General features: G+C 49.7%; 43 protein-coding genes and 3 pseudogenes (2 of these 46 only partly in view). 22 read left to right on the top strand and 24 right to left on the bottom strand.

What is annotated here, in order from left to right; all coding sequences use genetic code 11:
- The 3 genes from F1728_RS24210 to F1728_RS24220 form a co-directional block, all read right to left on the bottom strand.
- Positions 1–1,577, bottom strand: partial view of a serine/threonine protein kinase gene (locus F1728_RS24210; protein ID WP_155366228.1) — the 5' portion only. The gene continues 370 nt to the left of window position 1, outside the view; 1,577 of the gene's 1,947 nt are visible here — the first part of the coding sequence; it begins with the start codon at positions 1,575–1,577; its stop codon lies off the left edge, out of view.
- Between the two features lie 192 nt (positions 1,578–1,769).
- Entirely contained in the window at positions 1,770–2,360 is a 591-nt protein-coding gene (locus F1728_RS24215) for an ECF-type sigma factor (protein ID WP_155366229.1), read from the bottom strand.
- Positions 2,361–2,939: 579 nt separating this feature from the next.
- Positions 2,940–3,788: a Gfo/Idh/MocA family protein gene (locus tag F1728_RS24220; RefSeq protein WP_228030327.1), complete on the bottom strand. Its 849-nt coding sequence runs from the start codon at positions 3,786–3,788 to the stop codon at positions 2,940–2,942.
- A gap of 437 nt (positions 3,789–4,225) precedes the next feature.
- On the opposite strand from F1728_RS24220, the gene F1728_RS24225 reads away from it, so the two are divergent.
- Positions 4,226–5,209: an SGNH/GDSL hydrolase family protein gene (locus tag F1728_RS24225; RefSeq protein WP_228030328.1), complete on the top strand. Its 984-nt coding sequence runs from the start codon at positions 4,226–4,228 to the stop codon at positions 5,207–5,209.
- Positions 5,210–5,304: 95 nt separating this feature from the next.
- Here the strand turns inward: F1728_RS24225 and F1728_RS24230 are convergent, their stop codons facing one another.
- From F1728_RS24230 to F1728_RS24240, 3 genes are all read right to left on the bottom strand, one after another.
- Positions 5,305–7,794, bottom strand: coding sequence for a DUF1592 domain-containing protein (locus F1728_RS24230; protein ID WP_155366230.1), 2,490 nt, complete (start codon positions 7,792–7,794; stop codon positions 5,305–5,307).
- Between the two features lie 32 nt (positions 7,795–7,826).
- Positions 7,827–9,110, bottom strand: coding sequence for a DUF1552 domain-containing protein (locus F1728_RS24235; protein ID WP_155367481.1), 1,284 nt, complete (start codon positions 9,108–9,110; stop codon positions 7,827–7,829).
- A 326-nt stretch (positions 9,111–9,436) separates the two neighbouring features.
- Complete coding sequence (locus F1728_RS24240) at positions 9,437–9,748, bottom strand: hypothetical protein (RefSeq protein WP_155366231.1); 312 nt, start codon at positions 9,746–9,748, stop codon at positions 9,437–9,439.
- A gap of 790 nt (positions 9,749–10,538) precedes the next feature.
- Here F1728_RS24240 and F1728_RS24245 point away from each other — a divergent pair.
- Both F1728_RS24245 and F1728_RS24250 read left to right on the top strand, forming a co-directional pair.
- Positions 10,539–12,566 carry a serine/threonine-protein kinase gene (locus F1728_RS24245; protein WP_155366232.1) on the top strand — a complete coding sequence of 676 codons (2,028 nt, stop codon included), beginning with the start codon at positions 10,539–10,541 and terminating at the stop codon, positions 12,564–12,566.
- A 74-nt stretch (positions 12,567–12,640) separates the two neighbouring features.
- A complete protein-coding gene (locus tag F1728_RS24250) occupies positions 12,641–14,101 on the top strand; it encodes a glycosyltransferase family 2 protein (RefSeq protein WP_194242496.1) in 1,461 nt (486 codons plus the stop codon).
- A 156-nt stretch (positions 14,102–14,257) separates the two neighbouring features.
- Here F1728_RS24250 and F1728_RS24255 read toward each other — a convergent pair whose 3' ends face one another.
- The 3 genes from F1728_RS24255 to F1728_RS24265 all read right to left on the bottom strand — a co-directional run bounded on the left by F1728_RS24255 (position 14,258) and on the right by F1728_RS24265 (position 15,512).
- Positions 14,258–14,473, bottom strand: coding sequence for a hypothetical protein (locus F1728_RS24255; protein WP_155366234.1), 216 nt, complete (start codon positions 14,471–14,473; stop codon positions 14,258–14,260).
- 133 nt (positions 14,474–14,606) lie between these two features.
- Positions 14,607–15,068 carry an NAD(P)/FAD-dependent oxidoreductase gene (locus F1728_RS24260; RefSeq protein WP_155366235.1) on the bottom strand — a complete coding sequence of 154 codons (462 nt, stop codon included), beginning with the start codon at positions 15,066–15,068 and terminating at the stop codon, positions 14,607–14,609.
- A gap of 45 nt (positions 15,069–15,113) precedes the next feature.
- Entirely contained in the window at positions 15,114–15,512 is a 399-nt protein-coding gene (locus tag F1728_RS24265; protein ID WP_194242497.1) for an NAD(P)/FAD-dependent oxidoreductase, read from the bottom strand.
- 43 nt (positions 15,513–15,555) lie between these two features.
- On the opposite strand from F1728_RS24265, the gene F1728_RS24270 reads away from it, so the two are divergent.
- Positions 15,556–16,029, top strand: coding sequence for a response regulator transcription factor (locus tag F1728_RS24270; protein WP_155366237.1), 474 nt, complete (start codon positions 15,556–15,558; stop codon positions 16,027–16,029).
- A 944-nt stretch (positions 16,030–16,973) separates the two neighbouring features.
- Complete coding sequence (locus F1728_RS24275) at positions 16,974–18,716, top strand: putative bifunctional diguanylate cyclase/phosphodiesterase (RefSeq protein ID WP_155366238.1); 1,743 nt, start codon at positions 16,974–16,976, stop codon at positions 18,714–18,716.
- 339 nt (positions 18,717–19,055) lie between these two features.
- Here the strand turns inward: F1728_RS24275 and F1728_RS24280 are convergent, their stop codons facing one another.
- The 3 genes from F1728_RS24280 to F1728_RS24290 form a co-directional block, all read right to left on the bottom strand.
- Positions 19,056–19,697, bottom strand: a complete 642-nt coding sequence (locus F1728_RS24280; RefSeq protein WP_155366239.1) for a hypothetical protein — start codon at positions 19,695–19,697, stop codon at positions 19,056–19,058.
- A 228-nt stretch (positions 19,698–19,925) separates the two neighbouring features.
- Positions 19,926–20,348, bottom strand: coding sequence for a hypothetical protein (locus F1728_RS24285; protein ID WP_155366240.1), 423 nt, complete (start codon positions 20,346–20,348; stop codon positions 19,926–19,928).
- A gap of 1,412 nt (positions 20,349–21,760) precedes the next feature.
- A complete protein-coding gene (locus F1728_RS24290) occupies positions 21,761–24,568 on the bottom strand; it encodes a PAS domain-containing sensor histidine kinase (RefSeq protein WP_155366241.1) in 2,808 nt (935 codons plus the stop codon).
- Positions 24,569–25,895: 1,327 nt separating this feature from the next.
- Here F1728_RS24290 and F1728_RS24295 point away from each other — a divergent pair.
- From F1728_RS24295 to F1728_RS24305, 3 genes are all read left to right on the top strand, one after another.
- Positions 25,896–29,075 (top strand): DUF1553 domain-containing protein, encoded by a 3,180-nt coding sequence (locus F1728_RS24295; protein WP_155366242.1) that lies wholly within the window; start codon positions 25,896–25,898, stop codon positions 29,073–29,075.
- A 6-nt stretch (positions 29,076–29,081) separates the two neighbouring features.
- Positions 29,082–30,548: a DUF1501 domain-containing protein gene (locus F1728_RS24300; RefSeq protein WP_155366243.1), complete on the top strand. Its 1,467-nt coding sequence runs from the start codon at positions 29,082–29,084 to the stop codon at positions 30,546–30,548.
- 831 nt (positions 30,549–31,379) lie between these two features.
- Positions 31,380–32,816, top strand: coding sequence for a DUF1501 domain-containing protein (locus F1728_RS24305; RefSeq protein WP_155366244.1), 1,437 nt, complete (start codon positions 31,380–31,382; stop codon positions 32,814–32,816).
- 354 nt (positions 32,817–33,170) lie between these two features.
- Here the strand turns inward: F1728_RS24305 and F1728_RS24310 are convergent, their stop codons facing one another.
- Positions 33,171–34,718 carry an arylsulfatase gene (locus F1728_RS24310; protein ID WP_390644259.1) on the bottom strand — a complete coding sequence of 516 codons (1,548 nt, stop codon included), beginning with the start codon at positions 34,716–34,718 and terminating at the stop codon, positions 33,171–33,173.
- A gap of 565 nt (positions 34,719–35,283) precedes the next feature.
- Between F1728_RS24310 and F1728_RS24315 the strand changes: the two genes are divergently transcribed.
- From F1728_RS24315 to F1728_RS24335, 5 genes and pseudogenes are all read left to right on the top strand, one after another.
- Positions 35,284–35,517, top strand: coding sequence for a hypothetical protein (locus F1728_RS24315; RefSeq protein WP_155366245.1), 234 nt, complete (start codon positions 35,284–35,286; stop codon positions 35,515–35,517).
- A gap of 121 nt (positions 35,518–35,638) precedes the next feature.
- Positions 35,639–35,812, top strand: a pseudogene (locus F1728_RS31835) (integrase core domain-containing protein); the annotation flags it as partial.
- A gap of 36 nt (positions 35,813–35,848) precedes the next feature.
- Positions 35,849–36,664: pseudogene (locus F1728_RS24325) on the top strand (GH36-type glycosyl hydrolase domain-containing protein); the annotation flags it as partial.
- A gap of 318 nt (positions 36,665–36,982) precedes the next feature.
- A complete protein-coding gene (locus F1728_RS24330; RefSeq protein WP_155366246.1) occupies positions 36,983–37,384 on the top strand; it encodes an ectoine synthase in 402 nt (133 codons plus the stop codon).
- A 288-nt stretch (positions 37,385–37,672) separates the two neighbouring features.
- Positions 37,673–38,980 (top strand): ATP-grasp domain-containing protein, encoded by a 1,308-nt coding sequence (locus F1728_RS24335; RefSeq protein ID WP_155366247.1) that lies wholly within the window; start codon positions 37,673–37,675, stop codon positions 38,978–38,980.
- 13 nt (positions 38,981–38,993) lie between these two features.
- Here F1728_RS24335 and F1728_RS24340 read toward each other — a convergent pair whose 3' ends face one another.
- Positions 38,994–40,103: a histone deacetylase family protein gene (locus tag F1728_RS24340; RefSeq protein WP_155366248.1), complete on the bottom strand. Its 1,110-nt coding sequence runs from the start codon at positions 40,101–40,103 to the stop codon at positions 38,994–38,996.
- Between the two features lie 97 nt (positions 40,104–40,200).
- On the opposite strand from F1728_RS24340, the gene F1728_RS24345 reads away from it, so the two are divergent.
- The 5 genes from F1728_RS24345 to F1728_RS32660 all read left to right on the top strand — a co-directional run bounded on the left by F1728_RS24345 (position 40,201) and on the right by F1728_RS32660 (position 42,966).
- Complete coding sequence (locus F1728_RS24345; RefSeq protein ID WP_155366249.1) at positions 40,201–41,544, top strand: S41 family peptidase; 1,344 nt, start codon at positions 40,201–40,203, stop codon at positions 41,542–41,544.
- Between the two features lie 25 nt (positions 41,545–41,569).
- On the top strand, positions 41,570–41,713 hold the full coding sequence (locus F1728_RS24350) for a hypothetical protein (RefSeq protein ID WP_155366250.1): 144 nt from the start codon (positions 41,570–41,572) through the stop codon (positions 41,711–41,713).
- Positions 41,714–41,761: 48 nt separating this feature from the next.
- Positions 41,762–42,049 carry a sll1863 family stress response protein gene (locus tag F1728_RS24355; RefSeq protein WP_155366251.1) on the top strand — a complete coding sequence of 96 codons (288 nt, stop codon included), beginning with the start codon at positions 41,762–41,764 and terminating at the stop codon, positions 42,047–42,049.
- Between the two features lie 312 nt (positions 42,050–42,361).
- The gene (locus F1728_RS24360) at positions 42,362–42,547 is read left to right on the top strand and encodes a hypothetical protein (protein ID WP_155366252.1); all 186 of its coding nucleotides are present in this window, start codon (positions 42,362–42,364) and stop codon (positions 42,545–42,547) included.
- A 44-nt stretch (positions 42,548–42,591) separates the two neighbouring features.
- Entirely contained in the window at positions 42,592–42,966 is a 375-nt protein-coding gene (locus tag F1728_RS32660; protein WP_390642577.1) for a hypothetical protein, read from the top strand.
- 321 nt (positions 42,967–43,287) lie between these two features.
- Here F1728_RS32660 and F1728_RS24365 read toward each other — a convergent pair whose 3' ends face one another.
- Positions 43,288–44,856 carry a tyrosine-type recombinase/integrase gene (locus F1728_RS24365; RefSeq protein ID WP_155366253.1) on the bottom strand — a complete coding sequence of 523 codons (1,569 nt, stop codon included), beginning with the start codon at positions 44,854–44,856 and terminating at the stop codon, positions 43,288–43,290.
- A gap of 179 nt (positions 44,857–45,035) precedes the next feature.
- Here F1728_RS24365 and F1728_RS24370 point away from each other — a divergent pair, with 179 nt between their 5' ends.
- Positions 45,036–46,145: a hypothetical protein gene (locus tag F1728_RS24370; RefSeq protein ID WP_155366254.1), complete on the top strand. Its 1,110-nt coding sequence runs from the start codon at positions 45,036–45,038 to the stop codon at positions 46,143–46,145.
- Between the two features lie 460 nt (positions 46,146–46,605).
- Here F1728_RS24370 and F1728_RS24375 read toward each other — a convergent pair whose 3' ends face one another.
- Both F1728_RS24375 and F1728_RS24380 read right to left on the bottom strand, forming a co-directional pair.
- Entirely contained in the window at positions 46,606–47,550 is a 945-nt protein-coding gene (locus F1728_RS24375) for an ImmA/IrrE family metallo-endopeptidase (RefSeq protein ID WP_194242498.1), read from the bottom strand.
- A 4-nt stretch (positions 47,551–47,554) separates the two neighbouring features.
- The gene (locus F1728_RS24380; protein WP_145188233.1) at positions 47,555–48,007 is read right to left on the bottom strand and encodes a helix-turn-helix domain-containing protein; all 453 of its coding nucleotides are present in this window, start codon (positions 48,005–48,007) and stop codon (positions 47,555–47,557) included.
- Between the two features lie 165 nt (positions 48,008–48,172).
- On the opposite strand from F1728_RS24380, the gene F1728_RS24385 reads away from it, so the two are divergent.
- The 3 genes from F1728_RS24385 to F1728_RS24395 are packed head-to-tail and all read left to right on the top strand — an operon-like array spanning position 48,173 to position 51,165.
- Positions 48,173–48,406 carry a DUF2188 domain-containing protein gene (locus tag F1728_RS24385; protein WP_145188230.1) on the top strand — a complete coding sequence of 78 codons (234 nt, stop codon included), beginning with the start codon at positions 48,173–48,175 and terminating at the stop codon, positions 48,404–48,406.
- A 44-nt stretch (positions 48,407–48,450) separates the two neighbouring features.
- On the top strand, positions 48,451–49,584 hold the full coding sequence (locus tag F1728_RS24390) for an SAVED domain-containing protein (RefSeq protein WP_145188227.1): 1,134 nt from the start codon (positions 48,451–48,453) through the stop codon (positions 49,582–49,584).
- Positions 49,585–49,599: 15 nt separating this feature from the next.
- Entirely contained in the window at positions 49,600–51,165 is a 1,566-nt protein-coding gene (locus F1728_RS24395) for a nucleotidyltransferase (protein ID WP_155366256.1), read from the top strand.
- A gap of 197 nt (positions 51,166–51,362) precedes the next feature.
- Here the strand turns inward: F1728_RS24395 and F1728_RS24400 are convergent, their stop codons facing one another.
- From F1728_RS24400 to F1728_RS24425, 7 genes and pseudogenes are all read right to left on the bottom strand, one after another.
- Complete coding sequence (locus F1728_RS24400; protein WP_155366257.1) at positions 51,363–52,700, bottom strand: PrsW family glutamic-type intramembrane protease; 1,338 nt, start codon at positions 52,698–52,700, stop codon at positions 51,363–51,365.
- Between the two features lie 73 nt (positions 52,701–52,773).
- The gene (locus F1728_RS24405; RefSeq protein ID WP_228030903.1) at positions 52,774–53,748 is read right to left on the bottom strand and encodes a hypothetical protein; all 975 of its coding nucleotides are present in this window, start codon (positions 53,746–53,748) and stop codon (positions 52,774–52,776) included.
- 207 nt (positions 53,749–53,955) lie between these two features.
- Positions 53,956–54,129, bottom strand: a pseudogene (locus F1728_RS32665) (GYF domain-containing protein); the annotation flags it as partial.
- Positions 54,130–54,800: 671 nt separating this feature from the next.
- Complete coding sequence (locus F1728_RS24410) at positions 54,801–55,319, bottom strand: hypothetical protein (protein WP_155366259.1); 519 nt, start codon at positions 55,317–55,319, stop codon at positions 54,801–54,803.
- A gap of 295 nt (positions 55,320–55,614) precedes the next feature.
- The gene (locus F1728_RS24415) at positions 55,615–56,490 is read right to left on the bottom strand and encodes a toll/interleukin-1 receptor domain-containing protein (protein ID WP_155366260.1); all 876 of its coding nucleotides are present in this window, start codon (positions 56,488–56,490) and stop codon (positions 55,615–55,617) included.
- An 85-nt stretch (positions 56,491–56,575) separates the two neighbouring features.
- Positions 56,576–56,899, bottom strand: a complete 324-nt coding sequence (locus F1728_RS24420; RefSeq protein WP_155366261.1) for a hypothetical protein — start codon at positions 56,897–56,899, stop codon at positions 56,576–56,578.
- A gap of 268 nt (positions 56,900–57,167) precedes the next feature.
- Positions 57,168–57,671 carry the 3' end of a hypothetical protein gene (locus F1728_RS24425; protein ID WP_155366262.1) on the bottom strand. Its footprint extends 3,780 nt past the window's final position, so the window shows 504 of its 4,284 coding nt (coding positions 3,781–4,284); its start codon lies beyond the right edge, outside the window; the stop codon is at positions 57,168–57,170.

Raw genomic sequence — 57,671 nt, forward strand, 5'->3', positions numbered from 1 at the left:
GCTTCTTCCGCGAAATGAATCGCGAGGTCCTGTCCTTCTGGGTAATATCGATCTTCGAGAGGGGACTGACGAGGCGGTTTGTTGGGGCTTGTACCTGGTCGGATTTTAATATAATCATGATTTGTGAATGCTGTGGTTGAGACATAGAGGTCCGGGATATCGATCTGATTTCCTTTGACGCGCACCATGCCATCGAGAACGCTCTGAGGGGGAATGATGATCTCCGGCCAGTCGATGGTCTCCGCATCAATTTTATTCCAGAATCTGTTTTTGGTACTTCCGATGGGAATCTCCGCTCCCCGGGGAGGCACTTTGCGGAAGACTTGTTGAAACCGGGGCGTTCCTTCGAGTATCGCAACTACGTAGTATTCTCCAGGCGCGAGGCGGAGATCGGTGGGAGTTGTTCCGTCGGCTTCATATTCGATGCTGGAATCGGGTTCTCCGGAGACCGGGTCCCGGGGATAGACGAGGATGCGTGCTCCCGGTGGTTCGGTCTGGACATTTACCTGCCATTTGCCATCATCATGCATGACGATCATGGCGGTTGAGCTGCTCAACAAAAGTACGCAGGTTGTCAACAGGGACGCGCTCAATAACCGGTTTCGCTTTGCCCAGCGCCACAGTTTCTCGTGCAGGGAGAGCCGACGCGCTGTGATGGGTTTTCCTTCGATGAACCGCTGCAGGTCCTCAGCCAGCTCGTCAGCAGTGTCGTAGCGATCGCCTGGGAGTTTACTTAAGGATTTCAGGCAGATCGTTTCCAGGTCACGGGGGATGCTGGCATTCCATTTGTGTGGGGGAACCGGTTCGGTGTGCAGGATCTGTGAAATCATTTCCTGGCAGGAATTCCCCTTAAAAGGAACCCGGTTCGTCAGCAGTTCGTACAAAATGACTCCCAGGGAGTAGATATCAGCACGTCCATCGACAGTAGATGCTTTGCCATCTGCCTGTTCGGGGCTCATGTAGGCGAAGGTTCCCATGATCGCACCGGTTACGGCGATTGTGGATTCGACATCAGAGCGTTTGGCGAGACCAAAATCGGTGATGCGCAGCTGGTCGTCGTCTGTAACCAGGACGTTATTCGGCTTGAGATCCCGGTGGATCACGGACTGCTGGTGCGCGGCATGGAGGGCGATGGCCAGATCGCGACAGATACTCGCGGCTTTGCTGAAGTCGACCTCGTGGTGTCGGGTCCATTCGCGGAGGGTGGAGCCTTCAACAAATTCCGTTACCAGCACGAGAGTGCCGTCAATTTCCTCGAAGTCATGGATGGATACAATTCCGGGATGGGAAAGTCGGGCGGCGGAGCGGGCTTCTCGGGAGAAGCGTTTCCGTTCGACAGCCGAGAGTGACTTTTTTCGAGGTAGCTTGAGGGCGACGGTCCGCTGGAGTTCTTCGTCCCACGCTTTCCAGACCAGCCCGAAGGCACCTCGGCCGACGATTTTTTCAAGCCGATAGCGGCCGAGCCGACGTACCTGCCGAAATGAATCTGCCAGCTGGGAGGAGAAGTCCTGCAGGATTTCACTGTATTGGGGAAAGCGGGACTGATAGTCATCCAGGGAGAGCAGGTTCCCATTCATCCTGCGATAGTGGATATCCAGTCGGAGTAATTCGGCGAAGACAATAGACTGGGTCTTACCGGAAGTCTCTTTGAGGAAACTTTCGATTTCGGGGATTGTCCCTGTTTCCAGGATGATTCGAAGCTGTCACAGATGCGATCAATGGTATAGGCTGCCGCCATGAGATCGTCATCTGCAGGATCATAGGGGGTATTATTCATGACTCCATGCTTTTCGGATCAGCCGTACCTTTCTCGTTACAGTGGCCGGGGAGATTTCCAACAGCTCACTGATTTCCTCATGCGTGTAACCCTGTATCTTGTAAACCGCAATTTTCTTCAAAACATCATCAGAAAGTTTATTTAAGACGCGCTGATATTCTTCTTCCAGGATGGCAAAGTATTCGGGGGACTGGTCGGTAGACACGTAAGCCTGGAAGTTTTCAATGGAATTAATCGAGACCGGCAGTTTCCCTTCTGGTGAGGTGCGTTTCTGGGCCGTTTCCCGGCGGATATGGCTGACTGCTTTTCGTTGGGTCATGGCAATCAGCAGCCACCATAATTCATCCCGGTTCTGGACTGAATCAAATCGGCCGCGTTGTGAAGCCGCCCATACACTTTCGAAGACGGAAAGCACGATATCTTCGGCGTCCAGGGTGGCTGTCGGAAAGGTATTGACCCGGGTCTGTGCATAGCGGATCAGCTTCTCATAAAACTCGTCCCAGATTTCCTGGACGGCGTCCTTCTGATCGTTTCCCAGAGTACTCAGCCAGCTGGAGACCGGGGTGTCTTCTTCGTAATCCATGTCGGTTTTCTAAATTGCAGATGGTTTAGAATAACAGGGCCCACTTTAGATGTAAGTCGTCCATGACCGATTCAGTATACCATTTTGTTTATGTGTAATCTCCCCAGAACTGAAAGATTCGTCGTTTGCTGAAACCAGTGGGAAATCTATTTCAGAGGCGGAAAAACATGGCAGGGGAATCTTGGGAAATTTCTGCAAAGTACGAATTAAGTGATTCGCAAAACTACGATTACGCGGTTTCAGGAATAAGCGATTATCTGACTCCGATTCGCTGGAATCGGTATGGAGATCAGTCAGTGACTTTGATCAGCCGAATCGGGCCAAATCGGTTGATCATCCTTAGTCAGGCAGGGATGCCATTTTCGCTGGACGCCTTCGATTCCAGCGTAGTTTATCGGGTGAAATCGTTGGGGGGCAGTATCTGATTATGAAAGATGAAACGTAATTAAGCTGATCAGGCAAATGCGTTCAGCTTCTCCATCCAGCGTTGTACCTGCATGGCATCCGAATAGGTCGCTCCAGCTGGGACCGCTTCTGTGTTTCGCACGACCCGACAGAAACAACGTAGCTCCTCAGCCATCATGCCACTGGGGGATTGGCACGCACTTCCAATGCCAGGGGCCAGGCAGCTGCATTGTCCCAGACTGAGATCGGACGTGGATTTGGTTCGATGCGCGCAGACCAGCCCTCACCAAATACTTCAGTTCTGTCAAAACCGCGTGGCGGCATTCCCGCAGGCGTTAAATAGGAAGCCGCAAACGAGGCCACCGGACCTCCGTTCCACTGGAGTTGTGCAACAGCCAGGTCGATATCGCCATTTTCTGTCCGATGAAACTGGGCACTGAAGTGATCCGGCTCTGCACAATCGAGAAGTACCTGTGTTGAATACAGGTCGTGTACCATTGCAGCCTGTAATGGGTTTTCGCCTGGGAAATCCTGCACGATGCTCGCCGGTCGATGGCGTACACAGTCGATGTAGGAAATCGGACCACGTTTGCGGGCTATTTCTCGCAACTCCTGAAATTCGCTGTTGAACAGCAGGATGTGTCCCAGCATCAGGTTACTGGAATCGGGGTGCACCAGTGGGGCGAGACTTTCCGCTTCTTTGAGTGTCTCTGCAATCGGCTTTTCCAGCAGTACGACTTTCCCATGTTCGAGCAGTTCTCTGGTAACCGCCACGTGAGACTCTGTCGTGCAGGCGACCACCCAGGCCTCTGCGTCAGACTCTTCAATCGCCTGCGTCAGATTGGTCCACCCTGGTACATCGAGAAGTTCTTTATGCAGGGCATCAAGACTTTCCTGGCGTCGTGCTACCACCGCTGCCAGCTCAGCCTCTGCCAATCCTGCTAATGTCAATGCATGTAATCGTCCAAAACGCCCCAGACCTATGACACCTGTTTTTACGGGTTTAAAACTCTTCGCAGCCATCGGGGTTCCTTAACTATTCCAGATCGGTTGTCCGCAGTGAGACGCAGGATTTGCATAAGCGTTCATCATATCTGAAGTGGAATTTCCCCATCAAGGCATCAGCCAGAGATGATCATCAGAACGGAACCTTTCGGTTGTCGATAGGAATCCGTGAGCAGAAAATATGAGAAAAAACACCGGACGCTGGACTTGAAGGGGGGGAGCGATGGTACGATAAGAATTGTCTTTTACCTGAATCGGTTTCAGGAGCATCATGAACGGGAATTCCCGACCCTAATCAGATTGAGTGACCTGTGCAGAAAAATAAATCCCCCCGAATTCTGATCCAGCTGATTCTTCTCCTGCTGCTTGCAGTGTCTCCCGCATCGGCTGCTGAAAAAACACAATCTCTTCAGCTGACGCTGCCGCCCATGTTTTATGCGGTACCTGGCGTTGAGATGAGTATCTATTTCGACAATATCGTTCTGACCGAAACTCCCGAAAAATATCGGTTTGAAGTGGATTGCGAAATCGGCACTGTCGACCAGAATCGCTGGTCCGTGACGCCGACAGAGTCGAATGTCGGACAATATTCTCTCTCGGTCAAAGTGACAGACGCCGACGGAGCGAACATGGGGACTGCGAATACAGTTCTGCAAGTTTCAAAGTCAGATGCGGGAGCCAATCGTGACACCTGTCGGTTGTTGATTATCGGCGACAGCCTGACAAACGCGACTACTTACTCCAACGAGATCGCACGATTGCTGTCGACTCCCGGCAATCCAAAATGGCAAATGCTGGGAACGCACAAACCGAAGTCCGCCGCTGCGGGGGTCGCCCACGAAGGTTACGGCGGTTGGACCTGGCAGAGGTTTGTTTCACAGTATGAGCCGAAACCCGATGGAACCAATCGCAAACGCAGTAGTCCGTTCGTCTACCTCGGAAAAGATGATAAGCCTGGCCTCGATTTACCGCGCTACTTCAAAGAAGAGTGTAATGATCAAAAGCCAGATTATGTGATCATTATGCTGGGCATCAACGATTGTTTTTCAGCGAAACAGGATGCCATTGATGAAAAGATCGACGGCATGTTCACACAGGCTGATATCCTGATCAAAGCCCTGCAGGCAGCTGCGCCGCAGGCGGAAGTGGGAATCTGCCTGACCACGCCGGGGAATTCACGGCAGGAAGCGTTTTATGCCAATTATAAAGACCGCTACAGCCGCTGGGGGTGGAAGAAGATTCAACACAGGCTGGTGCAACGTCAAATTGAAAAATTCAAGGGCCGCGAAAATGAGAACCTGTTCATCATTCCGACGGAGCTAAACCTCGATATCGTGGATGGCTACCCGGTCAATAATGGGGTGCACCCCAATAAAGTCGGTTATCAGCAAATCGGGGCGAGCATTTATGCGTGGTTGAAGTATCGAATGGAAGAGTGAAGGCATAACCGGTTTGTTAAAAACACGGTTAGCCCGATTCTGTATCTTCGAATTCAAACCTTGGGTAACAAGTGAAAGCTGAGTTTTGTTTCGGTTTAACGCGAGCGAAAGATACGGGAAGTCATGACTTCGATCACGATGGTCTCTAAACCGTAGTCTTCGGCTTTGACACGCTTCAAGATATCTTCGATCTCGTACTGGTCGGACCGTTCCATCTGCCTTCCGGTTGAGTAGGTGAGCAGTTTTTCGATCAGACAGTGGGTAAACTTATCAAGACGGTTTTCGAGCAGTACCTGTTTAAAGCTCTCGAAATCTTTGAATGATTCGCCTGAAGGCAGTTTACCCGTTGGATCGACTTTTGGACCGCTCCCTTTTCCTCTCGGATGAGGATACTTTTCACGCCAGCGGCCGATCGGATCGAATGATTCCAGTGCGTGTCCGTGGGGATCGATATTACGATGACAGACATAACACGTCTGATCCTGGCTGTGTTTGAGCAGCCGCTCACGAATGGTCGTGGCTCCGCTGACATCAGCCTCAATGGCAGGCACTTCATCTGGCGGAGGTGGTGGCGGAGATCCGAGCAGATTTTCAAGGACATACACACCACGTGTGACTGGCGATGTATCAACGCCGTTAGCGCTGACGGTCAGTACGCCAGCCATGCCCAGCAATCCACCACGGTGTTTCGTACCGGAAAGGCTGACACGCTGAAAACCATCTTTCAGCCGCATTTTGTCCTTCTCAGGTAACTGATAGAGATGGGCCAGTTTCTTATCAACGAAGGTATAGTCTGCATCCAGGAATTTCTCGACCGATCCGTTTTCATCCAGCAGGGAGCGGAAAAACAGACGCGCTTCCTGTTTCATCGATTCAGGCAGGTTCTGAGCATAATATTCCCAGGCGGCTCTGCGTGGTGGAGGCTGGTCGCCCATGGCACGCAGATTGAGCCAGCTGTCCAGAAAGCCATTGACGAATTCATCCGAACGGGAATCTTTCAACAGACGTCGAACCTGTTTCTGAAATTCTTCTTTGTTCTTCAGTTGACCCGAGGCGGCCGCGGCGAACAATTCTGCATCAGGCGGTGCCGTCCAGAGTGCATAGGAAAGACGCGACGCCAGATCATACGGGTGTAATTCGAGTTCTTCCTCGGGAGTGATCTCACTGAGGTATAAAAACGAGGGTGAGCAGAGTATCAGCTTGACGGTGTCGAGGGCTGCCTGACGTGGGGGGGCCTGCTCGGAAAGTCGTTTTTCGTAAAGTGTTTTAATTCGTTGTTGATCGGATTCGTTCAGCGGACGCCGATAGGCCTTTTTCGCAAAGCGATACAGTTGATCCAGGGCATGGGCTTCCTGGAATCCCTCTTTCCCGAATACGGCGAGTTCTTCTTTACTGCCTCCCGGTTCCGGGAGCGGACCATTGATTTTGATTTCGCTGATCCTGATGTGAGGTAGCTCTCCTTCGCGAAGCAGAGCACTTCGTCTGACACCTGTCTCAGGATTCTTAAATTCGTCTTTGTAGCGTTTATTGAGCGTAATGACGGATGCCCGCGACTCGTAAGGTCCGTTTGGAAAAATGAATCGGGGTGTCTGCCCGGCTTCCAGCCAGACGCGAAACTTTAGCCACTCAGGTTTGTCATCCGGAACTACGGTGCTGGCCAGGATCGGTTCGATGGCCTGGGGGTAATGGATATGCCCTTTCTTCACATCACCCGTCACAACAGCCAGTTGAAACGGTTCCGAAAAGTCGATGCGGAAAATCTTGGGATCGTAATGGGTGTCACGGTGCAGCGCCTGGGCTTGAACCTGGATGTCATACAGACCTGAGACCGGTACGCCATCCAGAAAATCTTCAATGTGTCCATAGCCACCTTGACGTGTGTCGGTATTGGGCTGCTCGTAGAGACAGAGATACCGATATTTAAACACACTGCGGTGTGCCCCCGACAATTCTTCGTACTGTTTGAAATTGTCCTTAAAGTGCCAGGACTTCGGTTTCATCTCGGGTTTTCCCAGACGGGCCTCTACCAGCCGGGAGGCTGACTGGAAATATTGATCCAGCAGAAAGCCGGACGTCACCAGCGACTCGCCGATATTGTCCATGTGCTGGCTGGTCTCTTCTTTCGGAAAGTCCGCTGTTAATCCCAGCGTGTCGACACGACGGTCAAACAGAGTCGCCAGGGTGTTTTCATATTCCCGATTGGAAAGGCGGCGCATGATTGTACGTGATCCGGTACTTTCGAACTGGCTCCGTGCTTCCTGAATGCTGTCGCGTAAGGCACCGATTAAAGCGAGTCGTTCTTCGTCAGTTGGCTGGTCAGATTCTTCAGGCGGCATTTTCCGCAGCGTGACCTGATCGATGATGCCATCCGCGGTAATCAGCTGCTGTTCCGATTTCAGCGGCAGGGAAAATGTTTCGAACTCGCGCTCACCATCAGCGGTTGCGACGTCATGGCAATCAAGACAGTATTTTTTCAACAGTCGAGTGACGGTCGGGGCATGCTTGTGTTGCGGCTCCGCTGCAGAGCAGGGAACCAGCCATGAAAGACAGAATACAAAACCGCAAACGGCGCGAAATACGCTCATGCTGAAAATCTCATTGAACCGCGTATTCATCTTCAGGAGAACCTTCCGGTACTCGTTCCGAATGCTTCCTTCTCCACACCCATTCGCTGAGCGATGTCCAGGAAGAGATTACACAACGGAACCTTGCCCGGGCCTTTCGCGGGTGCTTGCTTGAATTCACCAGTCCCATACCCGCCTCCTGCCAGAATAATGGGGAGGTCTGAGTTGGTGTGTGAATTGGCATTCCCCATACCGCTGCCAAACAGGACGGCGGTTGAATCAAGCAGGGTCCGTTCGCCGTCAGAGATCCCAGCCAGACGCGTCAGGAATTTTCCAAACTGTTCTATCTGATAGAGTTCAAGCGTGACCAGGTCCGCGATGGACTCTTCGTTATTGCCATGATGCGAAAGACCGTGGTAGGACTTATTGATGCCCAGGTGTTGTGGCAAAAAGCTGCCGCCGATTTCCAGCGTAGCGATCCGGGTGGAATCGGTCTGTAAGGCCAGCGCGATTAACTCGTAGAGCATCGGCAGATCTTCGACGGTATTCTTATCAGCCGGTTTGTCGAAGGGGGCTTTCGGTTTGGGCTGATCGGACCAGACCTGACGGAGCTTCAAGCGTTTTTCGACATCGCGAATAGAGCTGAAATACTCGTCGAGCTTCGCCTTGTCTTCGCTGTTAACTCGTTTTGAAAGTGAACGGGCTTCGTCGTGAATCGAATCAAGGATCGAGGCCTGCAGTGAGTTCTCTTTCACTTTTCGAGCCTGAACCTGTTTTGAGTCTGCGACAAACAGGCGATCAAATAGCTCGGCAGGCCCTGTGATCGGCGGGACGCGAACGCCCGACTTCGTCCATGAAAGCTGGCAGCCACCATGGATGCCACCCTCAGAACCAACCGTGAGTGACGGAAACCGTGTCTGGTTTCCGATTTCATCTGCGATGAATTGATCAATGGTAACGTTCCCGTCGGTACGGTTCTTGGACTCGTGATGGAGCAGACCTGACAGGAAGGTGTGCACGGCAAAGTGACCGCCGCGAAGTCCATGATCGAGTCCGCGATAGATTGTCAGCTGATCGCGATTCGCAGCCAGAGGTTTGAGCAGCTTTGTTTCTTCAAAGTCTTTGCCGGTTTTCTCAGGGAAAAAATGTTTCAGTTGAAAACCGAGTAAATTACCCACCGCGACGAACCGCTGGGCCCCAGCACCGGCTCCCCGGTCCTCTGTAATCGCTGAGTTCCCGGCGAGGGCACTACTCATCAGAGAAGGCAGCGCTGGTAAAGCGATAGATCCGGCCATGGAGCGAATCAAGAATCGACGGCGATTGATTTTATTCTTCATGCTGGGAGTCAATCCAATAGCTAAGGGAGGCAATACGAAGGAAGGCATTCAACTCTCTTGAAAGCCGCAAGGTTCGAAACTGGTTTCGAGGAGCAGCTAAGAGCGATTTTCATCACGCAGGGATCAGGGCGAGGATCCTGAACCTGTCCATTCATTTTACCCGACACAGTGACGTAATGCCATGTGTCTTTGCCACAAGATCCCCATTAATCTGCCCGATCCCGGGGATGGATTATGGCTCAGTTTAGGGGGATTACCAGTCAGAGAAAATAGTTAAACAGTGTGGCGACAGGGGATTTCGTTTCTTGCCTTGGTAAGAAATCCCGTCAGGATTGCACGTTCATCTTCCGTCCGACGGACCAGAATTCATCGATCGATTCGATTGGTTGAGTCTCGTATTCCCCGGGTAACAGGATCACTTTGCGACCAGAGTGCTGTGAGACAAGCAGGCTGACTTCATCCGGGGAAATCTGATCGGGGGGAATTGAAACCGACTTCAGTTCTACATCCTGGCTATTTGGGTCATCGATACCATACTCATACGGAGGCAGATAAATGGTTCCGTTGATGAAATCGACAGCGAACGCGATCACCCCGGGAACAAAGAAAAACAGGAGGCCGATGGAATTCAGACCCACGATTTTCCAGTCGAGCGGGCCCGCAGGCTGTCCTCTGCGTTCGGGGTACAGTATGGTCCCACAACCTGTCAGAGAGCCTGTTAGAACGAGATTGATTCCAGACAATAGAAAACGGCGTCGAGATGGGCTAAGCAAAGCGAATGGTCTCCGAATGCTGTACTGCCGCTTGGCCCGGTGTGTGCAGACAGCGCATGTCTTTAGATTGAATTGTTAAAGTTGAGGGGAAAAAACTAACCAGAAAGGATGATCGGGTAGGGGGCAGGAGAATACTCGATTCTGTGATCGGGGGAAAGATGGATTTTAAATCAGCGACAATTATCATCCTGCAGTTTAAATCCCTAATTCTGTGACCTGTCCATGTGAATATCACACGCTCAGAGACTCTGATGCAACTGATCAGTCGAGATATCTACGTACGCCGCAAGAAACGCAGTTATGTCGTGAGTTAGGCAGTAAAAAGGGCTTTTTGATTGAGGGCACGAGATCTCCGATACGTCGTGACAAACAGTCAGTTTGGAATTTCGTCCACTTCTCATCACTGGGCTCTATTGCCCGGATCGCACTTCCTGACTTCAACACAGGATTGGTCGCCTTCAGTGCGAATCAGACCGGAAAGGTGATCCTGTCTGACTTCTGCAGGGACGGGTTCGCACTAAGCAGTGGGATTGGCTGCATGGGGGTTGATACTGAAAATCCAGTATCGCCCAACAACAATTCTTGAATTGAGCATAGATTCGGGTAACATAATTGAAATCATATTCACTCTGAACATTTTTTTCATTCCGCCTTTATGACATTATCCCGCAACCAATTTCTGTCGCTACTGGATGAAAGCGGTATTTTTTCCGCCAAGGATGTCATTGCACTTCAAGAGACACAGGTCGACTCTTCCGAAACCGCCCTGGATCTGGCTAAGACACTGGTCAAGAATAAGAAGCTCAACGAGTTTCAAATCAAGATGATCCTGCAACACAAAGGTGACCGGCTCGTGTTGGGCGACTATCTGATAATGCGCGAGATTGGTGCGGGGGGAATGGGAAAGGTCTATCTGGCAGAGCATCGCCGGATGAAGCGAAAGGTGGCGCTGAAAACGCTTCCCGCTAAAATTGCCCTGGATGAAGAATCGATCGGTCGGTTCCAGCGGGAAGTCCAGGCAGCAGCAAAATTGACTCACCCCAATATCGTGACCGCATATGACGCCGGGGAAGCCAAGGGGGTCTCTTATTTTGTGATGGAGTATGTTGATGGAATCAATCTGTCAGACCTCGTCAAAGAACATGGCGTCCTGCAGGTTGATGTCGCCGTTAACTACATCATCCAGGCGGCTAAGGGCCTGGGGTTTGCGCACTCCGAAGGAATTATTCATCGAGACATCAAGCCTGCCAACCTGTTGCTGGATCTGAAGGGGACTGTCAAAATCCTTGATATGGGGTTGGCTCGAATCGATAATCTTGAGCCCAGTGACGTGCCTGTCACGCAGCTGACAGAATCGGGAAGCGTAAAGGGGACTCTCGACTATATGGCCCCGGAACAGGCTCAGAATACACACGCTGCGGATGCACGCTCTGATATCTATAGCCTTGGTTGTACCCTCTACTATTTACTGACCAGCAGGGTGATGTACCCGGCTGATTCGTTTGTCAAAAAAATACTCGCTCACCTGGAACAGCCGATCCCCTCGATTCAAAAGCAGCGTCCTGAAGTACCTGACGAACTGGAAGCCATCTTTAATAAAATGGTGAGCAAGGAGCCCGTTGAACGATATAATTCAACCGCGGAACTGATTGAGGCACTGGAAAGCATTCCCTTTGATCAATCCTCGCTGACCGACCAGCCGCAGCAGGGGCCGATACAAATCCAGCCCGGCCCGCGTAATACCGTTTTGGATGAAGATCTCTCGACACTTTTTTCACTATATAAGGATGATGAGTGCTTTTCAGAGTATGGTCGTATCTGTCTTGATTCTACAGTCATGCAACCGAAAGCGCGCTACCCATTTATGAGATGGTTGTTGCCCCTCGGCTTTCTGGCGCTGTTGTGGTGGGCATTCTCCAATCAGCATCTGTTTTTCAGTCCGCTCAAGAATCCGGCTAAAACTGCTACCGGTGCACCTGAAAAAGCCGTTTCAAATCCTGCGAACAAAAAAAGTACCAGTCCCGTCAATCCTGCAGATAATGACAGGGCAGCTGCGTCGAGGGCATTGGAATTAGGGGGAGTGGTTGAGATTTCAGTCGATGAAGAGCCGCAGGTCATCGAGCAAATATCTGATCTTCCCACCGGGAATTTTCAAACTAGAAAAATCCTGCTGCATGAAAATAAGCAGGTTCTTGATGAAGACCTGAAGTGGTTCTGCTATTTGAAGAATCTTGAGACATTGGATCTCTATGATACGAACATTACCGATATGGGAATCTCACATCTGAAAGCACTGCCAGCGCTAAGCAAGATTGATCTGTACAATACAAAGACAGGTGATACGAGCCTGGAACAATTGAGCCAGTTTGGTACGTTGCGGTCAATTACGATGCAACATACAGCAGTGACCAATGACGGTTTAAAATACCTGTCAGGGCTTTCCAGCCTCGACTCTTTAAATCTGGGGAATACGGGGATAAATGATTCCGGCCTGACCCATCTGAAAAACCTGGCAGGTCTTCAATGGTTACAATTATCTTTTACAAATGTGACGGATTCTGGTTTGCTGTATTTGCAGGATCTGAAGAGTCTGCGAGAACTGTATCTTACCGAAACCCAGGTTACCGATGACGGGAAAAATCTGCTGATGGAAGCGCTCCCCGAATGCAGCATTATGCAGTGACAGCCAGAACCAAACTGACGCATTAAATTCGATCTCTGAAACATGATTTACCGGCGATGAGAGGAATTGATTTGATGGTGGGCGGGCTAAAATTACCAGGAGAAAAAACGGGCAGGAATCCGAGCTTAGAAAAGTCTGTAAAGAAAAATCAGTCTCGCAGTCGAGTCAGCGTTATTATTGCGGCCCGCAATAACGAAAGATATCTGGCAGAAACCATCGAGTCTGCACTTCAACAATCCATCCCGTGTGAGGTGATATACTCGGACGACAACAGCATCGACGATTCCCTCGAACTGGCCCGTCAATATCAGTCGCAGGGGTTGACTGTTCTGGAGAGTCCTCGGCACCAGGGAGTCTGTGAAACGCGCAACCGTGGTGCTGCTGCATCTTCGGGGGACTACCTGGTGTTTCTGGATGGCGACGATATCATGCCCGCCAATTATATCGAAGAACATTTAAAAGCGATGCGGAATGACACTCCCTTTGTCTATGGGCCGGCTCAGGCGTTTGGTGATTTTTCCATCTTCTGGGATGCACCAGAGTGGGAGGGATCTGACATCTGGCGCAACAATTTTGTTAATACTTCGGCAATGTGGCGTCGAAAAGTATTTGAAGTGGCGGGACGCTGGCGCGAAGGTATTAAAACCATGTGGGACTGGGATCTGGCGTTGCGAGGATCTCGCCTGGGAGTTCCCCGGCGCAGCAATGCGACGCTCAAATACCGCCAGCATGCGGCTTCCTGGTCGGCAAACAATCGTGAGAAAACCCATGATCAGCAGGAAGCGTTCATGCCGGAAGTACGAAAGCTGAATGCACGCGTCGCTGTGGGCTCGATCATCAGTGGCCGAATTCCCAAATTGTTTCCCGCCTGGATGTCTGCTGTCGCCCAGGCGACACGGCTGCTCGACAACTCCTCAAAACCCGAGCTGGTTCTGCTTGATAACAGCAATGATCCCGATTTCCGTATCACGATTGAAAAAGAGGTGAGCCGCTACTGGTCCACTTTCCAGACCATCAAAATTATTCCATTGGAAGAGCGCGTCTCTCACAACCATCAGAGTGAAGAGGAACGGCGAGACGCTGTGTCTCGTTTTATGGCTCATGCCTGTAATCAACTTCGCACGCACATGGGTGGCGAAATTCATTGGATCATTGAAGACGATATCATGGTCCCTATTCAGGCAGGCGCCGATTTGATGCAGGCTCTTGTTTCAGGCTGGACACCTCCCAATGCGGTGTCTGGATGTTACCACAATCGCCATATTCCCAAGCTGTATGTCGGCGGCTGGTGGAACGACGATGCTTCCCACGAAATTACAGATCTGCCTGCAGATCCGTTTCAGGTCGACTACGCAGGCACTGGGTGTTTAATGTACTGGGATTCCAGAACCCCGCGTTATTGGAGCAGTCATCACGCAGGCATTCCCGCACATGACTGGAACTGGTCAATGGAGTTAACCGGATCAGGGGGGCAGCTGTTGATGTTGCCTCAAGTATGCTGCCAGCACGCCATTGACGATATCAGTTTTGTCTGAAAGAGGCGGCCAGGGATAGACCATCTATTCTCGCAGTCAGACTACAAAATGCTCCGCTCTGTTTAAAAGAGTCAGATCAGATTGGCAGCGTAAAGAGCCCCTGTCCTTTTAAATCCTTCATGATGGGGTGAAGTTTAAGAGAATGGTGACTGCGGCTTAGGGTTTTCGCTGGAACAATCTTCTAAAAGCTCGGTACACGAGGTCGAAAGGCTTGATCAACAGCAGGATCAGGATTAAAGACTTGGGCATGTAGACTGGAGTGGAGCCAATCTCTTCGAATGCTGGCTTATCACGATAGTCGTAATGCAGTGTTGTAGCTGGAGTCAGCTGCATTCGATACCAGACAGGCAATGAGCCGATAGAAGTCATCATTGGGTACGTATTCATCAATCTGGCTAGTTGATCACAATATGGAAACATCTCCACCGGATAAATGGACTCCAGTCTTAAGTGCTTAAAGCGAACTTTTCTGCTGATCGCATCTGCCCGATGCAGTGCCTCGATATCAGCAGGACGAGGAAATGTTTCGGCGATTAACCCCGCAAATATAACGTGCCTGTACCTCACTGATGGATGGGATGTTCCCAATAATCGGACGCGCGAAGCCGACAAGGAACAAGTCAAGATAGGTTGCATGTACGCAGCCCAGGTAAAAGTCTGAAAGTTGAATGTGTCCTTCCGACAATTCACTCAGCCTCTCCTGGAACCCCACTGCCGGAACAACAAGCGTCGGCTCGATACGCTCTTCCTGATCGGAATCAAAACTGCGAAATACATTGAACTGATTGTCATCGGGAGGACCGACAATGGTAATCCTGACTGCTCCGACAGCATCTAAAAAATCATCGCTCTTGTTATGAAACATATTGAACAAGTCGTCTTTTGCTGCTTTCGTAAGTTTAAAGGCCCACTCTTTTCGGATCTCGCGTGCATTCTGATCTATTTCAGAGGACGATAAATCATCCACTTCTTTGGCAGGAAATAGGCGGCGGAATGTCTCCTGAAAGTGGATTCACAATTCGACGAACCGTTGGCCGATCCAGTTTCGAATGTTTTCGTGAATCGATAGCATTAATCGATTTCTCAAAAAGTCCGATGGCACTCCTCGAATGGGATGATATCTGGTGCTGACTCGAATCCCCGACCTCAATGACAAAAAGACTTTATTATTCAACTCAGGCTGCGCAAGACGGTTGGCATAATCAACGGCAGACTCTCCACCACCGATGACCACAATACGTTGATCTGTAATATGCCCCAGCCCGTCGGGATGATTCAGCTCGGAAACAGGCAACATCTTGATTTGACAGTCTATTTGCACCGGCTGAGCAGTCAGTCCAGTACAGAGGATTACACAATCAAAATATTCTGTGCTTGATTCTGACTGTTCTTCCTTCAGGTCAGAAATCAATAATTCCCAGCCATCTCGATCAACATTGCGAGAAATCCTGGTGATGCCTGATATCTGTGGGATTGAAGCGATGGAACTGATTCGCAGAAAGGGTGTGTACCATCCGGTCGTAATAATAAGCGCTTACGGTGATATCGAGAAAGCGGTTTCCGTAATCAAGCTGGGTGCCTGCGACTACCTGGAAAAGCCCTTCGACAAAGAGAGATGCATTAATGCGATCGAGTATGCAATATCGCAACTGGATGCTGACGGAATTCTTTCTGATGCAGACGGGTATGAGTATTTGAGACTATACGACAGGCTGACCCGACGGGAAAAACAGATCTTTCAACTGATTGCAGACGGGCAGACGGGCAAGCAGATCGCAAATTCGATGTCGATCAGCTATCGCACCATGGAGAAGCATAAGGCGAATGTGTTGAAAAAACTGGGGGGCTCCAGTGTGACTGAGATTGTGCATATTCTCTACAAAATTAAAGACATGCCTGCATATCAGAAAGACGAGAGCAGTCCCTGAAATTGGGGACCCAGATTTTGGAGTTAGTTTAGGGAGTATGTCCGTAAAGCTCCATCCGGCATAGCTCCCAAAGCTATTCTATCTACAATTCGCCACAAGGGACCATAGTGTTCAAGAACGACTGTAACACCGTTTGCAAAATTGGCAGCGGTGACGTGCCCCCTTCCCTCGAGAGATTGCCTCATACACAGCGTTCTGCTCACGTTCAATCTAACCCCTATCAATCTTGGTCTCGAGTAATAGTAGTTCGTCGGTTTCTGGGTTTTCTATTACTGCCTCGCCTGCTTCTGCTCCGCTTCAACTGGTACAGAGTTGGGGGCAAGGTCAAAAACAACTGAGCACTAAGTCGTGACTGGTATCATTCGTGGGGGCACGTCACGCTCTTCAAAGCGATAATTTCCTCATAGTAGAAGTTACCCACACGATGTCAGTTCCCTCGTCAGATATTGTTACAAAAATCATTTGGCTACGTGACTTAATGGGCGACAGTCTTTTTTAAACGCGACATAAAATTCCATTTTCCAATTATCAAAGAGGCGATTCCATATAGTGCAGGAAGTAATCTGGTTGACTTCAGAGCCTGCGGTTCTATGCAGAAATCAAGGCTCGTAGTTCTGCCCAAACAGGCATGTGATATTTTCTGCTGTTGAACGGTATTCTATGGTGTGGATATTACCCAGTTTTTAATTACTGCTCGTATCATTTAAGCCCTACAATTCGTTAGGCCGGATGCAAAATCTCCTGATTCTAAAAGAAAATCCTAATCACATCTACTTATTTTGATTTGTCTATGAATTCCAAGCTAGGTTTATCTCGCACTTGAGAAACGAATTATTTGAAGTGCGAATAGAACAAAATATCTCTCGATTACCCTCACGATCAAAGTGACGAGGAATCGTACTGCAGTAGGTAAATCAAGCAAGAAATAATAAAGGTAGACAAAGGTGATTAAGGTCAATACTGAAGTTCGCAGTGAATTGATTAGTTCTGGATTAGCTTGTTCACACGCGTTTCGCGATGCGGTGTATGAAGCAGGGATCGTCGCAATTACTGATGTCCAAGGAAGGATTATTGAGGTGAACGATAAATTTTGTCAAATATCCGGTTACACCCGCGACGAGTTAATCGGTCAAAATCACCGTATACTCCGTTCTTCAGAGCATACTACCGAATTCTTCCGCGACATGTATCGAACGATTGCCAGAGGTTTTACCTGGCATGGCGAAATTTGTAATCAAGCCAAAGATGGAACGCTATATTGGGTAGACACAACGATTGCCCCTATGTACGACAGTCAGGGGAAACTGGAAGGATACTTGGCCCTACGGATCGATATCAGTGAGCAGAAATGGATCGTGGAGCATTTGGAGAGGCTCGCTTACCATGATCCGCTGACCGGTCTTCTCAACCGGGCCGCAATCCATAATTCTATCCAGAATACAATCGAACGTAATGCAGGTAATCACTTTGCTTTGCTTTTCATAGATGTTGACCGTTTTAAACTTATTAATGACAGCTTCGGTCATGAACTCGGAGACAAACTGTTACAGAAGATCTCTCACCGATTGCGCAAGGCGGTACGTATGTCGGATACAATCCAAGCAGCGCGTCTGGGAGGGGATGAGTTTGTTGTGTTACTCAATAATCTTACTTCTCCCCAGGATGCGACTCTCGTCGCGGATCGATTGATGGAAACTCTTTCGCAACCATATGAATTAAGTGGCCATAAAATTTACTCTAAGGCCAGCATCGGTATTGTGACCAGCGAACATCTCTCGGAGACTGCAAATGAAATGATTAGTAGTGCCGACCTCGCTATGTATGAAGCAAAAGCTTCCCAAATGGGCCGTCCGTTCGTATTTGATCATAGACTTCGCGACAAAGCCCAGAAGCGACTTTACATTGAAAACCAATTAAGAGATGTAATATCACGCGATGAACTCACACTTTTTTATCAACCGATAATTGAGTTAGAATCGGGGGCGTTGAAAGGGGTAGAGGCACTCCTCCGCTGGTTTCACCCGGAAAGTGGTCTCATTCTTCCCACTGAATTCATTCCTACTGCGGAAGAGATGGGCATGATCATACCAATCGGAAATTTTGTTATTGATGAGGCGTGCCGTCAATTCGGTGAGTGGCGAAAGTCATTGGAAGAGCACGCGCCTGCGAATCTGCATGTGAATGTCTCCCGCAAACAGTTAGAGCAGCCAACCTTGGTTGCGGTTGTAGAACAAGCGATTCATAATTATGCGATCCCCCCGGAATCTCTCCATCTTGAAGTTACCGAAAGCGTTATCATGCACGACAGTCAGACATCAATCCAGACGCTTAATCAACTGAGTAATCTGGGAGTGCATATTGATGTAGACGATTTTGGTACGGGATATTCATCTTTATCCTGCCTCTGTGATTTACCAATCGACGTAATCAAGCTAGATAAGGAATTCATCAAGAAATCAAAACGAAGACGTGAAGGAAAGCTTATCAAAGCCTTGATCACTCTAGCAGATCAAGTTGGTCTGGAACTGATCGCTGAGGGCATTGAAACCCCTGAACAACTGAAATTCTTGCAGCTGTCAGGATGCGAATACGGACAAGGTTACCTCTTTTCCAAACCTCTTAGTGCGGAAGATATGGAACTATCGATTCTCAATTCAAAGTGCAACTCATCGCTTCTGAAGAAATAATGCTCAAGGCTGTGCAGTATTGAATGGCATTGGGTGATTAAGCTGATTGATGAAAGTCGCAATCAACACAAAGTTGTGCCAACAGCAGGAAGGTACAGGAGAATCTGCTAGAATTTAGAGAGTGTAAAGAGAAGCAAACCTGTGAGAGTTCTTTTCTTGACCGATAACTTATTTGCATGTTTGGAAGAATTCCGAGCTACTCTCGTTTTAACAACCGCAACCAGCAAATGCATGAAATCAGGATATAACCTGTTTGGGATATTTAGAAGACGTCGTGCGAAGACGGTCTTATCTGTGGAAACGTGCTATTGCCCATTATAGCCCAATTATAGTTTATAATCAAAGGCTGTTACCGCACAGTATAGATACAAGACTCTCAGTATCCACATCACCATAAAGATTCTGAGAGATTGGAGTGACGACAGAAACATTAATTTCAGGGAGCAATTCCACTGCTGGTGCCAGGTCGATCAATTCATAGCTTTGGGGAGTTTCAAGGCCCGCTGCCTCAGTGGCGCTATAGACAATACACCTGAAAGTTTTACGAAACGCGTTCTTTAGACTATCGACGGACCATCTCGAATAATGTAGGTTCGTGCGATTTGTGACTGCGTTTCTGATATGAATTGTAGGATCCACCCAGATCAAAACTGTATTCTGTTTGATGGTGGGATCTTTTTCTCTGACATAAGCAGAAATTGCTGTAGAAGAAAACTGCCAATGATGAACGATGGTGTCACATGATCCGTCACGGCTTTCAATTAGCGAATCGATATCTTTCTTGAGGTGTGACAGGTCTCTTTTTAATTGTGTGCTTACAGGGTCGGGATATTTGCAATTTCCAACAAGTCCAAATCGATTCACAAAGTATTTCTGCTGAGCTGTCAGTTTATCAAGGGCCTTTGGATTCGCTTGTTTCAACTTTCGAATTAAGTGGTGTTTACCGACTGCAGAATATCCGCAAATATGAATAATCTTCATGACCGGAGATTCTCTTATTCATCAATCGATTGAAGAGTTAATGCTGACACAGCGTTAAAAAGGCCCCTGAGGGTTTACAAAGCTCGGGGCCATCACCTGATCTACCAGAATCTGCATCCCTGCTGACTGAGTAATAGTCTAAAATATCAGACAGCATCTGCATTCCATAACTAGAGCAATGTCGGTTATGCACCAAAATAAGAGAACTATGTTCTAAATGACTCCTATTCAAAAATAATCATTTTCGAACAGAAATTTTAAAACGATACCGTGATTCAGGTCACACCACTCGATAAAACGCAGCAGCACTGGTCGATCCGTTTCGAAGTGGAGAAAATCATACCGACCTTCGCCTTCCATAAATTCATTTTCATGTGACAATTGCATGTAATCTGAGAGCTCTAGTAATTCAGCTTTTAACTTTTTGAAGAAATCTCGATCTTCCTGATTCTCCGGATCTAAGTAGAAATCTTTTTTGTCATCATCCTGATGACCTAGAGTTTCAAGCTGCTTCCCAATTCTTGAGAAATGGTTCTTCAATAAATGCACACACTCTGAAGGGAGAACAAATAGCAAGGCATCCTTTTTTTCTGTAGAGGCTGTTTTTGGGGGTTGTGTCTCTTTCCGAAAAATTAATTTGATGAGTTTCATAATCTTTGCAAATGAGGCTTTTTGCTCAGTCTACAAATGAGGCTTTTTGCAGACTCGATATAAAAATATATTTCTTTTACGGTTGCACATCTCCTTGAACTAGGGCCTGAATGTAGCAGTGATTTGTCAATTACACATAACTTCACCAAGGCATAATTGTATCTACATTCTTTTATGGGATGATGGGGGATTTTCCCCGGTAGGATAATTTCTCAAACATGCAAGCATCTTTACAATCGGTCAGATCAACAAAGGGCACTCAAAATTGTTAGTGACCGTGCCCGTCGGGTACAAAACACTGTCGCCAGTTAAGTCCAATAACTAATTGATCTTTGAAGACAAAATCTTGTGAAAGAACTGACGTGAGTCATGGCAAGTACGCCGTGAAAGACTGTTGGTTGTGATTTTCCGGAACAAACGCACGTACACTTACCGTGAAGAAAAGACTTGTACTCGAATCGATCTATGCCGCAATCCGCTCGTACGACCTTATCAGTCCCCCGCGGTGTCACAGCTCGTTTCGGAGAGAAATCGCAGGCCCAGAGTGTTTCCGCATGAGCTTTGCGAAACTGGGCCCAGGTGCCGGTACTTCGCTTCGGCCCGGGCCCGATACCTTCTTCCTAGAGGATATTTTCACATTCTGACGGCAGCCCCGGGGGATGCCGAGTTTCCGAAGTTCATCAAGGATGCGAGTAAAGCCGAACCCCGTTTCACGGGCGATCTTGAGAATCAGTTCTCGCAGCACGACACTCTTTCCTGGCCGACCGATAGTCTTTTTCTCCCGGCCTCGTTTCTCTTCCTGTAACCAGCGATGAAAGGTCCCGGGAGTGAGGATCGTGATCAGTTCGTTGATCCCTTTTCCGAGCGGCTTGCCATATTTCAGGAGCTTCGCACGTTCGTTAGGCTTTATATGAATTCCCCTGGGGGGCACGGTCCCGCAAAATCCGGTTCGCGTTTTTCAAGTAGAGGACGTATCAGGCCAGCAGGCTGTCGGAAGCAGTCGTAATTAGAGTCAGCAGTGGATGAAAAGGTTGAATCATCTTGGTAAAATGAGTCTCGGTGGTAACATACTGTGAAATAAGGAGATGTCATTTTATTTGTACCCCACTGAGACACAGTTCACATTCGATGGACGACTTCTTTCCGTGCTCTGCTGAACCCTCTCCGACTACAGGCCCGCAGAGTTGAGGTAGCTCACCTTCGATACCGGTGTCGCGGATGCCATTAAGCTACTCCAGAAAAGTTCGAAAGCGGTGAGTTACCTCATAAATCACCATAGTGGCTTGAACTTTTGGTAGCTACTTTCGTTTCTAGGCTCCCTGAATCAGCTCGAGTAAAAGTCTTTACGAATAGGGTTTCGTACGCGACGGGGCCACCCTGTCAATGAAGAGAATTGAATTATGCAAAAGATATTAACACTCATCCATCTCACTACAGGGCAGAAACACATCAAACGAGGCACCACGATCCGACTTCGGGTTGAAACAGATTTTGCCCCCTGAAGCCTCCACCAGCGAGCGACTGAGCGACAGGCCGATTCCCAATCCGCCCTGTTTATTGGTCGTGAATGGCGTAAACAGTTGCCCGACAAAATCGTCAGGCACTCCGGGACCGTTATCAGAGACGGTGACCCGCACCATGAATTCGCCAGCCGGCGCAACTTCAATTGTCAACCTGCGTGATACAGGCATCTCGGACATCGCGTCTATCGCATTTATAAACAGGTTGGAAAGCACCTGCTCAATCTGCACGCGGTCCGCATAGACCACCGACATTCGGGATTCGCCGGCCATCTGCACATCGATCTGCTTCTGACGCAATTCATATTCAATCAACTGCAGGGTGCTGCGAATACTGTCCAGAATGTTAAACCGCGTCAGTTCCAGCGGCCGCTTCTCGGCCATCGATTTCAACCTGTGGACGATATTCCCTGATCGGTGGGAGAGAGCTTCGATCCTTTGCACCAGATCTGAAACATCCTGTCCCTGCTCAATACGAGACTTCATCGCGGAACTGTAATTCGCCATCGCCGTCAGCGGTTGATTCAGTTCATGGGAAATACCAGCCATTAATTCCCCCATGATTGACAGCCGCGAAGCATGTGCCAGAATATCTCGGTATTCCTGCGTCTTGCATTCAGCTTTATGCCGTTCCGTGATATCCTGCACCGTCCCATGCACACCTATAATCTCACCTGCAGCATTTCGTTTCAAGGCTCCCCGTTCATGTACATAGCGGACTTCCCCACTAGGCCGGATGATGCGATGCTCGATACTGTAGGGCAAATCATATTCGATGGTTTGGGCTACAGCGCTATCGACATAGGCTCGATCATCAGGATGGATCGTTTCAAGAAAATCAGGATACGTCGGTTTGAATGAATTCGGCGTCTGTCCAAAAATCCGATAGACTTCCTCTGACCACCAGAGCAAATCACCCGCGATATTACACTCCCAACTGCCCACATGCGCGAGTCGCTGCGCCTCGGACAGTTTTTCATATATCTTGTTGAGTTCAATCTCTGCAATTTTCTGTTCGCTGATATCTTCAACTATGACCAGAATCTCATCCTGCAGGTAAGGCTGCACTCGCGCCCGACACCAGCGCTGCAGACCCTTTATCGTCAGCGGATAATCAATCGACTCTTTTTTCCTTTCACTATGCACCCGCTGAATGACTTCAGTAAACGGTAACCTGATTTCTTCGAGAAGCAGTTCCGTGAACTTACTACCTGTCGACAGATCCCTGTCGGAAAACAGATACTCCCGATGTCTGCCGTTGAAGTTAACGATCTCTCCCTCGTGGTTGATTACCAGTACCTTGTCAGGCAGTCCCTGAAATAATGCTTTCAACTGGGCCGTTTTCCTGGCCAACTCCGAGGTATGCTGCCGCACCCGTTCTTCCAGTTCCTCGTTGACTTTGAGAATCGCGTCCTCATCCTGTTTTCGCCGGGTGATATCATCAATAATTCCCACCAGCCGCGTCACTTCACCCTGATCGTTGTAAACGGGAAAAGAGCGAGATTCCAGCCAGCGGATGCTCCCATCCGGGTGCACTACCCGGAACTGGGGAAAGTTCTTATCCGAAAAATCACCATGAATTTTCCGGTTCATGCTTTGTAGCAGCGACTCCCGATCATCTGGGTGAATCCGTTCCACCCAGATCCGCGGATCATCGTAGGCACTCTGGCAGGTCTGTCCCCAGAACTCTTCGTATTTCGGGCTGAGATAATAGATTTTTTGTATGTCAGCGGAACTTACCCATAGCAACTCATTGATGTTCTCAGAAATCTGGTGGAAGATCTGTCGATTTTGACGAAGCATCTGCTGCTCTTCCTGGCGTTCTGTAATGTCAACTGCCACATTCAGAGTCCCGATATTTGTTCCTGACTCATCCTGCAAAATCGAAAAGTGCCAGGCGATCCGTTTCAACGTACCTTTGAAAGTCAACACATCATTTTCGTAATATTCGACAGGCTGAACGGCTCCTTGTTGAATCATCCGTTGAAAGAAATACCGATCTTCTTCACGGCGTTCTGCCGGCAGAAAATGGTCAAACCAATTCCTGCCGACAATATCGTTCTCGGCCGCTTCCATGAGTTGACAACCATGCTGATTGATCAATGATACCTTTTCATCAGCATCGACGACCAATATCATTTCGCGGACCAGATTGAAATACTGACCGGCCAGTTCTGCTTCCTGCCCCCGACTGGACTTAGCCGTGCGACGTTCTGTTGTGACTGCCAGCAACTCTGTAGCCTTCCCTGAAACGTCACGCTGACAACGCCACTTCACTTCTACCGGAATCCGTTTGCCGTCCTGATGATAATGAACCGTCTCCTGGGAATAAGACGAAACCTGCTCCTCTGTCAGCTGCTCCAACGCGCGGCGGCAGGCATCACGATCTTGGTGATCCGCGACAAGATCAGTATAATGCCTGCCTGTGAGTTCTGCTTGCGGATACCCGTGCAACGCTGCAAAAGCTGGATTCGCCAACAGGATCGTTCCTGTCAAATCGCATTCACAGATCGCACATGGCAGGGCATCAATCAACGAATGCGTCGAGTCTGATTGATTATTAGACAGCCCTACGGGCCCTCGCGAAGCGGGTGTTATTTCTCCAGCATCGATCCGGCGATGTTCCTGCTCCAGTTCACCGACGCGGCGGCGGAGGCGGCTTACTTCTTCCATAAGATCCGACGTCGTAGCGTGTGGCATGATTTCCTTTCAATCCACTCAGGTTCAACTTTAATAATTAAGACTCAAGCTCCACTATCATAAGCAGGCTGGATTAAATTTAATCAGACATCACTTAGACCAGGGAACAAACACGAAACACTGAATTCTCAAAAAACCTGCTAATACCGCTGGCACATTAACCCGAGATTTCCCATTTGGGTTGAGCCTGGAATCACTCCAGGCACATTTTGCTGACCATATTACATTGGCTCGCCCCTCGCGTCTATCGCCTGCTGAATTCTATGCAATTTTTCCGTCCCGGAAGCCGCAACACTCTCAGCCAGTCGGCTACTGGCTCGCTATTGCGCCCTGAAAACTGCAATCGGCGCGTAGTTTTGGAGCGGGGTGGTCAGCATCAGAACCTGTCATTACGCATGTGATTGGGCCTGTTACCAGCGCAATTCATGAGCCCTGCCGATTTGTGTCTGACCACGATTATCAGCTTAACTAAATTGCCAGACTTATAAATTAAGTCAACGTTCTCTTTGCAATTTAGGCGACTGGCATTCCCATCCAGACGTTATTGGGAGCCTTAGAAACATGACTTTTCGAGTTTACGTTGGAGAGCAAATAGTCGGACTGCAAGTGTTGATCATCCCCCTGATGCTGATTGCGTCTGGGGGACCAGAGTGGGAACTAACTGGGGGCAATACGAAATTCGCTGTGAATGGTTCTGCAGTTTCTCTGGGATATGATCAATGCAGATAATCACTTTTGAATAATCTAGAATAAGTCCTGTGATTACTTTCTTGAGGGTGGGAGGCGTTTTAATGTTATCAAACTCAATCAAGGTATTGTTCCCGTTCTCTGAAGAGAGCATGGTATAAACCTGACCTTGCCCCCTTAACCGGAACCAGAACTTGATATACTTAATCAGGATTCTGGACCAATTGAGGAGGAGGCGATCATACCCACCAAGCGTCATTCATCCGAACAGATCATTTCGAAGCTCAGGGAAGCGGAAGTCCATCTTGCCCAGGGGAATCGTCATCCCCTGGGCGAGATGGACTATGGCTTCCCGTAGTTTGCGAAGTTTTCAGACCAGGCATGCCTGGTCTGAAAACCATTATTCACTCGCAATCCAATTATTGCAGAGTTGAGGACAAGGTCGGCTCATTCCCCAGTCAGCATTCCGCTTTCATTAGAAATGCCTTGACAATCGTCTTAAGGCAAACCTAGGATTTAGAGAACGATCATTCATTTGGGCCCCACCTGTTCTCCTCGTTCTGCGATGTCGCAGTTTCAGTATTTCTTGAGACGCACCAGGATCGTTAATTGTGTTCAGATTTGAAGGACATAATTGAGTATGCGCACGCTGCCTCGCTCCGGTCTCTTATTATGGTCAGGTTTTCTCGCTCTGACGATCAATGTCTGTCGGGCGGAAAATGATCAGACGCTGAAGTCCGTTACCGCTCCTAAAATTGATTTCAGCCGCGATATCCGACCGATTCTTTCTGATAACTGTTTTCATTGTCATGGTCCCGATCCCAAACATCGTGAAGCAGATCTGCGGCTGGACCTGGCAGAAGCAGCGAAAGCAGACTCGATCGTTCCCGGGCATGCCGATCAGAGTGAATTTTATAAGCGGATCAGCAGTACGGACCCTGATCTGAAAATGCCTCCCGCTGATTCGAACAAAAAGTTAACTGCAGAACAGACGAAAATGCTCAAACGCTGGATCGATGAAGGAGCCGAATGGACCAGTCACTGGTCGTTTATCGCTCCGGAAAAATCAGCATTACCTCCCGTCAAAAACAGCCAGTGGGTGCGGAATCCCATCGACCGGTTTGTCCTGGCTAAGCTGGAGTCAGAGCAACTGCAGCCATCCAGAGAAGCCAGCCGTCGCACTTTGATCCGCCGACTGACCTATGATCTGACCGGTCTGCCTCCCACCATTCCCGAGATTAATCAATTTTTGAATGACGAATCTCCCCACGCTTATGAAAAACTGGTGGACCGTCTGTTAAGTTCTAAAAAGTACGGCGAACGCATGGCTTTGATGTGGCTGGACGCAGCCCGCTATGGTGATACGAGCGTGTATCACGCTGATGGCCCGCGCGATATGTGGGCCTGGCGCGATCGCATCGTGCAGATGTATAACGAAAATATTCCCTTTGATCAGTTTTCCATAGAGCAACTCGCGGGAGATTTGCTGCCCAATGCCAGCCCTTTGCAAAAAGTCTCTTCGGGGTTTAATCGAAATAATGGGACAACCGATGAAGGTGGTCTGATTCCGGAAGAGTACCGCGTTGAGTACGCCGTCGACAGAGTGAAAACGACGTCCACGGTCTGGCTGGGACTCAGCATGGAATGTGCTCAATGCCATGAGCATAAATATGATCCGATTTCACACGAAGACTATTACCGCTTCTTCGGGTTTTTCAATATCAGTGCCGACGCTGGTAGTCAGACGCGGAACGGGAATGCCAAACCAACAGTCGATCTGGTGGATCCGGAAAAACAGAAAAAACTGCCGGCGACACGTGGCCGCATCAAAGAAAACCAGGAGCAGATCGCCGCGCATCAAAAGGCAGCCGAGCCTCAGTTTGCAGCCTGGCTGGCGGCCAAAGAAAAAGAACAACATGCAGCGTCATCCGCAATAGAAGGGCAGATCCTGCACTTCAGACTTGATGAAGGCAAAGAAAACCAGGTTGTTGATCAGGTGGACCCGAAACGCAAAGGGACTATTCATGGTAAGGCGGACTGGGTGAAGTCTCCGTACGATCAGGGGATTCACTTTGATGGCACAACCTATGTCGATCTGGGGGAGGTCTGTGATTTCGAACGCACCGATTCATTTTCCTACGGTGGATGGATCAATCTCGACCCGAAAGGCTCCGGTGCACTTTTAGCGAAAATGGATGATGCCAGCAGTTTTCGCGGGTACGATATTCTCATCTCAGGCGAACAGATCTCGGTGCATATCATCAATAAGTGGCCGACGAATGCCATTAAGGTGACGACGAAGAAAAAACTCAAACCTTCTACCTGGCAACATGTGTTTGTGACCTACGATGGTTCTTCCAAAGCCAAGGGCGTGAAAATCTATGTTGACGGCCAGTTGTGGGACTGGAAGATTGAGCAGGATCGCTTAACGGAATCCATCCGTACGCCAAAAACGTTACTGATTGGCAGCCGACATCCCAGTTCCCGATTGAAGGGAACCATCGACGAAGTCTCTGTCTTTAACCGGGAGCTCAGTCAGTCTGAAGTAGAGACACTCACAAAACAACTGCCGATTACAACCATCCTGGCGGTCTCGCCTGAGAAGCGAACGCCGGAGCAACAGCAGCAGTTGCGCAACTACTATCTGGAACGGGAAGACGCAGAATACATTGCGTTGCTCAAGAAAAAGCAGGAATTAAAAGCAGAGGAGACCGAACTTCTCAAACCACTGACGTCAGTCATGGTCATGGGAGACATGCCCAAGCCTCGGGATACATTTATTCTCGCTCGTGGTGCTTACGATGCGCCCACCAAACAAAAAGTCGAACCGGGGACACCAGTGGTTTTACCGCCGATGCCCAAAGACGCCCCCCAGAACCGCCTGGGTTTAGCACAATGGCTCTTTGCCGAGAATCATCCTCTGACAGCGCGCGTTGCCGTGAATCGGTATTGGCAAATGTTATTTGGGACGGGGCTGGTCACGACGCCGGAAGATTTCGGTTCGCAGGGCGCTTTCCCCAGTCATCCGCAATTACTGGACTGGCTAGCCGTTGATTTCAGGGAATCCGGCTGGGATGTCAAGCGGATACTCAAACAAATGGTGATGTCAGCAACTTATCGGCAGACATCGGATGTCTCGCGGGCCGCCTATTTACGAGATCCTGATAATCGACTGCTGGCACGCGGTGCACGTTTTCGATTGCAGGGAGAAATGATCCGCGACTGCGCACTCCAGATCAGCGGTTTGCTCAACCCCAAAATGGGAGGTCCGGGAGTCAAACCCTATCAGCCGCCCGGACTTTGGAAAGAAGTTGGCTTGGGCGGAAATCCCATATTCGTCCAGGATCACGGCGAAAAACTGTATCGACGCAGCTTATACACCTACTGGAAACGATCGGCGCCCCCTCCGTCGATGCAGATCTTTGATGCACCAACACGGGAAAAGTGTACGATCCGAAGACCGCGCACGAACACGCCTCTGCAAGCCTTAGTCACGATGAATGATATCCAATATGTGGAAGCGGCCCGTCATCTGGCAGAACGCATGCTGAAAGAAGGGGGAGCAACCAGTGCCGAACAGGTGGGGTATGCCTTTTTACTGGCAACAGCCAGAGAACCCCGATCAACAGAAAGAGAAGTGCTGCTGGATGTTTATGATGAAAGCCTGAAACACTATCAGGCCCATCCTCAAGCGGCTGAAGAACTGCTTAAAGCCGGTGAGTCGCCCCGCGATAAAAATCTGAGTGTCACGCAACTGGCGGCCTGGATGGTCGTGGCCAACATGATTCTCAATTTAGACGAAACTTTAACTCGTGAGTAAAGCGCAATGAATCCTCTCGAAGAATATCAGCGACACTTAACGCGCCGACAGCTATTGTCACGCTCCCGCGGATGTCTGGGGGCGGCGGCACTTGCTTCGTTGCTGGGAGACGTGCCTGAACTCTCCGCTGCCGGCCAGTCCAATCCGGATCAACGGGGACTACCCGGCCTGCCTCATTTTGCCCCCAAAGCGAAACGGGTGATCTATCTCTTCATGGCCGGTGGTCCCAGTCATATCGACCTGTTTGATTACAAGCCTGAGCTGAAGAAGATTCATGGGACGGAACTGCCGGAGTCCATTCGAAAAGGACAGCGACTCACGGGCATGACCAGCGGTCAAAAATCGTTTCCCTGCGTCGCCCCCATGTTCAATTTTAAACGCTACGGGGAACGGGGAACCTGGATTAATTCAGACATCCTGCCGCACACGGCTTCTATCGCAGATGACATCGCGATTATCCGTACCATGAATACCGAAGCCATCAACCACGATCCAGCGATTACCTACATTAATACGGGAACACAACAGTTGGGACGCCCCAGTTTCGGTGCGTGGCTGAGTTATGGATTAGGCAGCCCCAACAAAGATCTGCCCGCTTATGTGGTCATGATTTCCGTCGGTAATGCACCAGGACAGGCACTTTATTCACGACTCTGGAGCAGCGGCAACCTGCCCTCGCGACATCAGGGAGTGCAGTTTCGCAGTGCTGGCGATCCCGTTTTGTTTCTCTCCGATCCCAAAGGGCTGGACAGAGGACTGCGTCGTAAAATGCTGGATGGACTGGCAAAGCTCAATGCCGAAAAATCCCAGCTTTCGGGAGACCCCGAGATCGAAGCCCGCATTGCGCAATACGAAATGGCGTATCGGATGCAGACCTCGGTACCGGGCTTGATGGACCTGAGCGGAGAAACGAAAGCGACGTTTGAGATGTACGGGCCCGATTCAGACAAAAAGGGAACGTTCGCTGCAAATTGCATTTTAGCACGTCGGATGGCGGAACGCGGCGTGCCCTTCATTCAGCTCTTTCAGCGGGGTTGGGATCAGCATGGGAATCTCCCTAAAGCAATTCGCAATAATTGTGATAAGGTGGATCAGCCCGCGGCTGCCCTCGTGAAAGATTTAAAACAACGGGGATTATTAGACGATACCGTTGTCATCTTTGGTGGTGAATTCGGCCGCACGATTTACAGTCAGGGAACATTGACGAAAGATAATCACGGCCGGGACCACCATGGTCGCTGTTTCTCAACCTGGGTTGCCGGCGGCGGTTTTAAGCCAGGAATTGATTACGGAGAGACCGACGATTACTGCTATAATATTGTCAAAGATCCGGTGCACATTAACGATTTAAATGCCAGTGTGCTGCACTGTCTGGGCATCGACCATAATCGCTTTTCCGTGAAATACCAGGGCCTCGATCTCAAACTCACCGGAGTCGATGGGGCCCAGGTTGTCAAAGGCCTGCTTTTTTAGGCAACAGATATCTCATATTCTGCGTTTTTTTAGAGAGTGGGTCTGTCTGCTCCGATTTTGTTCTAGTCAGGATTCTCGACATTAGAGGTCGATCAGTTGAGTTAAGTCGATCATCCTCTCACGATTGGTCATCTGATTATGAAGTAATAGCAAGTTTTTCAAAGGAACAATCTATGCACGGTTCTGCAGGATCACAGTGCTGTTTGTTCCGGCATTCTACGCATCACTGCGCGAGCTCTCGCGTCTTGGAATGATACAACCGTGGCGTAAAGCGAAGTCGATTTGTTCCTCTTTGTAGCGTTTTCGTTTCATAGATCTAACCTTTTCCGGAATACAACATAACTAAATCTCTTGCATTTCACATAGATCGGAAAACGGGGAGAAGGTTAAGCCGAAGTGGCTGTGCTGCGGAGATTGTTCACCGCGATTCTTGATCGGATTGCACGACTGGTAATCCCGCCGCCGGTTACGCATGACGTGAAGCGGAAGTATATCAAATAGCAAAAACCTGGTTCCTCTTAGAGATGGTCTGTGCAAAACAAACGCTGGTCGCTGGGAAATGCTCCGTTTGGCTCCGTTCCCGGATCGCTGGGTCTCGAAGATGGGAAAGATGTCGATAAATACACACAAATTACACTCGGGGAGCTGTTGTTATTATAATCGGAAAGGTCACAAGTCTGGACCGGCTTCAGGCTCAACCGAGATGGGAAATCCCAGTTATTGGAAGGTGCCCGGCACCGATTGGCCTTGCTCAGTCAAAGAAGGATCGGTAGCCTTTGATGTGTATTCGGTCTTCGATGTCAATCCAACACGGGAAGTGAAGTGTGAATCATGCTGACAGTCCACGGTTATCCGAATCGAGTCTGTTCCGGTCTGACGCGCCGTGAGGCGCTGCAGATCGGGGGGGCAGGTCTGTTTGGTCTCAGTCTGCCCGGTGTGCTGGCTGCTGAAGACGCGGCGGCAACCTTCAGCAGCGCCAGGGCGAAATCGGTGATCTTTCTCTACCTGTTTGGTGGTCCCAGTCAGTTGGAATCGTTCGACATGAAACCGGACGCATCAAGTTCCATTCGTGGGCCCTTCATTCCAATTGAATCCCGAACTCCCGAATTACGGATCTGTGAACATCTCAGCAGGACGGCGCAGATCTCAGATAAGGTCTGTGTCATCCGCACGATGACCCACCCGCACAATGATCATAATGCCAGTCATTATATTCAGACCGGACATAAATTTACCCGGTCAGCCGCCGACGGGGGAGATGTCAACGCCCGTTCGACGGACTGGCCTTCCATGGGCAGTGTCGTGGAATACCTTTCGCGCCAGGCCCCCGCTGCGCATCTCCGCAGCATTCCTGATTACATCTACCTGCCCAACAAGCTGGGCGCCCTGCAGGGATACGAGCGCACCGGGCAACACGCAGGCTGGCTCGGCTCGGCGTACAACGCGTTTGCCACCAACATCCAGAAACGGAACTCCGCCGACAATCCCTATTTTCGAGACTGTGTGGACCAAGAACTCGACTTCCGGATTAAGGGAATGGTGACGACAGAAGCGATCACGCTGGATCGCCTGAACCAGCGCAACAGTCTGCTGAAACAGTTCGATCAGGCCAACAGAGCCTTTCATGAGCAACAAGTTTACGAAAACTTCGATCGCATTCAGCAACGTGCACTGTCGCTAGTGACTTCGAAGAAAATGCGGTCGGCTTTTGATATCCGACAGGAATCGGCGGTGGTCCGCGATCGTTACGGCAGGCATCTGTTTGGTCAGTCCGCCCTGATGGGGCGGCGGATGGTGGAAGCCGGCGCACGCTTTGTCACGGTCTGCTGGGATGCCCCCGATGGCTACAGCTGGGATTCGCATCGCAGTTCAAAACATCTCCAGCAGCATCTGCTTCCTGGGTTTGACCAGACCTATTCTGCCCTGATAGCCGATCTGGACGAGCGCGGCTTACTCGAGGAAACACTCGTCGTGGCCGTAGGCGAAATGGGACGCACTCCCAAACCAAATAGCGCCTGGGGCCGGGGGCACTGGTCACATTGTTTCCCCTGCCTGTTGGCCGGCGCCGGCATTCAAGGCGGTGCCGTATATGGCACATCTGATGACCAGGCCGCCTATCCGCTGGAAAGCCCTGTCAGTCCCGAGGACCTCGCCAAAACTATCTACTGGTCACTCGGTATCAACCCTGATCTGTTCCTGAAAGATCAGGAAGACCGACCGATTCCCATCATCGAAGGCGGCCAGCCCCTTAAACAGCTCTTTGCTTGATTCGAAAAGGGAAACCAAAAAGCATTGAGAGGAAGCATTCTCTTCCCGGCCTCAATACCCTGCTATTTCTCATGACATTACTGACATTTTTGAGCGAGTTCTCGACATCGTCCCGTACAAAACCCTCTTCGTAACGACTTTTGCACGGGCCGATTCCGGAACTTGTGAACTCAGTGAAACTTACAACAGTTAAAGCCCACAGCGACTCGGAGTTAACTCGCAACTTTCGAAGTTTTGATTAGCAGGTTAAAAGCAACAGCGACAGCGCGATAAGTAGAAATGGCTGCGGCTCGCTCATCGCCTGATTGGTGGTGAACGCGCTGCAGGACCTGAGCGATTCGAGTTGCCTATCGGCTATTGCCGACCCTTCTTGATGAACTCGTCGATGACGTTCGACATGTCGAACGACTTGCCGCCTTGCACGGGCGGGTATTTGGCGAGCGTCTCCAGGTGCTGCCCCATCAACTCACCCATCGGGGCCATCAGCCAAGAGACCTTTTGTAGCAAGTGCCCGTAGGAGTCCTTGCTGTCATAGCTCTCGTAGGGATCCATGCGGATGTTGAACACGAGCGGCACGGTCCGCGGAATGACGTTTGCGTAGTAGTCCTCCTTGGTCGAGAAGTGGAACTTCCAAGGCCCCATACGGACTGCGGTTAGCTTGCTCTCATAGTAGTGGAAGATGTGGTTACGGCTCGACTTGTCGGCCTTGCCCATCCAGTAATCGAGGTTGTCAACGCCGTCGATGTACTGCTTCTTCTCCTTCATCACACGGGCGGCAACGTCGTCGATGCCGGCTGCCTTGGCGAGCGTGGTGAACAGGTCTTGGTGGCCTTGGATGCCGTTGAGCTTCGTGCCAGCGGGAATCTTTCCGGCCCAACGGACGACGCAGGGAACACGGACGCCGCCCTCGTAGGTCGTCATCTTCTCGCCGCGGAACGGTGTCGTGGCTCCGTGTGGCCAAGAGGCGTGTTCGGGACCATTGTCCGTCGAGTAGACAAGAATCGTGTTCTTGGTCAGCCCCATGTCTTCGAGGGCTTTCAGCACGATGCCCACTTCGTGGTCGTGCTGGAGCATGCCGGCCCCGTGGTAGTCGTCCTCGCTTGTGATCTTCTCGACCTTCTGCAACCAGTCGTCGCCGATTCGCGTATAGAGGTGCATGCGGCTGGTATTGAGCCACACGAAGAAGGGCTTGTCCGCCTTCTGGCAACGCTCCATGAAGTCAACAGCCTTCGGAATCACCTCCGAGCCGTCGAAGGTCTTCATCCGCTCCTGCGTGAGCGGTCCGGTGTCCTTGATCTTTTGCTTGCCGACCTTGCCAAACCTCGGGTGAGTTGTTGGGTCGTCCACATCCGTCGCCAACGAGTGGATTACACCGCGCGTACCGAACTTGGCTTCGTACTTCTCAAGATCGCCTGAGTACGCTTTGGCGAAGTTCTGGTAGTCCCGCTGCTCTGCTTCTTCTTGCGTATTGAGGTGGTAGAGATTGCCAAAGAACTCGTCAAAACCATGCACGGTCGGCAAGTGCTCGTTGCGGTCGCCCAGATGGTTCTTGCCAAAGTGCCCAGTCGCGTAGCCCTCTGCTTTGAGCACTTCCGCGAGACACGGCGAGGCTGCTTGAAGACCCAGTGCGTCCCCCGGCTGGCCCACAGTCGTCATCCCGGAGCGGATCGGATACTGCCCGGTGATGAACGCCGCCCGTCCCGCCGTACAAGACGGCTGGGCGTAGTGATCAGTGAACAGCACTCCCTCTTTGGCTATGCGGTCGATGTTGGGAGTGCCGTAGCCCATGACGCCATGGTTATAGCAGCCGAGGTTCGACCACCCGACGTCGTCCCCCCACAGGACGAGGATGTTGGGTTTGTCTGCTGCATGGGTGTCGATTGCGGACATCAATGTTGCCATGAACGACATAATGAGGACGAGCAGGGATCGCGAGAGCATGGTGCACCTTTCTAGTTGAGGAATCTTCCGGTCCATCTCATTCATAGCTCAGTTGGTCCGACCAACTACAATTTCTACATTTACCATAGATAATGTCAGCGCGGATTTGGACATTTTGTAAGAATCTAGGCAGAGTTTGCTGTTTAACCACTGTACTTTCGTCACATTTCAGGAAAAAGTCAGCCTGGTGTCGGCGAAACGGTCTTGCCGCTGCCAGTGTTCCGTGCCGAGTGGACCGCGTCGGCCGGGATCAACGGCTCTTCGCTCAGGCGCGTGTGATGGCACTTGGCTTTCCACCTGAGGGCTAAAGAAACGCCCTGAAGCGGGGCAAGGAACTTGCTGCGCATCACGTTAGCCGCTGGTGATCGCCTCGCCCGCGGTTGGCAGGCCCTGGGGCGACCGTCGCGAGCGGTTGATCCAGGGCCTTCTCGTTGCGCGTTCATCAGAGTTCGCTCTCGCGTGTGCGGGAGCGGTTGTGTTTCACCACGACCGCCCCGCGCAGGGGCGGTCCCAAAGGAGGATAACCATGCTGAATCTCTGTCTGCACGCCGGAGCCAGTAGCGTCGAACTAAGCGATGTCTGGGACTGTCCCACGCCGCGGCGAACCCATTCCTGGGTGCCTGTCCCTCATCAGAAGCTGTTGTCACTCGTTGAGGGGACGCTGGAGGGGAGCGGCCTTCACGTCGTCAACGAGGCCCATGCCCTGTGGAACGACGGGGCGCGTTACTTCGGGCAAACTATGGGATGTCCGCACAGGTGAGGAACAGAGCATACTAAAGGGCCATGAAAGTCCCATAAGCGGTTTAGCTTTCAGACCAGATGGGACGCGAATCTATACATGGGATGAGAAGGTACAATTGATTTGGGATACCAAAACTGGCCTATGGGAAGCCAAGGTGCTGATCGAACGCTGGAGGAGAGATTACAATTCCATCAGACCGCACAGTTCCCTGGGCTACAGAGCCCCGGTACCGGAAGCGAAGCTGTTCTGCTCGCCTGCTTCCGCTCCGCTACAGCAGACGAGCAGAACAGCCATGAAAACAACAGAACACTAAGTCTTGTGACTGGTGTCATTCGTGGGGGCAGGTCAGTATCGCCGCGCCTATTTTGATGACGGCACGCCGCTGGGATCGTCCTCGAACGAAGAATGTCAGATTGATGCCATCGCGCAGAGTTGGTCGATTCTTTCTGGTGCCGGTCCGGAAAATCGAACGACGGTCGCTATGCAAAGCGTGGATCGCCGACTGATTGACGACGACGAGCGATTGATCCGGTTACTGGATCCACCCTTTGATAAGTCAGATCTCAACCCGGGATATATCAAAGGTTATGTTCCTGGCGTTCGGGAAAATGGAGGTCAATACACCCACAGTGCTATCTGGACTGTCATGGCGAAAGCAGCAATGGGAAACAGCAGCCGCGCCTGGGATCTGTTCTCGCTGATCAATCCCGTATCCCATGGATCGACACCAGATGAGATTTCAACCTATCGAGTTGAACCGTACGTCGTAGCTGCAGACGTTTATGGAGTGGCCCCCCACACCGGACGGGGTGGTTGGACGTGGTATACGGGATCAGCCGGCTGGATGTACCGCCTGATTGTAGAATCCCTGTTGGGGATGGAACTGGAAGTGGATCGACTACGGATAACTCCCCACCTGCCTGCTGACTGGCCCACTTTTAAAATGCACTATCGCTATCGCGAAACCTTCTATCATATCACCATTCACAACAGTGGCACCGATGCCGAAGTCAGCCAGATGTCTCTGGATGGTGTAGAGTTGCCAGACCTATTCATTCCCCTGATCGACGACCACCTGGACCATGAAGTTGAGATAATGATGCAAATGAAAGATCCACCAAACGAAGTGCGAAGAATATATAAACCTGGATCATCCTCCTTTTGAGGTGGAGGTAACCATACCCACCAGGCGTCATTCAGCTTCCCGTCCACCGCAACCTTTTCAAATGATTCAAGTACCTCCAGGCCACGCCAAATTCCAAAGCCGCCGATAATTACAGCGAGGCACGTCGTAATCCAGTTCTCAATGTTCGTATCGCCCGCGTCGAACATTTGACTCCAAGAATCAGCCCGCGTAATAAAGGGGGTATACGGGATGAGCACCTTGCCAACACAGCGACGAACTGTCATACTGGAAGAATTGGACGAAAGCCATCGTCTGTTGCCGCTCCGAACGATAGCAAACACGTTACAAGGAGCAATTATGAAAATTGTCAGAATCGAGGATTTGACAGGTGGGGAACGTGAAGTGATAAGTCCGGCGGGGTGGACAAGCTTCCGCTTTCTGCTGAAGAGTGACAATATGGGCTTTTCCATGCACGAAACCGTTTTCCCGCCCGGCCTGGAAGTGCAGATGTGGTACAAGAACCATCTGGAGGCGGTCTACTGTTACCAGGGGACCGGCGAGATTACCGACCTGGAAACGGACGAAAAGCACGATATCAAACCAGGGACACTTTATGCCCTGGACAAGCACGACCGACACATCCTGAAAGCCCATACCGAGCTACGGCTGGTCTGCACGTTTAACCCGCCCGTGACGGGACGTGAGATTCACGACAAGGACGGCGCTTACGCTCTGCCCGAACAGAACGAAGAATCATAGGAACGACGCCCTGAGGTGACTGAAAAGAACCCGTAAAAGAGATGCGTTGGGCCGAGGTTTGGGTGCGTTCAGGCAGCCAAGCGCTTTGCTCGACGGTAAGTGTTCGTTGCGCCGCGATGGGACGACGATGCGAACAAAATGGGACCGAAGGACGTCATGTCAAAGTGTATGCACCCGATGTCCTGGTCCAGGAAACGTCCCTGCACACTAAGGTTGGCGGAGTGTCTGGTGTATAGAAGTGTTCTCTCACTCCGATGAATTATTGTAAATACAAAAAGGAGTGAAAATATGGCTGTTACACCTGAGTCAAAGCTGTCCCAGGAAGTCCTAAGTTGGCGGGATCCTTCCCTGGATTCTGTTCGTGGGACTGAAACGCCCAAAGATCCCAACAAGGGTTATATTGCTCTGCTCGGCTGGAGCGTAAACGCGATTAAAGCCGCGCAGAAATTTAACCGCCGCTATATCGTGGTCGCGCCTGACTGGGCAGCCGATTTTTGTACCGCGAATAACATCCCGTTCATTCCCTGGGACTTTGAGCGTCTGACTGACCGCTCAATGGAAATCGTCGAGAAACTGAAAGCAGAGGGAGTGGATGTGGCAGTCCCGTTGTTCGAAGAGACTGTCGAATGGTCCGGGGTGATCAACTCTGTCTTGCTTGATAGCCCCCGCATGTACGGTCAGTCCATTTTATTCCGCGACAAGGCGCTGATGAAGCGTCGGGCTCAGCTTGGCGGCATACGCGTCGGGATCTTCGAAGAGGCGCACGAAAAAGAAGACGTGGTTCGCTTTATGAAACGAGTAAATCAGACTTTACTCCATCTCGATGGCGACCCGGACGATCCGATTCACGTCAAAGCTTTCGATAAAGCCGGTTGCCTGGGGCACCGCGTGATCCGCACGGTCGAAGATATCGATGCAATTCCCGATGAAGAATACCCGTTGTTGATGGAAAGCCACCTGGATGGCTGGGAGTTTGCAGTTGAAGCCTGGATTCACAATGGAAAGATCAAGTTCCTGAATATCTCAGAGTATGTCACATTAGGCTATTCTGTATTCGTACCTGCCACGAAAGAACTGGAAAGCTGGCGAGAAGCAATTACCAAACAGGTTGAGTTGCTGATCAAAACCTTTGATATCCAGTTCGGTCAGATTCATCCTGAGTATTTCGTGACTAGTGACGGCACCATGTACTTTGGCGAAGTTGCATACCGCCCGCCGGGGTTCAAAGCCTTCGAACTGATAGAGCGGGCTTATGGCTTTAGTGGCTATCAGGCCTCGATGTTGGTGTTTGACCCCAAGAGTACTCCAGAAGAGGTCGATGCCTTCTTCCCTCGTGAAGTGGTCGATGCGAAGGGCTACGCCGGCTGCTTTGGTGTATATCCAAGACGTCGTGTGGTCAGCAAGTTGGAAATGCCGAAAGAGTGTGTTGAGCATCCTTACTTTGAGTCGCACGAACTGGTGCCACCTGCGGGAGCGACAGTGCCGGAGCGAAATGCATTCGGCACCCACTGGGGCCTTGTCTTCTTCTTTGGGGATGACCCGATCAAGATGCGAGATTTGCTGAAAGCCCAGGAAGAGCTGGACTTTTACGTTTGATCCGGACGCGAAATCACTCGCCGCCATCGTCTTCTAAAAAAGCATCTTGATGAAATTCGATCGCTTCCTCGACTTCAGGGATTCCGCACTCAATGAGGGGGGCAGGAGCCTGGCCTGCCAGAGTTCGTAGCACTGCATGAACGCCCTCCGACAGGGAATCCATGTCGTAACCTCCTTCGAGCACGAAGGCGAGTCGGCCTGAACAATGCTGATCGGCCACTTGTTGCACAATTGCCGTAAGCATCGCGAATCCGTTGTCAGTAACATTCCCGGCAAGATCGTTCCGGTGCCAGTCAAATCCGGCAGAGACTAGAACGAGGTCGGGATGGAATGCCTTGGCAGCCGGTACCAGGATCTCCTCAAACGCCTTCACGATGGCGCGGTCCCCCGTTCCAGCAGGAAGGGGCACGTTCACGGTATACCCCTCTCCCAGCCCGGCTCCGGTCTCTTCCAAATCGCCGGACCCTGGATAGAACGGGGCGGCGCGATGAACGTCGAAGAAAAGGACACTCGGGTCGGCCCAGAAGATTTCCTGGGTACCATTTCCGTGATGGGCGTCCCAATCGACGATCAGAACCCGGTCGCAGCCCAACTTTGACTGCGCGTGGGTAGCCGCGACCGCAACATTGTTGAACAGGCAAAAACCCCTCGCTCGCGTCGGCTCGGCATGGTGCCCCGGCGGCCGCACGATCGCGAAAGCGCTGGCGGCCTCTCCCCGCAGAACCGATTCAACCGCGGCAATGGCGGTGCCTGCTGCAACTTTTGCCGCCTCAACGCTCTTGGGAGAAATGGCCGTGGTATCTTCGTCCAACCAAGCCATTTTGCCCCCCAGATCAAAAATGGTGTCCAGGTAACGAGACGTATGAACGCGTGCCAATTGGGTACGGCTCGCTTTGGCTCCGGTTCTAAACTGAACCCGAGGGATTAGATGGGAATCGAGGTGCTCCTTGATTGCTGTCAACCGGCCCGGATGCTCGGGGTAGTCCCACTTATAATCCAGCTTGGCCAGGATCTGTTTGACACGGCGTTCTAATCGGCCCGGCAAAAAATTTTGTTCGATTTCGGGCGAGTGTTGAAGAGTTCTTTTGTCGTAGAACGCAATAATCGGGAGGGCAGCGGTCAAATCGTCATCTCCAAAGCGATGTTGCGACTATTGATGTTATGAGTATCATAGACGCACTGGTTAAATAGATCAATGCCGAGCGGGAGAGCCAAGCTGAATGAGTAAGTCAACCATCAAGGAAGCCGATCATAACGTCGATTTCGCGACATTACAGGATGTCTGGCGATCGCGCGGGTATGGCAATCTGTTGGACATCGGTCCGAATGGTTACACGGTTTATGAAGAGACCAGCGTTAGCTGTCTGCCTGTTTTTGAAGGTTCATTGGACGAACTGGCCGAACACTACGTCGACCTACAGGTTTCGCCGCGCGGGCAGGCATTCAGTGCACGCCGGGCTGTGGGCTTGACACGACATGGCTTTCGCCGTCTCAATGCGTTGCCACATGGCTGCACTGTGGCTGATGCAGAAAGACGGTTCGATCCTGAATACAACTTCGAGGTTTTCTGGCACACGTTTGCTGAACACTACGCTTTGTTTGAATTGAAGGGAGTCGATTGGCAGTCTATGTACTCGACCTACCGCCCTATGGTTGACGCGGAGACTGGACACCGCCGTTTGTTTCAGATCTTCGTAGAAATGTTGAGGCCGCTGAGTGATGGACATGTCCAATTACACACGACCTGCGGCCACTTCAACGCCGGCGCAGCCGTGCCTCTACACGACCGGCTGGCGGCCGAGTTGGACAAGGCGGATGATGCACGCGAGGTCTCGTCCTATCTTGCAGAGCTTCGCGAATGGCTGCTGGATACGATTCGAGAAGACTATCTCCAATCTCGCTCACGACGATCCGGCAGCCGCCACCTGGAATGGGGACAGCTCGATGATGCCACCGGATACCTTGCCATCCGTGCCATGGCCGGGCTATCGGGTCATGTGGGCCAACCCCGGCTCGATTTGCAGGCGGTGGATGCAGCCATGGAGCAAGTGATGGAGGAAATGGGCCATCTTGCCACGCTGGTTGTCGATTTGCGGGGCAACGGCGGAGGCTATGACGCAGTGGCTCTGCGACTGGCCTCTTATTTGACGGATCGCAAACGATTGGCCTTCAGCAAATCGGCACGCCACGGTACAAGCTATACGGGTAAGCAGAACGTTTACGTCGAACCGCGGGCAGACAGGCGATACGCGGGCCGACTGGTCATTCTGACCAGCGGCCTGACCGCGAGCGCTGCCGAGGTCTTCGTCCTGGCGCTGTTGCAACACCCACGTCTTACTCTGATTGGCGAGCCAACTCATGGGATTCTGTCCGACGCCATGGAGCGCCATCTTCCCAATGGATGGTTCATGAGCTTGTCCAACGAGATCTATCAGGCTTTCGACGGAGAACTGTACGAGAACGACGGGATTCCACCGCACGTCGAAATCCCGTTCCTGGATCAGCGCAACCGCGAAGCAGGACGCGACCCCATGTTGGATTTTGTAATGGACATATCGCCGTAAATGCGCAGCACAAGGGATCGCAACAGTGGTCTACCTCATTATTGTCTGGCTCTCAACCGTTCTGGTTGATACGTTCGAGACCATCAGTGAATACGATTTGGCACCATTTCGTATTGTGCGTACACCTGCGACGCCGCGGTTGACTCGTTTTATTTCGGTTAATGGCTAAAATTAGTATAAATATCGATGATTCATTTAAATCGACTGGTGGAGAAAGATGTCCCGTGGCGCCTACGTGGAGAAACAACTCAAAGCACAAATAGACGAATGGAACGCGAAGCTGGATCAGTGGGAGGCCAGAGCACGAGAGGCGGAGGCCAAAACAAAGATCAGTTACGAGGAACGCCTGAGCAAATTACGTCAACAGAGAGACAATGCCCAGAGCAAGCTGGAAGAATTGCAATCTGCGGGCGAAAAAGCTTGGGAAGATCTGAAAAGCAGCGCAGAGAAGACGTTCGCCAATTTGCGAGCCGGCATCGAGCGTGTATCCTCACATTCCCAATAAAAGTTGCTCCGTGAATTCATCGCGATACTTTAATCCCTAAAGTAGGACACAAGCATGTCGTTCGCGATTTCGGAATTCGCAATAAGTAAGATGATCGAAATCGCTTTGACAGGAAATCTGCCCAAGGAAGTCTTCGAGGAATTTGTTCTGTTGACGGAACAGCGGATCAAGCAATTCGGCAAAAGGTTCGCGTGCTGGTCACCATACCTGAATTCCATGGCTGGGACCGTCCCGTACAAAACAAGTTTCATAACGACTCGTATATGAGTTAATTCCTGAGGTTGTAAAACCGAAGAAACTTACACCCTCTACGTGAAATCTGGATTCTGCCTGGGTCATGAAACAGGAAAAAGCATTCGTAACCACATTGTCGGCCGGGATAAGAATCCGAACTGCCTGATCCATGGTCGAGACACAAAGTTCACCACCGAGTTCAAGCAGTTCCTGAACAACAAAGGCATCCAGCGTAAGAAGCTCCGATCCTACCTACCGATCTGAATGCCCGGGTCGATAGATTTGTACAAACGATTAAATACGAAGTCTTGAACCATTTCATCGCTTTCGGTCAACGGCATTTCGATTATCTCGTTTCTGAATTCGTTGATTATTACAACAAACATCGAGCGCAAAGTTCACGAGAACATCTACCGCCCTGCTGTGCCGAGCCGCCATCGGAATTCGAGACAATCAGGCTCGCTAAAATCCACTGCAAGGAACATCTCAGAGGGCTGATCGAGTCGTACGAGCAGATCGCGGCATACATCAATTCGAGTACAAGTCATTTCTTCACGCTCAGCGTACGTACGTTCGCTCCGAAAAAGTCACAACCAACAGTCCTTCACGGTCTTCGTGCCCTGACCCACGTCAGTCCTTTTACAAGTTTTTGTCTTCAAAGATCAATTAACTATGGGACTTAACGGGTGGCAGTCTTTTTGTACCCGACGCTCCTGTGCACAATGTGTGTACTGGAGATTTTTTGAGACGCGCAAAAAACAACGCTAAGCTATTGAATTCAACTGCTTAGCGCGTTTGGTCAGTTTAAAAGCGGAGAGAGGGGGACTCTCCGCCTGGGTGGTTTCAAAGCTGATTTCAACGCGACGAAAATAAACCCAATGGTGCGTAACTAATTGAAAATAAAACAGTTGCTTACTTCGATATTTTTCGGTTCGGCAACCACACGCTTGATCCGGCTGTCTGGCGTTTGCACCAGTTGTGCACCAGCGGTGCACCAACCGAATTTAAACATTCTGACCACCTTCAGGTAATGTATCTTGTACTGGATTCGATCGACTTTGACAAGCACTTATTTTTGATGTTACAAGTTGTTCGGTGCGAGTCTTAATCGCATCCAGCAGGGGACTGATCTTATTGTAATACTTAACGATTTCCTGCTTAGGGTTCAGGGGGGAATACACATTGATTATATCATTCACGGTGTGTTCTGTTAGGTATCGTAATTCTAATAAGGGGATTCCAGCCTCTTTCATCTCCTGTGTAATTGAGCCGCGTAGGTCATAAGGTTTACCTGGCTCATCTTTCCCAATCACCTGACGCAATTGTTTTCCCACATAGGCACTGGTAACACCACCTGCTTTGTTTAAGAAATCACGAAATGCAGCTTTCCGATCCTGGCTATTTCGAACTTTGCCTTTTGGTAACTTAGCCAATTCATCTTGATACTGTTGTTCTAAATCTGGAGTTGAATTAAACGTATATTTTCTTGATGTTTTACCCTGACATGTTTTCCGATTTAAGAAAAGCGGTCCTTCAACACGCTCTCCCACCAACGTCTGTAACAAAGGCATCAGTTCATCAGGTAATGGAAATTGAACATCAACTTTTCCTTTGTTGAAATCTGATCCACCCAATCGTGTCCCAAAATGTACCTGCTGCTTTTCGAAGTCCACATCACTGACGAGGAGTCCTGCGACATCTTCTAAACGGATTGGTAAAACTAAAAGTATGCTCAGCGACATGAATTGCCAGTCATCCATGGCCTTTAAGAGCTTAATCCTTCGCTCAAGTGGAAAAACACAATCACGAAGAGGGTCCTTACTGAATGATTTTTCGAAAAGCTCATGGGTAATAGGATTGACGAAATCGGGTGGCAAATTGCGTACATCTGCTCTACAGGCCCAGTTAAGGGCCATCCTTAAGGTATCCCCACAGTGTTTGATATGCCGTGAGGACATCAATTTAGTGGGAGCGTTTGCACTACCATTTCTCGTTATTTTACGGTTGAACAAATATTCAAGTGATTCAAGAGCAAAGTCCCTATCGAGTGACAGTGCAGTGGGCCATCTTTTAAGTGATCGAGCTAATTCCGAAAAATCCAGATAAGGCGAAAGCCGATTATAATAGGTTCTGGCAGTCTGTTCTCCACAGACTTTACGTTTTTCGATCAAGAATCTATCACAAAGTTCGCGCAGAGTCAGATTTGGAATTCTTCTGGTTTTTAATATCTGCTTACGGGCGTCACTCGGGGGCACAAATGTGCCAGAGTCTAGCCTATGCAACAGTTCTCTCAGCTTAGATTTGGCTTCCTGTGGATCTGTTCCTAGTGTTTCTCCAAACGGTCTTCTTTCAAAACGGCCACGCGCCAGATATTTCCCATCTCTTTCGTAGATGTGGACGTTGACACCAACTCTTGTTTCATGTGTATGATCTCCCATCAGTTTTGAGCGAACCATCTTGCGAGATTTAGACGGTGACTTTCGGGCGGTCTCTAAAGAATCATTAGGAGTGGGATCCTGACATTCTTTTTCCCGATAAGGCTGGTTAGAATTATTCTGCACATCTGTGGACATCAGAAATCACCGGATAGCTGGAAGAAAATATTAGATCCGGCAGAACTATTCCAAGATGGTCGGAGGATATCGAGGTAAACGTTTTAGAATTCGTTTACCTCAATTTGGGAGTCATTGATTTGATTATGTTTATTTATACATTCGTGTATATTGAAGCGTACTGTTGAAGGAGGCTCAGTGTGTCCCAGAACTCGAAGATTCAAGAGGAGAACTATACTGCATGGGAAGAGTTGAAGAAGCGTTATCCCGATCGATTGTGTCTGGATGAAGAAGTGATTTATGCCTTGCCAGTTGATTTTATAAGTGCCCTGAATAAACATCTTCCCGGTCTGTGGACTAAAAAAGATCTTCATTTTGAGTATGACCTAAATGAGATCGCAGGGATGGGGCTCTTTTTAAAACAGCCTTTTTGGTACCCCCTGCTAAAAGAATATTTTCCCCCTACTAACGATGGCACCCGCCGTTTCCTGGCTGAACATACTAGAATCAGTAATAACCTTCGTTTAACGATTGAAGAGTACTTGAGACGCCATGATTGCTCTGATTTCATGATCAAAAAATATTTTAAGGAGGAAGAGAAGTATAAGTTACAGGCTCAGCAACGCCAAATTGGATATGCTGGCTGGTTGGTGACAGATCCCGGGTTTCAGCTTTCCAAGGCAGGGTTTGTAGGGGAGTGGTGGGAGCAGATTGAACAACAGGGTGAGTTCCCTAGTGTCCCTCCTATGAAGATGCTAAGAGACTCAACTCCGCTTCCCCAAAGCCAGAGACCTTATTATGCAGGTTACACTCAGTTTTATTACGAATGGAGCCTGGAAAGGCTGGCAACACTACATCTGCCAGTACCAATGCATTCGAATCCCGTCGGGGCTTCCCAATATAGCGAGGAAGTTAGTGAAGCGGCAGGACTGTCGCTGTTTGTACCCTGGTACCTACTTGCCGATCAGGATCTGAAACTGCAGGACATCGCAAATCATCATCTGATGTACGGACATAAAAAACACCTTGAGGGTTGGATCAGCAAAAAAAATCGCGAAGAAGATAAGTGGGGATATAACAGGTATTCGATCATGCTGAAAATGTTTGTTTTCCTAAAATGTGGTTTGTATCCCAGATACAATAAGCGTCTGATTCGCAAGATGAGGAAGATCGACGAAGCGTTTACAGAATTCATGGAGGGGGCAGAACTCGATCCATTAGAGCTGGAAAAAAAATTTCAGAGTACTCGAAAAACCAGACAAGAATTACAACGCCGATTGAAAAAATGTCAGGAAGCAGTTGAAACTTGAAGTCAAAATACAGAATCTTAGTATAAAGATTCTGAGAATTCATTGTCTCATTCAATCGGATTGGATGAACAATAGATAAGCGTTTTCCATCCTATTTATTATGACACGTTTTTGGCCAAAATTTAGGTCAAAAGTGCTACTGATAAGGATAAGGCGATCAAGACAGAGACGATGGGGAAAAGATGACTGCCACCAGGTGAGAAATAGCAAAAATATGCCTCACTCAGCTAAATATTACCAGATTTCTGTACCGGAACCTGGATGTGCCTCTAAATACTCAGTTTAGCAAGGCGTTTTTGAGGTTATTTGAAGCAGTGTGATCACTCGTCTCCAGCTGAATCCGGACAGCCGCACTGAAAGTCTATCAATTGAATCATATCCGCTTCGATGTCAGGAACCGGTTCGGCCAACGTGTTTCTTTCAAGTTGAATGTCACGATGTAAGCGGGCCATCAACGCAATTACAGGGGACGTAGAATGGCGACGATGCTTGAGGCGCCGTCGGGACCGGTTGCTTCTTCAGATGTGAACACGGGCAATGCATGAATACGAAAACGTCCGTGAAGTGTCCCAAGATCGAGGTGACAATGTCCGTCCTGAATAGTTTGACTAACTGATGCAGCATGGATTGGACCTACGCTCGGAACCGACTTGTTTTTGGGGATGTGACTGGTGCCGACGCGTTCGAATGCATCGTTCAAGATGGCATAGTCGACTCGCAACATTGGTGACGGCATCCGCAATGCTTCCCCGAACAACGGTTTTTGACGCCGGTTGCGGTTGACGAGCCGTTGTTCGGTGGGTTTCAGTTTCCAGCTGAAAAACACAGCCGCCATCGGTTCGGGATGCAGTTCGACCAAACGTCGAACCGTGGCATCGCGGGAGGCGATATAATAGTTTGCAAGCTCTGCGATGTTTGCTGCTGAGAGTTCGAAGCTGTCGATTCGATCACGAAACCAGGGATCGGGAAACATCAGCTCCGAAGCAGCAACATCACACAGCGTTTCGAGCAGGTCTTCTGGGGCTGCCCAGTTGCGTTCGGTCCCCTTTCGACACCGGACGGCCAGTTGGTATTCCGGAAATAGAGTGTGTCCAATTTCGTGGCCGATGCTGAACCGTTGGCGTGATTCCGGCCGCGATTTGCTTACTCGTAATACAACTCGCCCATCAGCTTCCGGAGCAATCTCGGAATCCGGGCTGAATCGCGGATCGTCATCCGACCAGTGTAGTCCGCGTACACTGGCAATGGCCTTGAGGTTGAACGGGGGTTGTTCGCCGAAGAGCGAAACGTAGTCCGTGATGACACGGCGTGCCTTCACCCTGACTGCCTCAAAGGGATCCTCCTCTCCGGTTTCATCGATAATGGCCTGAACGTGTTTATGGTAATTCTGGCGGCCCGGCGACATCGTCTTACCCCTTCGTGATTCTTTTGAGTGTCCTATACAGGTCATCCCAATCATCGCGGGATTTCGGTTGTCCACCACGAAACCGCATCGCTGCGAGATCACGAATCTCTTCTTCGGACAGCTTTCGGTCGGTTTTTTCCATCCATTCACAGAATTCACGTAACGACTTACTGATTTCGATATTCCTGTCGTCGGCCTGGACAGTCGGAAGCCCCAGAAGCTCGGCGATAGTAGTTTTCAGAGCGTTCGCGATGCGAAGCAGGACATCTGCTGACGGTTTCTTTTCACCCTTCTGGTCGTTTTCGAGTTCCCAGATGTAAGTCTTTGATACCTCGGCCTGACTGGCTAATTGCTCCAGAGTGAGGCCGGCTTGTTTACGGGCCATCTGGATTCGATGAGCCAGTGACATCACCGACTCTTCGGAACGTAAATCGTTTTGTTGCGAACTTTTTTCCATTCCAAGAGTCTATCAAACATCATTCGTCTTGGCAAGATTCTTGTTCGCTGGGGTTGAATAAGTTGGTGCATTTGGTATATTCGTTATAGTTGAATATATATTCGTTGCGACGATTCGATTACGAATCTTCGCACAGTCACTCTCATTACTTCGAAAGGCGCGATCATGACGAAGAAGGACTATCACGTTGTTCCACAAGGAGAAGGCTGGGCACTGAAGCGGGAAAATGCTCAAAGAGCATCATCGTTACACTCGACTCAGGCCGACGCCATCACAGCGGGTAAAGAACTTGCAAAGAAACAACAAACCGAACTGGTCATCCACCGGCCGAATGGCCAGATCAGGGATTCAGACAGCTATGGCAACGATCCAGTACCGCCGAAAGACAAAAAACACTGAAACGTCAGTCGTCGCCTTTGCATCTTCTTAGTAGAGAAAATCCTATGTCAGTCACTTACATTCCCGATCCGACTAAGCTGTGCCTATGGGGAAAAGCCGCTGGCCGCTGCCAGTACGACGGCTGTAATCTTGCACTCTACCGAGACGGTTTGACGCAGTTTGAGTTTAATAAGGCATACATTGCCCACATCATTGCTGACAAGCCTGGAGGGCCGCGTGGCGATCCAGTGCTGTCAGAGAAGCTGAAAAGCGATCTGAGCAACCTGATGTTACTCTGCGATGCGCATCATCGATTGGTGGACATTGCAGATGTTGAGGGGCACCCGGTAGATCGTCTCCGACACATGAAGGACGAGCACGAGAAACGCATCGAACTGGTGACATCTATCGCTCCCGACCGGCAGTCACATATCGTCTTGTACGGTGCACGTATCGGTGATCACGACGTGCCGCTCACTTTCCAGAAAGCAGCAGCTGCACTGGTTCCGGAACGTAGTCCCGCGAATCCCAGGCCCATAGAGCTGAGCCTTAACAATCGCAGTATCAGTGATGCTGAAAATCGCTACTGGGAAATGGAATCGGAACATCTGCGGCGGCAGTTCCAGACTGAGGTGAAGTCCCGGCTCAGGCCAGATGATATCCAGCATCTGTCGATCTTCGGGCTGGCGCCGATACCACTGCTGATCGAGCTTGGCAGGTTGCTTTCGGATATTCCAGCAACAGATGTGTTTCAGTTACATCGCGAACCGCCGGACTGGGGCTGGCAGAAAAACCCGGACGCTTTTAAATATGAAGTGGGCTGCGACGGTGATGAGACATCTCAGACGGTTGCCCTCATACTCGGGCTCAGTGCTGACGTCGTGCTGGATCGCGTCCGGCCGATTGTCGGTGAACAAGCGGCCTGCTGGACCATAACGCACAGCAACCCGGGCAACGACTTCCTTAAGTCTCGTGAGCAGCTCCAGCAATTCAGGGAGACGCTACGTTTTGTCTTCAATGAGATCAAGAAAAAACACGGCGAAGAAGCGGAACTTCATCTGTTTCCGGCAGTCCCCGTAGCTTGTGCAATAGAGGTCGGGCGCGTGTGGATGCCCAAAGCAGACCTACCGATCGAAGTCTACGACCAAAATCGGAGCACGGGGGGATTCAGTCGAGCACTTCGTATTTCCAATACCTAACTAAGCGGAGAAATTATGGCTGACAACCGTTTCCTCATTGTTAATACGCTCCTGCGGGAGATCGCCGAAGAACTCGACATTTCACCGTCGAAGTACAAGGAAGCGGTGGAACGATACACCAGTGTCGGTAACTGGCTGGAAGATGGCGAGTATCCAGCCGTTGTCGCCACACCGGTCATCTATCCCCAGGGATCGTTTCGGTTGGGGACGGTCGTAAAACCGCTGCGGGGCGGAGTTGAAGTAGAATACGACATCGATCTGGTGTGTAATTTGCCGGTGCGGGCGGGTGATACGTCGGCCCGGCAGGTGAAACATTCGGTGGGCGATCGCCTGAAAGAGCACGGCACCTACAAAAAACTCCTGACTAAGGAAGGACGCCGGTGCTGGACGCTGCTGTACGCGGAGGACGATGGAATCGGATTTCATCTAGATGTCCTGCCTTGTATTCCGAATCCGCACCAGTTGATCGGCACGGAACACGGCCTGAAGGCCGTCAGCCTCACAGACCGAAACGACGATGGAGCAGTATACGGCTGGGGGGCCACTAATCCTGCTGGTTACGCTGACTGGTTCTTCGGGCGACAGCGGCCGGTCTTTACCCAGGTGGCTGCGTTGAGGAAAACCGAACTTCAACGCCAGCACTCGCACATCTTCGCCAGCGTCGATGACGTTCCAGATCAGCTGGTGCGGACGCCTCTGCAAAGGGCGATTCAGATCCTGAAGCGACACCGAGACGTGCGCTTTTCGGGAGACGATCTTGAAGGTGACAAGCCGATTTCGATGATCATTACCACGCTGGCAGCCACCTGCTATGAACAAGAAACTGACGTTTTTTCAACGCTGGCCACATTTCTGGACCGGGTGCAGCGATACGCTGACACGGGAGTGATCAAATGCATTGACGAGCAGTGGTACATACCTAATCCGGTGAATCCAGATGAGAATTTTGCTGATCGCTGGAATGAAACCGGCAGTCGCAAACCTGATGCATTCTTCAAGTGGCTGCACTGGGTCCAAGAAGACATTGATGAGCTTCTCAACGCAGCTACTCCACTGGAACTGAGTGACAGATTGCAGAAGGCATTCGGTGCCTCTGCAGGCAGCCGGGTTGCAAATAAGTATTCAGGAGCGATGCCCGGGGCACACCAACAACCGCAATCTCTATTCGGTCGTGTTACCAGAGGGTTTCTGCGTTTTGATGTTGGGCACCGGCAGGCACCTCAATGGCATATCTCCAGTACGAAATACTCGGCTTCGGTTCAAGCTCGCTACACTCGACGGGGCTTCAGACCGACACCATTTGTCAGCAATTCCTCTCCGCTGCCTAAAGGTGTTGATTTGCGTTTCGAGGCCAACACGAATGTGCCGAAGCCATACAAAATGCATTGGCAGGTGGTTAATACTGGTGTAGAGGCTGCCAGAGCTGGCCAGTTGCGAGGCGACTTCTACGAGAGTAACAAGTCCGGGAAGCAGCGAACTGAGTCAACCAAATTCCCAGGGATGCATTGGGTGGAATGTTTCGTTGTCAAGAACGGTGTCTGTGTCGCGAGAAGCGGTGAATTCGTCGTCAATATTGAATGAGACATGCAGTACAGAATGTACAATCTGCTGGTATCAGGGGCAGCGACGTCCACGTTGCTGTGCCTGGATACCGCACAGGCACAGTGGCGGCAGCAGCCATAACGTTCAGGGATTTCGACCTGATCGGCCGTCGGAGAGTGGGCCGAATGTGTTCCAAGGCCTGGGATTGGTTGCACCAGCCAAAGTAAACAGGCGGATCACTCCGTATAAGCTGGATCCGCACAATGCAGGTTCTGGGGCTCATGTCGAGAGTCAAATAATCGTACAGTGATAAATACAGTCAACCATGCTATTAGTAAACCCAGAAACAACGACCGCGCAACGAGAACGTTATAGAGACTATGCAGTCCCATCGAAGCTAATACTGAAAATAGAATCAGAAACGTATATTCAAAGATGTCTGTTGGCGGTTTATGTGAATTATCGTCCGGATTTTCTATAAGATGATAAAAACAGGCTGCAGAAATTGTTGTCCAGCAGCCATGCAACATTGCCACTGAGAAGAATCGCAGCAAATAGATCGAGAGTGGCATTTCCTGGGGCTGATACATCTGGGAATGGTACATCACTCCTTCCACAATACCGAAGCCGAGCCCTGACAGGGCTCCCACAAACAGGCCTCTCTGCTTCCAGTCTCCTGCGGTAGATTTTGCCACGTACATTACAGGAATGAATTTCAATACTTCCTCGCATAAAGCGACACTCGAGAACATTGCAACAAAATGGTAAAAGAAAGGTAGGCTCGCTCCCAGATCATCTGGAGAGATCTGGTTGTAGCCATTTCCGATTAACCAGGTTAGACAGAGAAAAATTTTGAAACGCCCTCCGCCGGTCTTCATGACTTCCGAAAATGGAGTACCTGCATATTTGGTAGCCATCTCCTGGAAGAAAAAGAGCAACGGAATTGCAATGATGAATGTAAAAATGAAGGAACCGATCCCGATCCCGTAATCATTTTCCCCGGATTTAATCAATACAGAGAAGAGAATGCCACCGCAGATTGTCGCAATGATTGCAAGAAACCAGGGACTATCAGGAGTCGAGCCAAAGTTTGGTAGCAAAAACGGAACCATTATCATCAGGTATAAGATCCAGCCCGGGTTCATGTATTGTTTTAAATCCAGGATATTCTGGAGATAGGGTTCGAATGCGTCATTTGCTCCGTAGGCAAAATTGGGTGGAGGTTCTGATGAGTTGCTAGGCTGCCCCTCTGTATTTTCTGAGATTGATTTCCTTTCTCCCCTTGATTGAAGGGTTAACTTTTCCGGAGCCGAATTTGCCTGAACACTATCCGTGATGGAAGTAAGAGGAGGAGGTGGTGGAAGTCGTGATACGGCAACAGAAATAGCGTCTGCGAACACTTCCTTCCACTCTCTAAGTGGTTTCCACTCATTCCCACCAACTGGACAAGCAAGGTTATCCGGAAAGAGCTCAAGTGTCCTGATACGTTCGCGTACGATTTCAACGTCAAATGGTCCGTCTGGTATCTCGGCTTTTGCGATCCACCATTTGGGATCGACTGGTCCAACTGACATTACTCAAGTTCCTTTGTGGGCAGATAATCTAAAATGTGCTTTGGGCTTTTCCAGATGCATTTCTGGAAAGAAATCAAGAGCGTGTATTACTTGAGTAGATGTATATGGCTGCGATTATGATTAGCACAAAGACGATTCGACCTCCGGTCTCTCCGAAGATACTTTGAAGAAATCCAATGATCACACTTTTGATGTCGGAACTATTTTTGACAGGTTGTTCATTTGATTCTTTTGAAACTGAGGGCTTTTGAGGGGGAGATTTCTCTGTGGAAACTGGAGCGTTCGATTTGTCTGTCTGTGTGATATCATAGTTATAAATCGAATAATCTCGTTTCAGCGGGTTTTTATCTTTTGCAGTTGGAGATTTCTGTTCAATCTGTCGCTGCAGTTCATCAGTGATCCCCCTGTAAAAAGTCAACATCGACGTGGGGCCGTTATCCAGGGGTTGATTGTTGAAGTGTGTAATGATCCAGCTGTCAATTTTCCATTCATCCTTGACTTCTAATAAATGAAAATAACCATTCAGGGTGAAAGTACCACCAGCTTCGTCAGGCATCGTAGATCGGTAACCAACTAAATACCCACCGACATCGGGAGCAGCTTCAGCTTCGTCAGTCAGTTGAATGTATTCAATCTCTTCTTCGTCTTCCTGTGATTCTGGAAGTTGCTTGAGAAGAGTTTCGAGAAGCTCGAACTGCCGAATAATCGGCATCATGTTAGATGTGGTATATTGTTTTGCTTCATCGGGAGTATCAGCGGCCAGAAACTCACTACAGACATCCCGTGGACCAGTTGGAAGAAATGCAACGGCAAGTCCAGCCAGTTGAATCAGGGCCAACGGAGATCCGGCTAGACAGGGGACTAACCAGCTACCAGGGCTCTTATTAGTCTCCGTAATGGATTCAAACTGTTCCTGCTGTTTCTCAAGAAACAAGTACCAGAACGCGAACGCAAATCCCCCCAGTAGTAGTAGTGAGGCAATTAGGGAGCCTTGCGCGATCTGATCAAAAAAAATATCTGCGATGAGCCAGCCAATCCCCAACCCCACGGGCCCCCAGACTGATATTTTCTGTTTCAGTCTTTTGCTGTTAATGGCGATTAGAATCCCCAACCACAGAGGGCTGAAAAGAAATCCCAGGTACCAGAGATGAGTCGGGTTCCAGGGAACTTTTCCTAGTTTTTGTGATGGTAACGGAGGGGGAGGCGGGATCTGTTCAGATCGATCTATAGTTTCAGCAAATGCGTCCCATTCTCTGAGTGGTTTCCACTCACTACCTCCAACGGGGCACGCCAGTTGATCGTTTCTCAGGTTGGACTGGGATACGCGTGCGAGAATTTCTTCTACAGAAAATGGCCCCTCATGCTGATTGCCATTCGCCAGCCACCATTTGGAATCAACCTCTTGGAATTCCATATCACTCACTCCCATCAAATACTTCTCATTTTTTTCAGCAAATGAGAAACTGAGAATCGCGAGTGTCGATGAAGCTGGTTAGCAAAAAAAAGGACGCTGGACCAGGCCCGCTCCTCAGACCCCGACCAAGGGGCGTACAGAACAGTACCTGGCCAACGCCCCGTACGGGGCGCGGCTCAAGCACTGCTTCTGTACATACAAGAGCTTTGTGAGCTCAGGTTGGTCGTTTCTGAGGAAGCAGTTCTTGACGCTCGCGCGTCATTTCGGTTGTATTGTTTCGTGGCCATTCTGAGCCACGACTATTAAATCTTATTCTCCTTAATGAAAATTTGTGCTCAGTATTTCACTGACCATTTTGTTCGAAATAATCAAGGTAACCTCAATTTCTAACACTTCTATTCCTATTTAAAACAAAATACGCATTGCATTTGCTTGAGTCAATGGACGAGGGAACAAATGACAATGTCATTTAATCTGAAAGGGACTTTGAAAATTATTTTATCACTCCATCGGTATATTGGAAAATTCCGAGCCACGGATGTCCTATACGTTGTCACTACAGTGATGTGTCGAGTTTGCAAGGTATTCCGCATTTGCGAAGTAGAGTAACGTTTGTCGAATCCAGTTGACTCAGGACCTCTGCCACTTCAATGCGTACTGTGGTAAGGTCAATTTTCTGAGCACGATTACAACTTCTTTGCTTTTTTCAATCCTTTTTCGACAAGACGCTGATAGGCAGCATTGTCTTCAGAATGGAAGTCAGCATGCAGTGGATCGTGAAACAACAAGTTCTCAATGGGAAGTTCGAATTCGCGTTCCCATTCGAGATAATCACCGATGTATCGATCTTTGACGACCTTTGGGCCAGAAACACATAGTTTCAGTTTCTTTGTCTTCTCGCCATCAATATATGCATCGTTGACTTCAAGGACTTCGACAATTGTGTTCTTGCCGCGATTGTAAATGGCTAGCATAAATCGCGTGCTTTCTGCAAACGATAACCATTGTTCTTCGGCGGCAAGCAGTTCAGGACCGCATTCTTTTTCGTATTCTGCTTGGGCCTTTTCCGCCTGATTTCGGTTGATGTGTTCGCGTTTGCGTTTAACTTTCGGGTTCTTTCTTTCCACAGCATCTATCGCTTTTGAAACGTCTGATTTGCTCATGCGCGGTGTGACGGCTATGCCAAGCTTACGCGCATAGTTCAACTGACGTTCAGTGGGGGGATTCTTCGGTTTCGATTTGAATAGCCCAAACATGGTCCCGGCCGCGAAATGTGTACTTATGGATTATAACCTAATAGATAACCCCTTACTCTCTAACAAAATCCGCAAATCGCGAAAGTAAGGGGTGTAGTGTGCCTGCTTTATTTAATGTCTGCTACAGAGGACATATGACTGCCACAGACTCTATGGAATTAAATATACAATAATGAACATACGTGTCAAGTACCTTAATAGTATTCGTCTTGAACTGAGAAGGCATCTTACTACCTGTTCAACTTCAGAATTTTTTTTCATCAACAAAAGCCAGTCGTTGCAGAATTAACTCCCCGATGACTTTCGGGTTACGTTCGCCGATCCAAACATAGCCGTCATTATCAAACAAACCTGAAATTGTCGTGTCGTCAAATCGCAAGGGCATTACAGAAGAGTCCCTTCGATTCATAATAAGCTCTCGAATCACACGCCATTCTAGACCGCACCATACTTTTTGTTCGTAATCAGCACAGATAAAGACTGCAATCAGATCAGACTCATTCTGATAAAGTCTCTGCAAATATGTGTCGAGGTTGGGGCGAGCAAACTCAGCCTCATACCACTCATCGTAGAGAATCGAATTGCGCTGAATAGTGTTCTCCAGGCACTCCGCCACACTGCGAACATAATTTCTTCTTTCGCCAGGAAAAGAAAGTGCTACTTGAAAACGTCTCCTTTTAGCTTTCGACATCTTCTCAGCTTCTTTTTCGACGTGATACTTGTTCTGGTTCATGGATCCCTTATCAATAAGAAGCCTGAAGACTGTCCGAATGCGGTCCTGCTGACCTACTTTAAACAACGCTATTGGTGATACACTTTCGGATTCAACAAGAGGGGAGACCGACATAGTTCCAACGAGCCAAGACCAATTTGGAAGTGTTCCACCTAGATACGTATTCAATGCTTCGACGTCTATCAGCCACGAACCTTCGGATTTCGGCTTCAACCACGCCAGTTCTCGTTCTGACATTGAGGCTTCAACTTTCTCCAACACTTTTTTTGGAGAAAGCATTCCGTCAAATATGATGAAAAACTCGATTCCTTCGGGGCCATCTACGTGATGGCAAATCCACGTGAAACCTTTCAAACCAGAGAACATATTTCCTTGAAAACGAATCAATGAAACTCTCCAAATTAAAGCCCCTTCTCACAGCGGCCTTCACTGACGCCATGGTTAATCGGCAATCATCCAATTACAATTTCTTTTATAGCGAGTCGAGTAGCTGTTGTCTCTCGAGAACCATGTATTCACCAACGGAAGGACCAATTGGATCAATTACGATTTTGAAGTCTCTGGCTGAAACGGGCAACCTGCTCGGTGGGCATTCGATGTATGACTTGACGTGATCGGTTTCGGTGATGTGAATTATATTGCAATCCAGTTGTCCGCGTTGTTTGTAAAGAATCGCATTCTCTTCTGATGTAAAGAATGGCATCAAAAAGTCTTCGCCGGCGCGCAGGAACACGGCACCGGAATTGTCCTTCAGCAAGAACGTGTAGAGCGGCAATGGCAGTTGAGTTGTTGTCATTTCAAAAATTTCTTTCAGAAGCAGCATCGACGGCTGTAACAAAAATGATTCTGCAAAGCTATTTAGTTTGATTCGACTCTATATAGGCTAAGAAACATCCGGTAATGCTCGTCTTCGTAGGAAATAATTTATAATTGAGAATACTGATATCTGGTCACTTTTTCTCACATGTACCGTTGCGACGACGGAGATGAATTCCGAAAAAACTGAAAACTTACAATTACTCCATTCAAAGCCAAACTAGAGTCGTAATTCACAAAATTGCGTTTCACGTAAAATCAGGACATTCATTCAAGTTGAGGGAATCTGCAATCCACAAATAGCGTGCACTTCCAAGCTGTTGCAGGCCAGCAAAGAGCCTGTCTCGCCAATTGACAACCTGTTCGATCGATAAAATGGCTTTTTTGTTGAAGTCTGGTGTCGGCATGATTGCATTCTTCATTTGCACTAAGCTCGTCGTACATAAATAAATGTTTGGTCGACGCTCCAGAATCTCATCGTCATTTTCAGGTAGCATTCTTAGGACATCAGTGTAGGTGTCAAACACTTCTTGCAATAGCGGTTCTGACCGTGTTATTTCGTGGTTGATGTAAAACTGAAGTATGGATCGCCCTAATTCATCGAGATCCCGGGGAAGCCGATCAAAATCCGCCATGTGATCAACATGATGGAACAGTAAACCATAAGCCGCTGCAAAACGGTCGAATACTGCCCAGTTTGGATGTGCCTCCCAATGGTCTAGAGCTAACTGTGGCCAAACATCCTCTGGTAT

This window comes from Gimesia benthica, from assembly GCF_009720525.1.
GTDB classification, from domain to species: Bacteria; Planctomycetota; Planctomycetia; order Planctomycetales; family Planctomycetaceae; genus Gimesia; species Gimesia benthica.

What these genes read in the sequence shown, in the direction of transcription:
- F1728_RS24420 (WP_155366261.1), bottom strand. Translation starts at nt 56,899, where the DNA reads ATGACAACAACTCAACTGCCATTGCCGCTCTACACGTTCTTGCTGAAG.
- F1728_RS24315 (WP_155366245.1), top strand. Translation starts at nt 35,284, where the DNA reads ATGCTGAATCTCTGTCTGCACGCCGGAGCCAGTAGCGTCGAACTAAGC.
- F1728_RS24250 (WP_194242496.1), top strand. Translation starts at nt 12,641, where the DNA reads ATGGTGGGCGGGCTAAAATTACCAGGAGAAAAAACGGGCAGGAATCCG.
- F1728_RS24235 (WP_155367481.1), bottom strand. Translation starts at nt 9,110, where the DNA reads ATGAAGAATAAAATCAATCGCCGTCGATTCTTGATTCGCTCCATGGCC.
- F1728_RS24270 (WP_155366237.1), top strand. Translation starts at nt 15,556, where the DNA reads ATGCCTGATATCTGTGGGATTGAAGCGATGGAACTGATTCGCAGAAAG.
- F1728_RS24335 (WP_155366247.1), top strand. Translation starts at nt 37,673, where the DNA reads ATGGCTGTTACACCTGAGTCAAAGCTGTCCCAGGAAGTCCTAAGTTGG.
- F1728_RS24305 (WP_155366244.1), top strand. Translation starts at nt 31,380, where the DNA reads ATGCTGACAGTCCACGGTTATCCGAATCGAGTCTGTTCCGGTCTGACG.
- F1728_RS24355 (WP_155366251.1), top strand. Translation starts at nt 41,762, where the DNA reads ATGTCCCGTGGCGCCTACGTGGAGAAACAACTCAAAGCACAAATAGAC.
- F1728_RS24385 (WP_145188230.1), top strand. Translation starts at nt 48,173, where the DNA reads ATGACGAAGAAGGACTATCACGTTGTTCCACAAGGAGAAGGCTGGGCA.
- F1728_RS24255 (WP_155366234.1), bottom strand. Translation starts at nt 14,473, where the DNA reads ATGATGACTTCTATCGGCTCATTGCCTGTCTGGTATCGAATGCAGCTG.
- F1728_RS24395 (WP_155366256.1), top strand. Translation starts at nt 49,600, where the DNA reads ATGGCTGACAACCGTTTCCTCATTGTTAATACGCTCCTGCGGGAGATC.
- F1728_RS24230 (WP_155366230.1), bottom strand. Translation starts at nt 7,794, where the DNA reads ATGAGCGTATTTCGCGCCGTTTGCGGTTTTGTATTCTGTCTTTCATGG.
- F1728_RS24400 (WP_155366257.1), bottom strand. Translation starts at nt 52,700, where the DNA reads ATGTCAGTTGGACCAGTCGATCCCAAATGGTGGATCGCAAAAGCCGAG.
- F1728_RS24215 (WP_155366229.1), bottom strand. Translation starts at nt 2,360, where the DNA reads ATGGATTACGAAGAAGACACCCCGGTCTCCAGCTGGCTGAGTACTCTG.
- F1728_RS24365 (WP_155366253.1), bottom strand. Translation starts at nt 44,856, where the DNA reads ATGTCCACAGATGTGCAGAATAATTCTAACCAGCCTTATCGGGAAAAA.
- F1728_RS24380 (WP_145188233.1), bottom strand. Translation starts at nt 48,007, where the DNA reads ATGGAAAAAAGTTCGCAACAAAACGATTTACGTTCCGAAGAGTCGGTG.
- F1728_RS24225 (WP_228030328.1), top strand. Translation starts at nt 4,226, where the DNA reads ATGAGTATCTATTTCGACAATATCGTTCTGACCGAAACTCCCGAAAAA.
- F1728_RS24220 (WP_228030327.1), bottom strand. Translation starts at nt 3,788, where the DNA reads ATGGCTGCGAAGAGTTTTAAACCCGTAAAAACAGGTGTCATAGGTCTG.
- F1728_RS24300 (WP_155366243.1), top strand. Translation starts at nt 29,082, where the DNA reads ATGAATCCTCTCGAAGAATATCAGCGACACTTAACGCGCCGACAGCTA.
- F1728_RS24290 (WP_155366241.1), bottom strand. Translation starts at nt 24,568, where the DNA reads ATGCCACACGCTACGACGTCGGATCTTATGGAAGAAGTAAGCCGCCTC.
- F1728_RS24295 (WP_155366242.1), top strand. Translation starts at nt 25,896, where the DNA reads ATGCGCACGCTGCCTCGCTCCGGTCTCTTATTATGGTCAGGTTTTCTC.
- F1728_RS24280 (WP_155366239.1), bottom strand. Translation starts at nt 19,697, where the DNA reads ATGAAGATTATTCATATTTGCGGATATTCTGCAGTCGGTAAACACCAC.
- F1728_RS24390 (WP_145188227.1), top strand. Translation starts at nt 48,451, where the DNA reads ATGTCAGTCACTTACATTCCCGATCCGACTAAGCTGTGCCTATGGGGA.
- F1728_RS24310 (WP_390644259.1), bottom strand. Translation starts at nt 34,718, where the DNA reads ATGGCAACATTGATGTCCGCAATCGACACCCATGCAGCAGACAAACCC.
- F1728_RS24245 (WP_155366232.1), top strand. Translation starts at nt 10,539, where the DNA reads ATGACATTATCCCGCAACCAATTTCTGTCGCTACTGGATGAAAGCGGT.
- F1728_RS24375 (WP_194242498.1), bottom strand. Translation starts at nt 47,550, where the DNA reads ATGTCGCCGGGCCGCCAGAATTACCATAAACACGTTCAGGCCATTATC.
- F1728_RS24345 (WP_155366249.1), top strand. Translation starts at nt 40,201, where the DNA reads ATGAGTAAGTCAACCATCAAGGAAGCCGATCATAACGTCGATTTCGCG.
- F1728_RS24285 (WP_155366240.1), bottom strand. Translation starts at nt 20,348, where the DNA reads ATGAAACTCATCAAATTAATTTTTCGGAAAGAGACACAACCCCCAAAA.
- F1728_RS24330 (WP_155366246.1), top strand. Translation starts at nt 36,983, where the DNA reads ATGAAAATTGTCAGAATCGAGGATTTGACAGGTGGGGAACGTGAAGTG.